This window comes from Nocardia sp. NPDC050175, from assembly GCF_044459885.1.
Taxonomy (GTDB): domain Bacteria; phylum Actinomycetota; class Actinomycetes; order Mycobacteriales; family Mycobacteriaceae; genus Nocardia.
Map to the genome: position 1 here is coordinate 129,559 of NZ_JBITJI010000019.1, position 51,079 is coordinate 180,637.

The following is a 51,079-nucleotide window of genomic DNA, read 5'->3' on the forward strand; positions in this document are numbered from 1 at the left end:
CGCTGCCGGGCATCTCGCTGTGGGGACACCTCGGCGGACTGGCCGCAGGCACGATCGCGACGTTGGGCATCCTGTTCCTGCCCGGCTGGCTGCGTGCGAAATCGCAACCGACAGCTCGCCTCATCGGCTGGGTCGCCGTCGTGGTGGTCGCGCTGGTGGCGGTCGGCGTGATCAGCGCTACCGCAATGTCGCTGGCCTGATTCGCGATTCGTGGCACGGCTTCACGTGAAACACGAGAAGTCGTGCCACGGGCGGCATCGGCCGCGCTTACTCGTGCCACCGTGCGCGATCGGTGCGCACACGAATTTACTGACAACTCCGTGGACCGCCGCAGCCGATGCGGCCTGTGCATAACTCTGCCCGGCGAGGGTCAGCGAGTGGTCTCGCCGGACAGCCGGAGGGTCTGCACGAGGGTGTCGTACACCTCGTCGGGCCGGGTGCCGAGATCCCAGCGACCGAAGATCAGCAGCCGTTCGGTGCCGTCATGATCGACGTCGATCTCCAGCATCGGCATCTTGCGACCGAGGCGGCGGTAGTCGACGACCCTGGCGCGGATGATCTGATCGCGGGCGTATTCGTCGGCGCCGAGCAGGTTGCGCACGACCAGGCGCGGGTCGGCGCCGGGGACCACCGTTAGCCGAGGCCGCTGCCGGAAACCTAGCCCGGCCAGCACCAATAGGCCCGCCGCCGCCAATCCGACGAGTAGCCGACTCGCGGCCTCGTTGGCCAGGATCGCGGCAACGGCCAGGATGATGCCGCCACCGGTGACCGCGATGAGTGCGGGCGCCGGGGTGGTCCAGGCGAGGCGCGGGGTGGCGTCGCGCGGGTCGGGATCGAACGGCTGGGGATCGGGAGAATCAGGTGTCACGCGTCACTTCCCCAATCGCTCCTCGAGTTGTCCACAGGTTCATCCACAGGTGTGCATGAATGACACGTCTGTAATCCAGATGTGGTGTCCGCGTTACCCGGAACAACCCAGATGTGGTGTCAACGCCACCGCATGGTCATGATCAGACCGACGACCATGAGGCCGAATCCGATCAGGAAGTTCCACGCGTTCAGGTCGCTCATCCAGCCGATGTGGTCGGCGGCGAGGTAGTAGACGAGCAGCCACGCCAGTCCGGCGAGCATGAACCCGAGCATGATGGTGACGTACCAGACCGGCGACGGCCCGACCTTCACCTTCACCGGCGTCCGGCTGGCAGGGTTGATCGTGTAGTCGGTCTTCTTCCGGACCTTCGACTTGGGCATGACGTCCTCGTATTTCGGCGTGCAGGTCGGTACCGGCGGGGCAGGCGCGTGTGGGTCGTGCGGAGCTCGCTCGCCACGGTGGACGAGGGCTCTGGCGCCCTCCGGTGTGCCTCTAGGCTATCCCAACTGGTATTGGATGCGACGCGGCGCCGTGCGGGGACGTAATCTCGGACCATGCGTGTTCTCGTCGTCGACAATTACGACAGCTTCGTGTTCAACCTGGTCCAGTACCTCGGTCAGCTTGGCGTCGAGGCCGTGGTCTGGCGCAACGACGACGCGAACCTGGCCGACGTGGACGCGGTCGTCGCCGAATTCGACGGCATCCTGATCAGCCCCGGCCCCGGCACCCCCGATCGCGCGGGCCGCAGCATCGACTTGGTGCTCGCCTGCGCCGCCCAGGCCGTCCCGCTGCTCGGCGTGTGCCTCGGCCATCAGGCCATCGGCGAAGCCTTCGGTGCCACCGTGACCCGCGCGCCCGAGCTGCTACACGGCAAGACCAGCTCGGTCTTCCACATCGGTGCGGGTGTGCTGGCCGGCCTGCCCGATCCGTTCACCGCCACGCGGTACCACTCGCTCACCGTCCTCGAGGACACCCTGCCCGAGGAGATCGAGGTGCTCGGCCGCACCGAGACCGGCATCGTGATGGCCATGCGCCACCGCACCCTGCCGATCCACGGCGTGCAGTTCCACCCCGAATCCGTATTGACCCAGGGCGGCCATCGGATGCTGGCCAACTGGCTCGGCATCTGCGGCGAACGCCCGGCCGAGGGCCTGGTGGAGATGCTGGAGGCGGAGGTCGCCGCGCTGGTGCTGCAGTGAGTGCCCGCCGGCAAGCGAACCAATGGCATCGCGCGCCTTCGGGTACGGCGGAGCCGGCGGTCGGCGAGGTGTGGCAGTGACTGCACCGCAGCGTGGCGAACTGCGCGGCGCAGCTGCGCGGAACCGTGATCAGCGAATTGTCGGCAGGGGTCGCCCAGGTGGCGCGAAGTTGCGCGCCGCTGGGACACAGCTGCGGATGAGCGCAGGCAGCGAGCCATCAGTGCAGGGCGGCGGCGCGACTGTGCGTGCGCGAGGGGGCGACACCGGCTCGCTAATGCGTAGCGAAGGCGAGTTCCAGCCCTGCGTGGCTACAAGCGGCCCGCAGGTATTCCGACGGGGCGCGCTCGGTGTCGATCTTATGAAGCCGCGCCCATGGCGAACGAGCCATCAACGCGTGGCCGTTGTGGGCGGTTGCGGCTGTGAGTAACAGCGAGCAAGGCGGCGATGTCGGCTCCCCGGAGCACGGCGTGACTCGTCCGCATGTGCTGCTGTCGGTCGCGGTGAGTGTCGACGGGTATATCGATGACGCGACCGGCGACCGGCTGCGACTGTCGGATGCGGCGGATTTCGATCGCGTCGATCAGGTGCGCGCGGATTCCGATGCGATCTTGATCGGGGCCGAGACACTGCGCCGCGACAACCCCCGGCTGCTGGTCGACAGTGCTGAGCGTCGGGCGGCGCGGATTGCCGCGGGTAAGCCGGAGTTTCCGCTGAAGATCACGGTGACGGCCGGCGGTGAGCTGGATCCGGAGCTGCGGTTCTGGCATCACGGCGGCGACAAGCTCGTCTATACGACCGACGCGGGCGCAAAGCGGCTCGCCGACAGCCTGTCCGGCCTCGCCGAAGTCGTCTCGCTCGGAACCGAACTCGACTTCGGCGTGCTGCTGGACGAGCTGGGCCGCCGCGGCATCGCGCGCCTCATGGTCGAGGGCGGCACCCGCATCCACACCGCCTTCCTGGCCGCCGACCTCGCGGACGAACTGCATCTGGCCGTCGCGCCCCTGCTGGTCGGCGACCCGGCAGCGCCCCGATTCCTCGATGCCGCAAGCTTTCCCGGTGCCCCGCACCGCCGCATGCAACTGGCCGACGTCAGTCAGGTCGGTGACATCGCTGTCCTGCACTACTTCCCGAAGTCAGCACGCATGACAGACCAGGACTTCATGCGACGCGCTATCGAACTCGCGCGACTCTGCCCACCGAGTGAGACAGCCTTCTCCGTCGGCGCGGTGATCGTGGCCGACGGTGTGGAGATCGCCACCGGATACTCGCGCGAGACCGACGCGAAGGTGCACGCCGAGGAGTCCGCGCTGAACAAGCTCGACGCGGACGATCCACGCCTCGCTCGGGCGACGATCTACACCACCCTCGAACCATGCTCGCAGCGCGCCACGGCGACCCGGCTGCCGTGCACCGACCGGATCCTGCGGGCGGGGATTCCCCGGGTGGTCCTCGCCTGGCGCGAGCCCGCGACCTTCGTGACCAACTGCGTCGGCGTGGAAAAGCTACGGGAGCAGGGCGTCGAGGTGGTCGAGCTGGCCGAGTTGGCGGCTGCGGCGATGGCGATGAACCGCCACCTCGAGCTGTCCTAGGGCCGACCGTAGAGCGCGGTGACGAACTCGCCGAGCTGGTTGTCGTCGAGGTGCCTGGCCAGGTCGGACTCGCTGATCATGCCGATGAGGCGCTTGTTGTCGATCACCGGCATCCGCTTGATCCGGTGCATCTCCATCGCGTCGAGTACATCCTCGACATCGGCATCGGCGTCGACCCAGCGCGGCGTCGACTCGCACAGCTCGGCGGCGCGCGTGGTGGCCGGGGAACGGCCCTGCGCAATGCATTTCACGACGATGTCCCGATCGGTGATGATCCCGCACATCCGATCGTTGTCGTCGGCGATGACGAGCGATCCCACGCCGAGTTCGGCCATCACCCTGGCCGCTTTCCCGACGGTCTCCTCCTTGGAGATCCACTGCGCACCGGGTTTCATGATGTCCCTGGCGGTTGTCATTAAGGCTTCCTCCTCGCTAGTCAGCACTGCTGATCCGGATGGAGCAAGCCCAATTCTGCCGCTAATCACACCGACCGGTCGGTGTTTTGAGCCAACTGATCTGGCAAGAACATGGGTAACTCACCGGGCACGGGCTACCGAAACCAACGACGCAACCGTCAGCCGCCAACGCCACTTCCGCCGCACCTAGATCTGGCCTGAATACGCGGAGAGGCGGGGGAGTCACGGCGGACCGAGGACGCCGACGCCGACGGCCACGGTCCCGTTCTTCGGGATCGAACCGCTGGCGGACGGCTGCTGACTGAGGATTCGGCCGACACTGCTGGTATCGAACGTGCCCTGCGGCGACTGGCTGATCTGGCTCTGCGTGCCGGTCCAACCCTCCGTGCGCAGCTTGTCCACCGCCTGCGCGACAGTGAGCCCGACCAGCGACGGCATCTTGATCTGGTCGCTGGACACCTGAACGGTGACCGTCGAGCCCTTCTCCGCGTTCATGCCGCCCGCAGGGCTGGTCGAGAGCACCTCGCCCTTGGGCCGGGACGACGGCACCTCTTGGATCTGGATCTTGAAGCCGGCGCTGTCCACCAGGTTCGGCTTGGCGACGTCGATGTCCTGCCCGATCACGTTCGGCACCCGGACCGACTCCGGACCGGAGCCGAGGGTGATCACAATGGCCTTGTCGACGTCGACCCTGGAGCCCGCCGACGGATCCTGTCCGATGACCTTGTCGGTGTCCTGCGTGCTGGACGGCTTCTTCTGCACCTGCTGATCGATCTTCAGGTTGCTGTTGCGCAACGCCACTTCGGCTTCCTGCTGGCTCATCCCGTCGAGCTTGGGCACCTGAACCTGCGCGGGACCGGTGGACACCTGCAGCGTGATGGTGCTGCCCTTGTCCTGTCGGGAACCGCCGAGCGGCGCGGTGGAGATGACCTTGCCGGTTTCGATCTTGCTGTCCGGCTTCTGCTGGATGGCGACCTTGAAGCCCGCCCGCTGCAACTCGTCCGTCGCCTGCTGCGACGTCTTGCCCGAAAGATCGGGCACGGCAACCTGATCCGGCTTGCTCCCGGGTCCGATCAGCACCCAGAACAGGGCGAGCAGCACGGCGACACCGGCGGCCGCGGCAATGCCGATGTAGAGGGTGCGGCGTGGGCCGCTGGTCTCCGGTGGGCCCTGCTCGGCGGTGTCGTCGTCGCGCTCGACGGTGCGGTAACTGCGCGGCGCTGGCTCGTTGGAGCCGAAGACGGTGGTGCGGTCCTCGTCCGTCATCACCATCGGGGCGATCGGCTTCTGGCCGCCGAGCACCCGGATCAGGTCGGCGCGCATCTCGGCCGCGCTCTGATAGCGGTTGGCCGGGTTCTTGCTCATCGCCTTGAGGATCACCGAGTCGAGCTCGCGCGGTATGCCGGGATGCACGTGCGACGGCAGCCGCGGATCCTCCCTGACGTGCTGGTAGGCCACCGCGACCGGCGAGTCACCGGTGAAAGGCGGCTCGCCGGTGAGGATTTCGAACAGCACACAGCCGACGGAGTACACGTCGGACCTGGCGTCGACCGTCTCGCCACGCGCCTGCTCGGGCGAAAGGTATTGCGCGGTACCGATCACCGCCGCGGTCTGCGTCATCGGGTTGGCGGCGTCGGCGATCGCGCGGGCGATGCCGAAGTCCATCACCTTCACCGCGCCGGCCCGGTTGATCATGATGTTGGCGGGCTTCATGTCGCGGTGCACGATCCCGGCCTTGTGGCTGAAATCCAGTGCGGCACAGACATCCGCGACGACTTCCATGGCCCGGCGGGGCGGCAGCGGACCCTGGCCGCGCACGATATCGCGCAGCGTGTCGCCCTCGACGTACTCCATCACGATGTAGGGCAACGGCCCGTCGTCGACCTTGGCCTCGCCGGTGTCGTACACCGCGACGATGGCCGGATGATTCAGCGCGGCGGCGTTCTGTGCCTCGCGCTTGAATCTCAGATAGAAGGTGGGATCGCGGGCCAGGTCGGCCCGCAGCACCTTGATCGCCACGTCCCGGCTGAGCCGCAGATCCCGCGCCTTGTGCACCTCGGACATGCCGCCGAACCCGATGATCTCGCCCAGCTCATAGCGGGAGGAGAGATTCTTCGGGGTCGTCATTGTTGTCCTTGCGAAGAGTTATTTGGCGCGCTCGGGGTGGCCGCGGGGTTCCGGGCACCGGGGTTCCCCGGAAATGGTATGTCGATGGTGGGGATTCGGGGCAGGGTGGTGGGCGGAGTCGTCGTCGGCTTCGTGGTCTTCGGCGGCGTCGTCGTGCTCGGCGGCGGTGTGGTCGTCGTCGGCTCTGGCGTCGTCGTTGTCGGTTCGGGCGTCGTGGTCGGCGCTTCGGTGGTGGTCACCACCGGCGGTGGAACAGGTTTGGGCGTCGTTACGCTGGTCACCGGCGGCGGGGGCGGTTTGGGCGCCGGCGTGGACGAGGTGGTAGGTGGGACCTTCGTATCGGGGTTCGTGTCGCCGCCGAACATCAGGTAGAGCACGGCCGCGAGCAGCAGCACCGCACCGGCGCCGAGCGCGACCATCCACTTCTGAGTTGTGGTGAAGCGCTGGCCATTACCCGGCGCCACCTGGTTTCCGCCGGTGCCGGAGTTGAGCATCGTCGCCGGAGCCCCGGCGCCGTTGGCGTAGCCCGCGGCGCCGAGTGCCGCGCCGGCGGGCGCGGCGTAGTGCACTGTCGCGCCGTCGAAATCCGTTGGCGTGGAAGGAATCGCGACGGTCGGTCCGGGCGGCAGCACCCGGGTGGCGCCGGTCATCGACAGCGACGGGTTGGCCCCGGTCGGCGTCGGTGGCCTGCGGCCCGCGCGCACGGCGGCCACCGCGTCGGCGAATTCGCCGCCGCGCGAGTAGCGCCCCTTCGGATCCTTGCCCATGGTGATTTCGATCAGCTCGCGCACGTTGGCGGGCAGATCGCCCGGCATCGGCGGCGGCGTCTCGCGGACATGCTTCATCGCGACGGTGATCGCGCCGTCGCCACTGAACGGCCGGGTACCGGCCAGCGCCTCGTAGCCGACCACGCCGAGCGAGTACACGTCGCTGGCGGCGGTGGCGTCCTCGCCGACCGCCTGCTCCGGCGCGATGTACTGCGCGGTGCCCATCACCATGCCGGTCTTGGTCACCGGCGAGGCGTCCACGGCCTTGGCGATGCCGAAGTCGGTGATCTTCACCTGACCGGTCGGCGTCACCAGGATGTTGCCCGGCTTCACGTCGCGGTGCACCACACCGGCCCGATGCGCCACGTCCAGCGCCCGGCCGGTCTGCTCGAGCATGTCGAGACCCTGGCCGACGGAGAGCCTGCCGAGCCGGTTCAGCACCGTGTTCAGCGGCTCGCCCTGGACCAGTTCCATGACCAGATAGGCGGTTTCGCTGCCCTGCGGGTCGGTGGTCTCGCCGTAGTCGTAGATCCCGGCGATCCCAGGGTGGTTCAGCTGGGCGGTGGTCCTGGCCTCGGTACGGAACCGATGCCGGAACGTCGGGTCGGCGGAGAACTCCGATTTGAGCACCTTGACGGCCACCCGGCGATCGAGCCGGGTGTCCAGCGCCTCCCAGACCTGGCCCATGCCGCCGGTTGCGATCAGGCGTTGCAGGCGGTAGCGGTCGGCGATCATCGCACCGTTGTTCAGCATCCCCGTACCTTCACTCGCACATCCATATCGTTCAGCCGCCTCGCAGACCGGCGTCCAAGACCGCACGCGCGATCGGCGCGGCCACCTTGCCGCCGGTCGCGCCGAGTGCCCGGTCGCCGCCGTTCTCCACGATCACCGCGATGGCGATCTTCGGATTCTGCGCGGGCGCGAAGGCGATGTACCAGGCGTGCGGAGGGGTATTGCGTGGATCGCTGCCGTGCTCGGCGGTGCCGGTCTTGGACGCGATCTGATAGCGGGCGGAGGACTGGCCACCGGTGGTGTTGTTCTCCGACGCGATCATCAGATTCGTCAGCTGTGACGCTACCTGGGCATTGAACGCTTGGCCGAGCGAGACCGGCTTGGTCTTGGACAATTCACTGAGGTCGGGCCCTTGCAGTTGGTCGATCAGGTGCGGCTCCATCCGGACGCCGCCGTTGGCCACGGTCGCCGCGATCACCGCGTTGTCCAGCGGAGTCAGCGCCACATCCCGCTGCCCGATGGCGCTCTGGGCCATCGCGGCGTTGTCCGGGATGGTGCCGACGGTGCTCTCCGCGACCGGAATCGGGATGGACCGGTTCTCGCCGATGCCGAACGCGGCGGCCTGGTCCTTCAGTTTCGCGGCGCCGACCTTGACGCCGAGTTCGGCGAACGCGGTGTTGCAGGAAAGACGGAACGCGTCGGTCAGCGAGGCGGTCTGGCCCGAGCCACAGGTGGAGCCGCCGTAGTTCTCCAGCGTGGTGCTGGTGCCCGGCAGCGTGATGTTCGGCGCCGCGGTGAATTGATCGTCCGGCGTCGCGATGTTGTTCGCCAGCGCGGCCGCGGTGAGCACCACCTTGAACGTGGAACCGGGCGGATAGGTCTGCGAGACAGCCCGATTCAGCATCGGCTGGCGCGGGTCCGCGTTCAGGTCCTCCCAGGTCTTGGTGCCGAGCGCGCCGTCATGACTGGACAGCTGGTTCGGGTCGTAGCTCGGGGTGGACACCATGGTGAGGATCCGGCCGGTGCTCGGCTCGATCGCGACCACCGAGCCGGTGAAGTGCTTGCTGGTCAGCTGGTCGTAGGCGACCTGCTGCATGGCCGGGTCGAGGGAGGTGAGCACGTTGCCGCCGCGCGGGTCGCGCCCGGACACCATGTCGATGAGCCGCTGCCCGAACAGATGGCTGTCGGAGCCGTTGAGCACCGAATCCTCGGCCCGCTCCAAACCCGTTGTGCGGTACTGCATCGAGTAGAAGCCGGTGGCGGGCGCGTAGGCCTCGGGGGAGCTCGGGTAGGTGCGCAGGTACTTGTAGCGGTCTTCGGTGGCGACCGAGTTGGCCAGCACGGTGCCGCCCGCGGAGATCTGGCCGCGCTGGCGGGAGTACTCGTCGAGCAGCACCCGGGAGTTGCGCGGGTCGGCGCGGTAGTCGTCGGCCTTGATCACCTGCACGTAGGTGGCGTTGAGCAGCAGCGCGACGATCATCACCATCACGGCGATGGCGACCCGGCGTAGCGGAGTGTTCACGTCACGGGCCCCGCTTCCGGTCGGCCCGCTTCGGGCTTGCGCAACAGCTCGGTGGTCATTTCCGCGATCGGCGCCGCAGGCACGGCCTTGCGGGCCGGTGCCGGCGCACGCGCCGCGTCCGAGACTTTGATCAGCAACGCGAGCAACGCGTAGTTGGCCAGCAGCGACGAACCACCGTAGGACATGAACGGCGTGGTGAGACCGGTCAGCGGGATCAGCTTGGTGACACCGCCGACCACGACGAACAGCTGGATCGCGACGGTGAACGCCAGGCCCGCCGCCAGCAGCTTGCCGAAGCTGTCCCGCACGGCGAGCGCGGTGCGCAGGCCGCGCACGATGAACACCAGGAACAGCACCAGCACCGCGGTGAGCCCGATCAGGCCGAGCTCCTCGCCGATCGTGGTGATGATGAAGTCGGTCTTGGCGAAGGGCACCTTGTTGGGCCTGCCGCCGCCGAGCCCGGTACCGGCCAGCCCGCCGGTGGCGAGCCCGAACAGCGACTGGGAGATCTGGTAGCCGGTGTTGTTGTAGTCGTCGAACGGGTGCAACCAGACCTGGGTGCGCACCTTGACGTGGCTGAAAGTCTGGTAGGCGAAGAAGAATCCGAGGGTGAGCAGCGCGCCGCCGATGATCAGCCAGCCCACCCGCTCGGTGGCGATGTAGAGCATCACCAGCACCGTGCTGAAGATCAACAGCGAGGTGCCGAGGTCCTTCTCGAAGACGAGCACGCCGACGCAGACGATCCAGACCACCACGATCGGGCCGAGGTCGCGCCCGCGCGGGAACTCCATGCCGAGCAGGTGCCGCCCGGCGGCGGTGAACAGGTCACGCTTGGCCACCAAGACCGAGGCGAAGAAGATGATCAGCAGGATCTTCGCGAATTCCGCGGGCTGGATGCTGAATCCGGTGATCTTGATCCAGTTCTTCGAGCCGTTGATCTCGGAGAATCGGGCGGGCAGGGCCGCGGGCAGGGCCAGCGCGAGCAACCCGACCAGGCCGAGGGTGTAGCCGTAGCGGGCCAGCGTCCGGTAATCCCGCAACACGATCAGCAGCACGACGAACACCACCATGCCGAGCGCGGTCCACAGGATCTGCTGGTTGGCGTCGGGGGAGGGCACCGGCAACGCGTTGTAGATCGCTTCCTGCTGATCGGCCAGGTCGAGCCGGTGGATCAGCACCAGCCCGAGTCCGTTGAGCACCGCGACGATCGGCAGCAACAGCGGATCGGCGAACGGCGCGAACCGGCGCACCGCGAGATGCGCCGCCCCGAACAAGGCGAGGAAGGCCAGCCCGTACTTGGCGATGTCCCAGGTGATCGACTGCTCTTGACTGGCCTCGACCAGGAACAGCGAGACCGTCGTGATCACCGCGGCACCGGCCAGCAACAGCAGTTCGATATTGCGTCGGGTACTCGGCGGTGGCGCGGGAGCGAAGCCGCCGGGAGGACTGGGAAAAGCCCCAGCGGACGGCGGTGCCGGCGCGGACATCAGTCCGTCACCCGGCAGTTCTCCCCCGCGATCTGGGGGTTCGGCGACGCGGACGACGACGGAACCGGGGCCTCCGACTTCGTCGGCGTCTTGATCTCGGTGCCCCGTGCGTCACCGGTGCCCGGCGCGGGCGGCGCCGGTTCGGGGGTCGGGGTGACCGCGGTACTCGGTGCGGGCGGGGCAGGCGGCGCGGGCGGTGACAACTCCGGGAACGGGATCGGGACCGGCGTCGGCAGGACGCCGGGCTGCGGCACCGACGTCTTCGCCGGGCACGGCGGCAGCAGTTCGCCCTGCGCGATGGAGCGCATCTGCTCCTTGGCCCGATCCAGCGAACCGGGCGGCAGGCCCTTGCCGACCTGCTCGCGTCCGGTCTGCTTGAGGTCGGTGACCTTCAGCTGCTTGCAGGACGACGGCATATCGGCGCCGGGGTCGACCAGGGAGAGCTCCCCGGTCTTGGTGACGCAGCCGACCAGATTCACGTCGTGGATCGAATACCCGAGCACCGAGCCGGGTAGCCCGCGCAGGATCACCACCGAGCCGTTGTCGGCCCCGACGTAGTAGTTGCTGCGAATCATCTTGTAGCCGACCAGCAGTCCGACCCCGACGGCGATCACCAGCGCGAACGCCAGCACGATCCAGCGCAGCTTGCGCGCCTTGCCCTTCGGTTCCGGCTCCGGTGCCGCGGCGGCCCGGCGCGGCGCGGCCCGCGGCGGCCGCATGGCTGCCGCGCGTCCGGCCGCGGTATTCGGCGGCGGCGTGTCCTCGTCCACCCCGGACGCGGCACCGGCCACGATCGGATGGCTCTGGCCGTAATCGAGATCGATGACATCGGCGACGACGACCGTGACATTGTCCGGACCGCCGCTGCGCAACGCGAGTTCGATGAGCCGGTCGGCGCATTCGTCGGTGCTGCCCTCGCGCATGGTGTTCGCGATGGTCTCATCGCTCACCACGTCGGACAGGCCGTCCGAGCACAGCAGATAACGATCCCCGGCCCGCGCCTCGCGCATGATCAGCGTCGGCTCGATCTCGTTGCCGGTGAGCGCGCGCATGATCAGCGAGCGCTGCGGGTGCGTATGCGCCTGCTCCGGCGTGATCCGGCCCTCGTCGACCAGTGACTGGACGAACGTGTCGTCCCTGGTGATCTGGGCCAGTTCGCCGCCGCGCAGCATGTACGCGCGGGAATCGCCGATATGCACCAGGCCGAGTTTCTTGCCTGCGAACAGGACGGCGGTGAGCGTGGTGCCCATCCCGTCGAGCTCGGGCTCCTCCTCGACCTGATCGGCGATGGCGGCATTGCCCTCCCTGGTCGCCGAATCGAGCTTGCCGAGCAGATCGTCGCCGGGCTCGTCGTCGTCCAGGTGGGCGAGGGCGGCGATCATCAACTGCGACGCCACCTCGCCCGCGGCATGGCCACCCATCCCGTCGGCGAGCGCTAGTAAGCGCGCACCCGCGTAGACAGAGTCTTCATTGTTGCCTCGGACAAGTCCGCGGTCGCTACGCGCTGCGTAGCGGAGAACGAGAGTCACGATCGCAGCTCGATCACTGTTTTGCCGACACGGACAGGAGTGCCGAGCGGAACCCGCACGGCAGTGGTGACTTTCGCGCGATCGAGGTAGGTGCCGTTCGTCGAGCCGAGATCTTCGACGTACCAATCATCGCCACGCGGGGACAATCGCGCATGTCTTGTCGAGGCGTAATCATCGGTGAGCACCAGCGTGGAGTCGTCCGCACGCCCGATCAGCACCGGTTGGGTGCCTAGCGAGATGCGGGTGCCGGCGAGTGAACCTTGAGTCACCACAAGAAATTTGGCGCCCTTCTGGCCCCGGCTGAAGGAGGGCAGCACCGCGGAACCGCGTGCGGCCCTGGGCTGTATCCGTATGCCGGATGCCGCGTAGATGTCGCTGCGCAAGGTGCGCAGCACCGCCCACACGAACAACCACAACAGCAGCAGGAACCCCGCACGGGTCAGTTGCAGTATCAGTCCCTGCACGGCGTTCCACCTCCTGTTCGACCGTGTATGTCGGTGCCGTAGGTGCGGTTCGACCACCCCCACCAGCATGCTGGTCTTGCCGACCCCGGTTCCGGTGCCGTGCGTGTGTTGGCAGCATCATAGGGCCGTAGGTCGAATTCGATCACGATACGACCGACGAATCCTTGATGGCCAAGTCGTGACCTGCATCGCGCAGCTTACGGGATCAGACGATACGGATCAGGATCTCGGAGTGCCCGGCGCGGATCACGTCCCCGTCAGCGAGCTGCCAGTCTTGCACGGGAGAACCGTTGACCAGCGTGCCGTTGGTGGAACCCAGATCGGAAAGCATCGCGGTCTGCCCGTCCCAGCGGACCTCGATGTGCCTGCGCGAGACGCCGGTATCGGGCAGCCGGAAATGCGCGTCCTGGCCGCGGCCGATGATGTTGCTGCCCTCACGCAACTGGTACGTGCGGCCGCTGCCGTCATCGAGCTGCAGAGTCGCCGAGTAGCCCGAGCCCGCCTGCGGGGCAGCCGGATACGCGGGCGCGGCGCCATAGCCCGGCTGCGCGCCGTACCCCGGCTGCTGCGAGTAGGCCTGGCCGTAACCACCCTGGTCATCCTGACCGTAGGCACCCGGCTCCGCGTAAGTCTGCTCGCCGTAACCGGGCTCCTGGTAGCCCTGCTGGCCGTACCCCGGCTGGGCATAGCCCTGGCCTTGCTGGCCGTAGGCCGGATCCGCGTACGCCTGATCGCCATAACCTTGCTGGGCGTAGCCCTGCTGCTGGCCGTAGCCCGGCTCCTGATAGCCCGGCTGGCCATAGGCGGCAGGCTCCTGGTACCCCGGCTGGCCGTAGGCGGGCTCCTGATAACCCGGCTGGCCGTAGGCGGGCTCCTGGTAGCCCTGCTGGCCGTAGCCGCGATCGGCATAGCCCTGCTGCTGGCCGTAGCCCGGCTCCTGATAGCCCGGCTGGCCGTACGCCTGGCCGCCCTGCTGGTAGTCGTAGCCGTTCTGGTACTCGCTGTAACCCTGCTGACCGTCGGGCGCCGCGCCACGCGCGTAATCCTCGCGGTACGCGCCGTTCTGCGCGCCGCCACGACCGGCAGGCGGTGGGGCGTACCCGCGGTTGCGTGGATCGGACTCCGCGGGCTCACGGCTCGGGTCGTAGCCTGAGTTCTGCGTCATGGGGCCAGCTCCTGGTTGCGGGTTTGCAGGTCGTTGTGGCGTGGGTCCAGGGCCTGGAGCTGGTGAAGCTCCGCGACCGACGTCCGGGTCGACCCGGCCGCTTGCCCTGAACTGTCCGGTGTGCAGCGTAGGGGATGCCTCGAACGCCACGTGTACTTCGCCGTAGGTCTGCCAGCCTTGCTCGCGGATGTAATCCTGCAGGTGTTTGGCGAACGCGCGGGTGGTGAGGTCGTGATCGGCGTCCAACTGCTGGTGATCGGAGGAATTGATAGTGATCACATAACTGTTGGGAGCCAACAGGTGTCCGCCGTCGAGCTCCTGGACATGATCGGCGGCCTCGCGTTGCAGCGCCGCCTCCACCTCCTGGGGCACGACGTTGCCACCGAACACCCTGGCGAACCCATCACCGACGGCGCCCTGGAGACGACGCTCGAACCGTGAAACGATGCCCATCTCGGCCTCCCTTCGGCGAGCGTCTCTTCAGCTGATTCGTAACAACGACACACGTGTATGGCGTGTCGCGTATCGAGCACGTTCATTGCATGATATCCACGATCGTCCACACCTGTAACTCTTGGCGAGATCAGCGGGTTCCCGCGCTTGTCCAGTCCCCGCGTCACAGGCCCACACGGGCGATTTCGTGCTGACGCGCGGTGCGTGATACTGTCTCCGAGTCGCTCGGGCGAGTGGCGGAATGGCAGACGCGCTGGCTTCAGGTGCCAGTGTCCTTCGGGACGTGGGGGTTCAAGTCCCCCTTCGCCCACCCTTCACTCGGGGAAGCCCATGCTCACACAGAGCGTGGGCTTTTCTCGTTTCGGTCGTTTGTTTTTGTGGGGCGCAGCCCCACACCCGCTCGGCGGGGCTTCGCCCCCCGAACCCCCTATGCCTGTGGAACCCCGTGTGTGGGTTGCGTGGTCGATGGCTGCCGTGTGGGTGGGTGGGGGGATGACGATCTCGCTTGGGTGTGCGTTCGGTGGTCTCGTGAGTTCCGTGGTTGCCGTATCGGTTACGGGAGTAGTGGGTGTCGCGGGGAGTGGTCGGGGGTGATTGGTTGCGTGTTTCTGTTTCAGGGGCAGGGGGACTCGTGGGTTGCTTCGTGACTGGGGTTGGTGGAGTTGATTTCTCGGGGGTGGGGGTGGGGGAGTTATATCCACAAGCTGTGTACAACTATCGATATCCACAAGGTGTGCATAGTGTGGAATCCGCCCAGTTGGGGTTTTTTTCGGGGATTTCGGAGTTGTGTACATTGCTGTTCTCAATTATTGAAACGGTGTTGATTCACGGGGGTGGGGGTGTTATCGGATCGGACATTTCGGGCCGGAGGGTGGGGTGGAAAGGTCTCGGGCGGAAGTTGATTGGGGTTGTGTCAGAAGGGGGTTGGGGGAGGTGGGGGAATTAGATTGGGTCTTCCTCGCGTTTCGCGTTGGATTATTCAAATGTTCATCTACGATTGCGGCGGCTCACACCGGAGTGGTCACTTCGCTAATACCTGCATTCGTCGGGGATTTGGTGCCGCTGCTCACGGTTACGGCTTGTCATGCACCTCTCCCTCAGCTGAAGGATCAGGTATGAACATGTTCAAAACACGGCACCGCCGATATGGGCGGGCAACGATGTTGGCCGCGGGTGCTGCGGCCGTGATTCAAGTGGCGGCTATCGGCTTTGCCTCGGCCTGCCCGTGCGCCTCGGATGACTATGTCCCGATTCAGCCCGCCCTGACGCCGCCGGCCATGCCCGCCGACGATCAGGTGTTTCTCAACCCGCCGCGCGAAGTGGTCGCGGCCAAGCAGCCGGGCGAGATCATTGCCGCCCGTGAAGTGCATCCCGCGTTCCAGTCGATCATTCAGCCCGACGTCGACGCCTGGCAGCTGTCGTACCGCTCGAACAACAGCCGGGACGAGCCGATCGCCGCGGTGACCACGGTGATGAAGCCGCGCGGTAAGGCCCCGACGAACCTGGTGTCGGTGCAGATCCCGGAGGACGCGGTCGCGGCACACTGCGCGCCGTCGTACACCAGCCAGATGCTGGCGCTGCCGCCGAACTACGTGGGCACGATGGGCCCCAACTTCATGCTCCCGATGGCCCTCTACGCGGTCACCAAGGGCTGGGGCGTCTCCATCCCCGACCACGAAGGCCTGCTCTCCGCCTTCGCCGCAGGCCCGCTGGGCGGCCGGATCACCCTCGATGGCATCCGGGCCGCGGAAAACTTCAAGCCGATGGAGCTGAAGCAAGGGCGCGACACGAAGGTCGGCCTGTGGGGTGACTCGGGTGGCTCCATGCCGACGATGCATGCCGCCGAACAGCGTGCCTCCTACGCGCCGGACGTCAACCTGGTCGGGACCGTTTCCGGCTCCACCGGGTCAGACCTGCGGGATCTGGTCGACTATCAGAACAACGGGGCCGTTGCCGGGACGGTGTTCGCGGGCATCATCGGCCTGAGTCGCGAGTACCCGGAACTGCAGACCTACATCGACCAGCACATGAACCCGCTGGGCCAGGGGCTGCGAAGCGTGCACAGCAACGTGTGTCAGGGTTGGTCGGTATTCAGCTTTCCTGCTCTGAACATCAAGGGACTGTTCGACACTCCGGACATGACGCGTGAGCCGATCCCGAGCAAAATCCTGGATCAGGTGAAGTTGGGAAATGCGACTCCGGACCGGCCGACTTATATCTTCCAGTCGATGGGTGACTGGATTATGCCGGCCTACGCGACCGACCGTCTGGTGGACACCTACTGCCAGAACGATGGGCCGATCACCTACCGGCGTATCCAAATCGGCGAGTCTTACTCGCAGGCCTTCTTGTCCGTGCCGGGAACGTATCAGTGGCTCCAGGAGCGGTTCGACGGCGTCCCGATCGGCAGCGGCTGCAATAGGCAAGATGTCGCGGCAATCGCCAAGGATGATTCCCCGGAGATGAACGAGTGGGTGTCGATCGTCGGTCCGGAGCTGACCGCGTCCGCTGCCAAGCCCGCCTAATTGCTCGACAGGTGAGGGTGGCGTAGTCGGTGCCAGGCTGACGAAGCCCGGCCAGGCGCCGTAATCCGCATTGCGAGCAATGCGGATACATCACCGAAAGAAGGCCCGGTCCATCAGGACCGGGCCTTCTCGCTATCTATCGGACTATGTCGATGTCGTGGAATCCGGTACCGGAGAAGTCAATACACAATGCGTGCCCCGATAGATGGTCGGCATGCAGCGATTGCAGTGGGTGCACAGCGACTCGGCCGCCGCGTCGGAACGCATGCGGTTCACCAATTCCGGATCGTGCAGCAGCGCACGCGCCATCGCGACGAACTCGAAACCGTGCGACATCGCGGTGTCGATCGCCGCGCGCGAGGCGATGCCGCCGAGCAGCACCAACGGGAGCGCGAGTTCGGCGCGGAAGCGCAACGCCTCCTCCAGCAGATAGGCCTCGTGATACGGGTAGGTGCGCAGGAATCGGCGGCCCGCCAGACGAATGCCCAGGCGCTGCGGCGTCGGGAACTGGTCGGCGAACTCGCGCAGCGGCACGTCGCCGCGGAACAGATACATCGGATTGCGCAGCGAGCTGCCGACGGTGAGTTCGAGCGCGTCGAGGTTGCCGTCCTGCGCGAGCCACCGTGCGACGGACAGGCTTTCGTCGCCGCCGAACCCGCCGCGCACGCCGTCGTCCATGTTGAACTTCGCCAGCACCGCGATCTCGCCGCCGACCTCCTGGCGCACCGCGTCCGCGGTCTGCCTGGCCAGCTTCGCGCGATTGACCAGGGTTTCGCCGTACTCGTCCGAGCGCTTGTTCAACGCTGGACTGAGGAACGAGCTGATCAGATAGTTGTGCCCGAAATGCAGTTCGACGGCGTCGAATCCGGATGCCACCGCCAATCGGGCGGCGCGGGCGTGGGCGGTGATGATCCGCCGGATGTCGGCCGCCGTCGCGGACTGGGTGAGCCGCAGGCTGATCGGGCTGAACTGCCTGCTCGGCGCGAGCGCGGGCGCGCGATTGGAGGCCGCGTTCGCGACGGGGCCGGCATGGCCCAGTTGCGCCGAGACCGCACCGCCTTCGCTGTGCACCGCGTCGGTGAGCCGCCGCAGGCCGGGCACGGCCTCGGGGCGCATCCAGATCTGATGCCGGTCGGTCCGGCCCTCGGGCGCGACCGCGCAGTAGGCGACGGTGGTCAGCCCGGCGCCGCCCGCCGCGACCCCGCGATGGAAGTCGATGAGCGCATCGGTGACCAGGGCGTCGGGCGTGCGCCCCTCGAACGTCGCGGCCTTGATGATGCGGTTGCGCAGCTGAACCGGCCCGAGCCTGGCCGGTTGGAACGCGTCGTTCGGCATCCGCTCACACTAGAACGTGTTTCAATTCCGCGTTCCCGAAATGAGCTGCCGGAAGTGGCTTGACTCACAATGAGAACCTGTTCTAATTCTTGGCATGCGCAGATATGACGGCCGCCGCGTGGTGGTGACGGGAGCAGGCTCCGGCATCGGACAGGGCATCGCCCTGCGGCTGCTGGACGAGGGGGCCCAGCTGGTCGCCGCCGATATCGACGAGCCGGGGCTGGCGGCCACGGCGGAGAAGGCGGGCGACGCCGCCGAGCGATTGCGGACGGTCGCGGTGAACGTGGCCGAGCCGGACTCGGTGCGCGCGGCGACCGCGACGGCACTCGACTTCCTCGGCGGGCTCGATGTGCTGGTGAACGGGGCGGGCATCCTGCGCCCGGCCCGCACGCACGAGATGCCCCTGGAAGCGTGGAACCAGGTGATCGGGGTGAACCTGACCGGAACCTTCCTGATGACGCAGGCCGCGCTGCCCGCGCTGGTGGAATCCGGGCACGGCGTCGTCGTGAACATCTCCTCGACCGCCGCGTTCAGCGCCGCCCCCTACCTCGCGGCCTATGCGGCCTCGAAGGGCGGCGTCAACGCCTTCACCCACGCGATCGCGTTGGAGTACGCCAAGCAGGGCCTGCGCGCGGTGAATATCGTGCCCGCGGGCATCACCAGCGGTATCACCACGAAATCGATCCGGGATCAGCCGGAAGGCTTCGATCCGAAGCTGTTCGCCCGGATGACCGGCTGGCTCAATGGCGGCGCGCTCGGTAGTCCGGAGGACATCGCGGGTGTGGTCGCGATGGTCGCCTCGGACGACGGCCGCTACATGACCGGTACCGAGATCCGGATCGACGGCGGCGCGTTGATGTAGTCACCTAGGCGTGGCGACCAGCAGGTGGTGCGGGATCGGTGGATTCGGGAGCTGCTCGTGGGTCACGGCGCAGCCCGATTTCTCCAGTGCGGCAAGGACGTCGGCGACCGGGCGCAGCGTGAAGCCGTAGGGCGTGAAGGGCAGCTTCGCCATGGTGTCCGGGTCGCCGATGCCGATCACCACCCGGCCGCCGGGCCGGACCACGCGGGCCAGCTCGGCGCAGACCGCGTCCAGATCGGGCACGAAGTAGAGGGTGTTGACCGTGATCGCGGCGTCCAGGCTGTCGTCGGCGAGCGGCAACGCGGTGAGCGAGCCTTCGGCGAGTCGCAGTCGGCCCGAGTCGATTTCGCGCGGGTAGCCGGAGCGGGCGCGGGCGAGCATGTCGGGCGAGAGTTCGATGCCGTGCACGACGCCGCCGGTGCCGACGCGTGCGAGCAGCAGGGAAAGTCCTGCGCCGCCGCCGAATCCGAGGTCGGCGGCGGTCTGGCCCGCGGTGATCTCGGCGGCCGCCACCGCGGCCTCGATGGCACGCTTGTTGCCGCGGTTGAGCATGAACGCAACGCCCTTACCGAGCACGCCGTGTGGATTGCCGAGCTGACCGGCCAGGGTGGACAACAAGCGGGCGCGCACACCGTTCATGGCGTCATCGTAGGCACACCGCCGCCCTCGCTGCCGTCGATCGCCTCCCGGCTACCGAGCCGACCGGAATTTGGATCACCAACGTTTCGAATACTGTGCCGATGGCGTTCGTTTCGGTTCGATCGAATGCTGTGTTGTCGACCCGAAAGACCGTGATGCGCGCACCACTGATCCTCCTCGCCGCCTGCTCGATGGCGCTGCTGACCGCAGGCCCCGCCACGGCGACCGGCCAATGGGGGCCGCTGGCGCCGCCCAATCCGTATCTCGGGCCGCTCGGCACCTCGACGATGCACGGGGACGCGGGTTCGTCGGATGCCACTCCGCTGGCCGGGCCCGGCGCGGGCGCGGTGTCGGTCTCGGCCTATCCGCTCGCTTCGGCGTGCCCGACGCTGCTGGAGGGGGCGGACCAGCTGGTGGTCGCGTTGTGCACGGCCATCGTCGGTCAGGCGCCGACCGTGCATCTGATCGATCCGGCGGCTCCCGGACCGGTCGGGCACTCGCTGGCCGCGCTGCCGCTGACCAAGGGCAGTCTGCTCGGTGGCGTCTACGCGTACCTGGACAACCATGACCGGCTCGTGGTCGTGGATGGCGCCAATCGATTGCTCCGTGTCGGTCATACCCGTGACGCGGCGGAAAAGTGGCAATTGGCGAGCGAGCAAGTGGCCGACCTGTCGTCGGTGATTCCGGTGGGGGACAACGTGACCGGGCTGGTGCCGGATTGGGCTGGCAATATCTGGTTCGCCACCGGCAACGGCATTGTCGGTCTGGTCGCACCGTCCGGGGCGGCGGTCACAGTGACGTTGCCCGCCGATGAGCAAGTGGCCAACAGCATTTCGGCGGCACCGAGCGGGCGGATCGCGGTCGCGACCACACACGCGCTGTACGAACTGCGGGCCGACTCGTCGGGTCGCCCCGAGGTGCTCTGGCGCGCACCGTACCAACGCGGCTCGGCCCGCAAGCCGGGACAGTTGAGCTGGGGCACCGGCTCGACACCCACCTACTTCGGGCCGAACACCGGCGCCGACTATCTGACCATCGTCGACAATGCCGACGGGCAGGTCAACGCGCTGGTATTCCGTTCCGGAAGCGGACAATTGGTGTGCTCGCAGCCTGTCCTGACGAAGGGCGGTGCGGGGAGCGAGAATTCACCGGTCGGTATCGGCCGCTCGCTGTTCGTCGCGAGTACCTACGGCTATCCCTATCCGGCGGTGCCCGCGGGCGCGGGACCGGCCGTGCCGCCGACCGCGGCGTTCACCGGCGGCATGACCCGGGTTGATGTGGACGACAACGGATGTCACACGGTATGGGAGAACACGGTGCGCAGTGCGGCGGTTCCCCACTTGTCCACAGCCGATGGTGCTGTGTACACAGTGACGCGGCTCGGGCCGGACAGCACCACGCCGCTGGACGGTTACGCGTTCACCGTGCTCGATCCGGAGACCGGCGCGGTGACCGGCAGCCATCCGTTGCCCGGCACCATCGTCGACGATCCGCTGCAGACGTCGCCGTTGCTCACCCAGGACCGACAGGTGTTGCAGGGCACGGTCACCGGGATTCTGCGCGTCGGCTGAGCGCGTCGTCCGCATGTCTTGTCAGCTGTGGATACCGGTGCCGCTCAGCCGAGTTCGTGGGTTTATGCACATGCCGAGTGTCGGTGATTACACCTGTGGATAAATCTGTGTGTTGCTCGAGGAGCATCGATGCACACCCACCCGTGTTCTAGCGCCTTCTGGGCGCGATATTGCGCCGCACGAGGATTGGCGGAGTCGACTTCCGGCTGTGGATGGTGCTGTGTGTTGTTTCGGGATGGCCGAATGCCGTTCACCTTCGCGTTCCCTGCCTGACCTCGAGCGTTGCGGCGCGATCGACTCCGAAGCGCCTGGGTGAAGGCTGTGCATGACGGTATGGACGGGTGCGGTGAGCTGTGCGCGAAAGCTGTTGAGACAGCGCCGACTTTGTGGATGACGCGGCGGTGGCCGGGTGTGGACATCGATCGGATCGACGGGTGGCTCGCGGGACGGGCAGCGGCAGGTGCGGATCCTGTCCACAGCGGTGGAGGGTTCGTGACTCCCAGCCTGTGCACGAAGTGCGGATGGTGCGTGAACGCGGGTTACGGCCGCTGAAGGTTGTGGATAGCCGGGCGGTGCGAAACGGTCATACCGCGCCTATCTGGGGATACAACAACGCCCTCGGCACGCGTCCTCGGCGTGTTGCACCGGTGTGTCCCAACTGGGGAAAGCTTGCCGCAGTGTCGATTTCGCCGCATTTGCCACGGTTCGGGGGACCGGTGAGGCGAAGATCACACTCCGCCTCGAGGTTGCGGCCGAGGTGCTGAACGGGTCCCGGCGAATCGGACATGCCGTCGCCTTTTCGTGTCTGGTTATTCCTGATCTTGTCACGACACATGCATGTCCACAAGCAGTTCAACCTGGCATGTATTGGGTTAATAACGCCTTAAACAAACTTGTGGTCGCTTTCTGTTCATCTAGCGTCCAGCTACCTTGAATTCTTGCAACGAAGGTGCAGGTCGTTGCCCCTGCGTAGATGCCATGGAGGCATCTATGTCGGATGCACAGCTAATCGTCTGAATGAGGTTTGTATCGCCACGAAGTGGATACGGCCGGACCTGCGGATTCACGCGATCGCCTAATTTTCGACCGTTTCGAACGTTCCAAAACCGACAGCTGCAAGTTAGCTGGATCTGTGAAAAACCATGCCCTCGCCAGGGTTTGCTGGCGTGCTGCTTTATACGCTTGACACGGGCGGAGAGGGTTGCGTAGGGATAACGATTGTGTAGAGTCGACGGTAACGCTGGCCGCAGCTGAGCATGACTCGCTGCGGCCAGCGGAACTCAATTGGGGGACACCGAAACCGAGCCGTGACGCGGCGTTGCTGCCGAGTGTCCGAACCCGCTTCGCTCAGTGTGTGCTCGAGGTTGTCTGTCGGCCCTCAGTCGCCACATCCAGTGCCGCCGCCGCCTTCGCGAGCACCACCCGGCGGCCCACCCCGAACACGTAGACCAGGAACAACGCCTCGGCAAGAAACCCGATCGCGATGCGCACCGGCGCGGGCAGCGCGCTGGGCGTCACGAATCCCTCGATGCAGCCACACACCAGCAGCACGCCGACCAACCCGAGCGCCACCGTCGCGGTCGCCCTGCCCTGCCGCGCCACCGCCTCCAACCGGCTCAGCCGGCCCGGATCAATCAGCGTCCAGCCGAGTTTCAGCCCCGCCCCACCCGCGACGAAGATGGCGGTCAGCTCGAGCGTGCCGTGCGGCAGGATGAACCCGAAGAACGAATCCAACCGTCCCGCATCCGCCATCAGCCCGGCGGAGACGCCCAGATTGAGCGCGTTCATGAACAGCAGATACACCGCTGGCAGGATCAACACCCCGGTGAACAGCGCGATCGCCGTCACCCAGGCATTGTTCGTCCACACCTGCGCGGCGAACGCACCCTGTGGATGCTCGGAGTAATAGGACTCGAAGGCACCGCCGCGTTCGGTCAGCGCCCCGGTGTCCGACGAAATGCCGAGAACCGTACGTGCCGAATCGAATCGGGCCACCCAGACCGCCAACCCGGCGGACACCAGCAGGAACACCGCGGCCACGCTGACCCACCACGGCCAGCTCCGATACAGGGCGGCCGGGAAGCGATGCGTGAAGAACCGGCCGATCTCCTGCCAGGTATCGCCCCTGCTGCCGATCACCCGCCCGCGCGCCCTGGCCAGCAGCGCGCTCAACCCGGCGGTCAGCTCCGGATCGGGGCTGTGCGATTGCAGCCGGGCCAGCTGCTGCGACGTGCGCCGGTACAGCGTGACGAGTTCGTCCGCCTCGGCCCCGGTGAGCGTGCGCCGTTTGGCCAGATAATCCAGCCGTTCCCACGCCCTCCGGTGTGCGTAGCTGTACGCGTCGACATCCACAGGCTTGCCTCCCACTACCGCCGGTCGGAAGAATGCTATCGACATGGCTGAATTCACCACCGGCGAAGCGGTCGCGCTAGAGCTGCCGATCGCCCGGCTCCCCACCAGAGCCACTGCGTTCCTCATCGACGTGGTGCTGCAGTTCATGCTGGCCGCCACCCTCTTCGTGCTTACCGTGAGCGTGCTGCTGCCCAGCGGGGCGGACACGGCGTGGCTCGACGTTGCCGTGCTGGTCACCGTCGTCGGGGTGCTGGTCGGCTACCCGGTGGCCTGCGAAACCGCCTCGCGCGGGCGGACGCTGGGCAAGTTGGTGCTCGGGCTGCGGGTGGTGCGCGCGGACGGCGGTCCGATCGACTTCCGGCACGCGCTCACCCGCGGGCTGGCCGGTGCGATCGTGGACTTCTGGATGCTCGGCGCGTTCGGTGCGGTCGCGGTGGTGACGTCGATCTGCTCGCCGAACGCGCGGCGGGTCGGTGACGTGCTCGCGGGCACCGTGGTCGTGCACGCCCAGCGGCCGTTGCCCGCGCCGCTGCTCGCGGTGGCGCCGCCGTGGCTCGCGGGCTGGGCGGTGCCGCTGCCGCTGGCCATGCTGCCGGATGATCTGGCGCTCGCGGTGCGGCAGTATCTGAGCCGATTCCGCACCCTGACGCCCGTCGTGCAGCACGAGTTGGGTACGGCGCTGGTGAGCGCGGTGTGTGAGCGGCTGCAGGTGCCGGTGCCGACCGGGTATCCGCCGTTGCAGATCCTCGGTGCGGTGATCGCTGAGCGGCAGCGCCGGGTGCTGCCGCCGCCGATGTTCCCGGTGTTCGCGCCGGTGCCGCTCCGGGTCGGTCCGTAGTTACCGGTTGGCCGCGACGTAGTCGTCGATCTCGCGCAGGAACTGGTCCAGCCGCGCCGGGGTGATCCAGGAGCCGCGGAACGAGTTCTTCGCCAGCGCCACCAGCTGATCGATGTCGAGGCCCGCGTGCTCGGCGAGCGCCACGTAGTTGTCCGCCGCGTACGCGCCGAAGTAGGCGGGATCGTCGCTGTTGATCGTGACGGTGAGGCCGCGGTCGAGCAGCCCGACGATCTCGTCGGATTTCATCCGGCTGGTGACGAACGAATTCGAGACTGGACAGCAGGTCAGCGCGATGCCCTTGCCCTTGGCCAGCTCGACGAGCCGGTCGTCCTCGACGATGTTGGTGCCGTGGTCGAGCCGATCGACGGCGATGTCCTCCAGGGCCTGCCGGATGTGCTCGATCGAGTCCTGCTGATCGATATCGCAGTGCATGGTCAGCAGGAAGCCCTCGCGGCGAGCCCGCGCGAAGACCGCCGCGAACTTGCTCGGCGGATTGCCGCGCTCGTCCGAGTCGAGCCCGACGCCGATGATCCAGTCGCGGTACGGCAGCGCCTCCAGCAGCGTCGCCATCGCGTATTCGGCGGAGTGGTCGCGCAGGAAGCAGAGGATCAGCTCGGCTGAGATCCCGAACTCTTGTCGCGCCCGCCCGATGGCCAACCGGTATCCGTCGATCACGGTGGCGAATGAGACACCGCGCCCGGTGTGCGCCTGCGGGTCGAAGAACATCTCGACGTGCCGAATGCCCTGGGCGTGCGCCCTGGTCAGGTAGTCGAACGCTAGGTCGTGAAAGTCCGCCGGTTCCAGCAGCACCCGCATGGCCGGGTAGTAGACCTGCAGGAACGAGGTCAGATCGTGGAACTGATAGGTCTGCTTGACCTCGTCCACCGTCTGCTCGGCCAGCTCGATCCCATTGCGCTTGGCCAGCCGGAACTTCAACTCCGGCTCCAGCGTCCCTTCCAGATGCAGGTGCAGTTCGGCCTTGGGCAGTCCACGGACAAACGCGGCGAGATCAGACATGAGTTACATAATGCGCCGCCGGTCGCCGGAACGGGCTACATCGTGCCGGACCGTTTGAGCTCCAGATATTCGTCGGCGAGGGCCTCGGCCAGGTGGTCGGGGGAGGCGGCGACCACTGCGATTCCCTTGCGACGCAGGGACTCCTGCACCAGGGCGCGTTCGGCGAGGATGGATTCGGCGGCGGCCGCAGGGTAGAGGTCGGCGCGGGAGGTGCGGCGGGTCGCGGCTTCAGCGACGTCGGGATCGGTGACCGAGACGATCAGAACGCGGTGGCGTTGGGCGAGGGTGGGCAGCACCGGGAGCAGGTTCTCTTCGACGGCGGCACCGTCGAGGCTGGTGAACCAGACGACCAGGCTGCGGCGGCGGGTGCGCTGGATGGCGGCGCGCACCAGGCTCGCGCTGTCAGTGTCGACGAGGGCGGGGGTGATGCCCGCCATCGCGTGCATCAGCTTGAGCTGCAAGCCTTTTCCGCTGATGCCGCGCACCTCGGCGCGCGGCTCGCGGTCGAAGGCGAGCAGGTCGACCGAGTCGCCCGCGGCGGCGGCCAGCCCGCCGAGCAGCAGCGCAGCCTCGATGCCGGCGTCCAGGCGGGTGCCGTCGCCGACCCGGCCCGCGCTGATCCGGCCGGTGTCCAGCAGCATCAGCATGTGCCGGTGCCGTTCCGGCCGCCAGGTGCGCACCAGTACGTCGGTGGCCCGGGCGGTGGCGCGCCAGTCGATGCCGCGCACGTCGTCGCCCGCGACGTATTCGCGGAACGAGTCGAACTCGGTGCCCTGCCCGCGCAGGTTGGCCACATTGCGGCCCTCGAGTTGTTGCAGCCGTTTGACTTTCGAGCGCAGCAGGCGCTCGCTGCGGAACGGCGGTAGCGCGCGTACGCGGGCGGGCACGCGGCGGCGGGTCTGCCTGCCCGCGAGGCCGAGCGGGCCGATCAGTCGCACCGTCACCTGGCCCGCCACCCGGTCGCCGCGATAGGTCGGGGCGAGCGTGGTGCGCAGGCGCACCAGCGTGGCCGGTGCCAGATCCAGTTGGTGCGTGCGGTTTTCGGCGCGGGCACTGTCGGGCCAGTCGTCCCACACGGTGCCGCGCAGGGCGCGGGTGCCGTTGTTCACCGCGACGAGCTCCACCTCGGTGGTGCGGCCGAGCCGGACCACGGTCAGCGGCTCCCTGGACAGGGTGAGATCGCGGGCGCGGCCGACCGAGCCGAGGTCGAACAGTAAGGCGGCGGCCAGCAGACCCGTCGCGACCACCACGCCGAGCAACGACGGAACGACGAAGGTGACGAGCAGCGCGAGGACGCCCGCCGCGGCGGCCAGCCGACCGGTGACGACCACGGACTACACCGGAACCGGGACCGAGAGCAGCAGCGACGACATGACACTCTCGGTGGTCACGCCGTCCAGTTCCGCCTCCGGCCGCAGCTGCAGCCGATGCCGGAGTACCGCGACGGCAAGGGCTTTGACATCATCCGGGGTCACGAATGCGCGCCCGTTCAACCACGCGAACGCGCGTGCGGCCGCCATCAACGCGGTCGCGCCGCGGGTGGACGCGCCGTGCTGCACGGCGGGAGACATGCGGGTGGCCCGGCACACGTCGACCATGTAGGCCAGCACCTCGGGACTGATCGTCACCTTGGCGACCGCGGCCCGCCCGGCGAGGATGTGCGCGGGCCCCGCCACCGGACGCAGACCGGCCGCGGCCAGGTCGCGCGGATCGAAGCCCGCGGCATGGCGCTGCAGAATGCGGAATTCGTCGTCGCGGCCGGGCAATTGGATATCGACCTTGAACAGGAACCGGTCCAGCTGCGCCTCCGGCAGCGGATAGGTGCCCTCCTGCTCGATCGGGTTCTGGGTGGCGATCACCACGAACGGATCGGGCAGCGGCCGTGGCTTGCCGTCGACCGAAACCTGGCGCTCCTCCATCGATTCCAGCAGCGCCGACTGGGTTTTCGGTGGCGTGCGGTTGATTTCGTCGGCGAGCAGCAGGTTGGTGAAGACCGGGCCGTGCCGGAAGGTGAACTCGGCCGAGTGCGGGTCGTAGATCTGCGAGCCGGTGACATCGCCGGGCATCAGGTCCGGGGTGAACTGCACCCTGGCATGGTCGAGCTCCAGCGCCGTCGCCAAGGCCCGCACCAGCAGCGTCTTCGCCACGCCCGGTACGCCTTCGAGCAGCACGTGCCCGCGGCACAGCAGCGCGAGCACCAGGAACATGATCGCGTTGTCGTTGCCGACCACCGCCTTGCCGATCTCGGCGCGCAACGCCGCGAACGCCGCCCCGGCCTCCTCGGCGGTGGGGGTGTGGTTGGTGTCCGTGGTGGGGATGGTCATCCGACCTCCAGTGTCATGCGGGGGTACCCCGCCCCGTCGATGGGATGAGTGCTGCGGCAGGAGTGTCGGCGTCTCATCCGACCTCCGCTTCGATCCACTCGAGTTGGGTGGCAACGAGTTCCAGGGTTTCCGCGTCGGGCACCGCGCCGAACAGGGCGAGTCCGATCTGGCTCGGATCTTCGCCGATGCGGGCCGCCACGGCGGCGACCAGCCGGTCCGGCGGAGTGTCTGCGGTCATCCCGAGCGTCGGGCGGATGCGGCGCAGGGTTGCCGCGCGCAGCTTGGCCGCGACGTGATCGTGGTCCTTCGAGCGCCGATACAGCCCGGCCTGCCCGGCGAGCAGCTCGTTCGCCGCGACCTCGACCGGCCGCGGTTCGCGCACCAGCGCGCCGCGGCGGCGCGCCCGCCACCACACCACAAGTGCTGCGGCGATCAGGAATTGCAGCCCGCCGAAGAAGACCGGCGCGGGCAGCCGATCCCAGATCGCGTCGTCGCCGGTGCCGAAACCGGAGCCGCCGGAATCGTGCGGTGGCCTGGTACGCGGGATATCCGGCTGCTGCGGTGCGTTCGGCGCACCGCACGACTGCAGCACGGCATAGAGCAGGAGCAGCAGTGCGGCCGCGCCGGCCAGGGCGGCCCAGAACTTGGGGTTGTGCAACAGCTCCGGTAGCGGTGGCAGCGTCCTGCGGGCGCGGGGTGCCTTCTCAGTGGCGGTGATTTCCGTGGGTTCCGCGACGGGCGGTGGTGCCGCCGCGGAGAACCGGTCGGCGTATTCGAGTCTGCGGTACTCGTCCTCGGTCGCGCGCCGCCCGCCGTAGACGACCTCGTCGAAACTATGTGCGGCCGGGTCGATTTCGGCGGCGACATCGAGCGGCAGCGCGGTCGTCACGTCGTCGGCGGTCTCCCGCGCGGTGCGGGACCGGCGCACCTCGAGCACACCGCGCTGCTCCAATCCGCGCAGCACGGCGCGGAAGCGTTCGCGCAGTGCGTTGTCGAAATCGCGTTGCTGTGCGGCGTTTTCGGCGGCCGCGCGGTGGTCGGCCGCGGCGCCGAGGCGCGGTGGGCTCGGCGGCTCGACCGGGTTGTGCTCGTTCATCGCACCTGACCCGGGATGTGAATGTCCAAACCCTCACGGCGGCAGCGGCGGTCGACGTAGGACACCACCCTGGTGGCCGCCTCGGCGACCTCACCGAACGCGACGATCAGCAGTGCGCCGCTGGTGAGCAGTACGATCACCGGCCACCGGTGGGTGCCGGAGAAATCCGAGAGATAAAACGGTATGCCGAGCAGCGGCACGGACAACAGCACGAGCAGGCAACGCTGCACCAACCACAGGCCGACCGTCTGCCATTCGGCACCGGCGACAAGCACTTTCGCGCGCGCGACGGCCGCCCGATGCGCGGCCTGTTCGACGAACATGACCGGGACCGCGACGAAACGCTTGGCCCGCAACCAGCCCAGCCAGATCACACCGAACGGAAAGGTGATGATCAGCGGGCTGGACAGCGCGAGCACGCCGATCGCGACGAGGGTGTAGAGCACCTGGAAAACCAGCAACGGCCCGGCCGCCGCACCGACCCTGCGCAACGCGGTGCGCCAGCCGATCGGGGCGCCGGACACCCCGGCCAGCCCGATCGCGACGGTCACGCCGCGCAGCACGAACCGCATCAGCCAGGCGCAGGCCATCGTCGACAGGACCGCCGCCCAGGCGATCGCGTTGTCCGAGTCGTCGCTCAGCTTCGCGATAGCCGCGGTGACCGCGACGACCACGAGCTCGGCGGTGACCATGGCCAGCGCGCTCGACCAGGCCAGTGCGCGCAGATTCGCCTGGATCAGCGCGAACGGCACGTCCAGCAGTTCGCGGAAGGTCATCGGACGGATCGGTACCGTCGTTCCAGGGGACCCTGGTACCGGATCGTCTCCCGCCCCGACGGCACCGGCCGGGTCGGCGGCTGGTAGCACGGGCCGAGTCTAACGGGCTGTTTCTGATCTGCGGCCCGCGCAGGCCCTACGCGGTCGAGTTCGTCACCGGTTCGACGCTCTTGCTCAGCAGACGTGCGACGACCTGGCGATAACGCGCCGGTTCGATCTGCGGCAGGCCGAGCAGGGCGCGCAGGTATACGCCGTCGCCGACCAGCCGGATGATGTCCGCCCGCACGGGATCGTCGATCTCGTGGTCCAGACCGTCCGACCAGGAGTCCATCATCTCCATCAGCGCCTGCTGCACCTCGTCGACCTCGGTATCGGCCGCGGCGTCGATGGTGCGCATGGTCGCCAGCATCGAGCGGTAGATCTCCAGCTCCACCGCATCGGCGGCATTGTCCGTGTTCGGGGTCTGCAGGTACCAGCTCGCGACGGACTGGCCACGGTCGAGGTGGTCCTTCAGCTGCTGCCCCGCGCGGTCGGTGAGTCTGCGGACCAGCCCGGCGAGCAGCGCGTCCTTGCTCTTGAAGTGATAGAGCAGCCCGCCCTTGGAGACGCCGGCCTGCGCCGCGACGCTCTCCAGCGTCACGTGCGACATGCCTTTTTCCAGGAGCAGGGATTCGAGTGCGTCCAGGATTCGGTCGCGGGTGTTAGCCGTCACCGGCCGAACTATACCGGCTGGACGGTAAGGTCTGATACTGTACCGTCCGGACGGTAAGAAGAGATAGGCGACGGAAGTCGAGAAAGCCAATGGCCACACACACCGCGAAGAACCCCCGGCTGACCGGGCCGAACACCGAGACCCCGCCCCGCGCCACCGTGCGCGACTGGGCGGGCCTCGCCGTGCTCGCCCTCGCCCTGCTGCTGCTCGCGGTCGACGCGACGGTGCTCGACCTGGCCGTGCCCGCGATCAGCGCCGATCTGGCGCCGACCACGCCGCAGCTGCTGTGGATCATCGACGTGTACTCGTTCGTGCTGGCCGGCCTGCTGGTGATGATGGGCAACCTCGGCGACCGGATCGGCCGCCGCAGGCTGCTGCTGATCGGCGCGGCCGGTTTCGGTGTCGCATCGCTGATCGCGGCCTGGGCCGTCTCGCCGGAAATGCTGATCGGGGCGCGCGTGCTGCAGGGTGTCGCCGGTGCGACGCTCATGCCCGCGACCCTCGGCCTGATCCGCTCGATGTTCCTCGATCCGCGGCAGCGCACCGTCGCCATCGCGGTGTGGAGTGCGATGGCGGGCGGCGGCGCGGCGGCCGGTCCGCTGCTCGGCGGCTGGCTGCTCGAGCACTACTGGTGGGGCTCGGTGTTCCTGGTGAACCTGCCGGTCATGCTGGTGCTGATCGCCTTGGGCCCGTTCCTTGTTCCGGAATCGCGTGACCCGAACCCCGGCCGCTTCGATCTGCCGAGTGCGGGCCTGTCGATGCTGGCGTTGGTGCCGATCGTGTACGCGATCAAGGAGGCGGCGGCCCACGGGCTCAGCCTGCGGTTGGCCGTGATCGGTGCGGTCGGCGTCGTCGCGGGCGTGGTGTTCGTGCGCAGGCAGCGCACCCTGGCGAACCCGATGCTGGACCTGAAGTTGTTCGCGCTCCCCAGGTTCCGCACCGCGGTGATCACCAACCTGCTCGCGGTGTTCGCGCTGGCCGGTGTGCTGTTCTTCGGCTCGCAGTACCTGCAGCTGGTGCTCGGTCACTCGCCGATGGAAGCCGGACTGCTCTTGCTGCCCGGCCTGGCCGCCAGCGTGGTCGCCTCGCTCGCCGCGGCGTGGCTGGTGCAGCGGATCCGGCCCGGTGTGGTGCTCGGCGGTGCGCTGACCGTCGCCGCGTTCGGCTCCGCGCTGTTCCTCTGGCTCGGCCCGAATCCGGCGGGCAGCACGACGCCGTTCATCCTCGGCTTCCTGTTCATCGGTGCCGGTGTCGGTGTCGCGCTGACGGTTTCGTCGGACCTGGTGGTCAGCTCGGCTCCGATCGAGCGGGCCGGCGCGGCGGCGGCCGTCTCGGAGACCGCTTACGAAACCGGCATCGCGCTGGGCGTCGCCATCCTCGGCAGCGTGGTCATGGCGATCTTCCGCAACGGTCTCGACCTGACCCACGTGCCCAGTGACCAGGTTGGTGTCGCATCCGAATCCCTCGGCGCGGCCACGGGTTTCGCGCGACAACTACCGGAGTCGGTGTCCGGCGCCTTCCTCACCTCGGTGCACGAGGCGTTCGTCTCGGGCATCCACTTCGCCGCGATCGGGACCGCGTCGATCCTGCTGATCGCAGCGGTGGTGGCGTTCCGGTTGCGCACCCCGCGTCCGTAACATCCTGTCGCCCAGTCGATTCGCACCCGCTTCGGAGCCACCGGAGCGGGTGCGGCTGTATTCGAGACAGGTATTAAGGAGAAAGCCCGTCGCTGTGCGGCTGTTGATTTTGCCCGCCTGGACGGATGCCACGTGGTCCGGAGTTTCGGGGACGGGCCAGTTGGGTGGGGGTGAGGCGGCCGCGGAGGGTGACGGATTCACCGAGGTGCCAGTGTTCGGCCTCGGAAGGGTCGGCGGCGGCGAGGGTGTTGGCGGAGGCGAGGAGTAGGTCGTCTTGCTTGGCGAGTTCGCAGAGGCGGGCGGCCTCGTTGACCGCGTCGCCGATGACGGTGAATTCGTAGCGCTGCCTGGCGCCGACGTTGCCCGCGACCACTCGGCCCGCAGCGACGCCGATCGCGGCAATAAAGTCGTTGGCGGTGTCATCGAGCCGACGCCGGATCGCGCGGGCGCAGGCCAGTGCCGCGCCCGAGGCGTCGGAAAGGGTGGCGGGCGTGCCGAATACAGCGAGCGCGGCGTCGCCCTCGAACTTGTTGAGCAGTCCGCCGTACTCCTCTACCTCGTCCACCACGATGTCGAAGAAGCGATTCAGGATGGCGACCATCTCGGCGGCGGGCACCGTCGCGGCCATCGTGGTGGAGCCGACGATGTCGATGAACAGCGCGGCCGCCTCGGTCTCCACGCCGCCGAGCGACGGATTGCCGGCCAGCGCCGCGTCGGCGACATCGCGGCCGACGTGCTTGCCGAACAGATCCCTGATCTGTTCGCGCTCGCGCAACCCCTCCACCATGTGGTTGAAACCGCTTTGCAGCTCACCGAGCTCGGTGCCGTCGTACACGGTGATCGTCACCCGGAAGTCGCCGTCCTCCACCTGGCGCAGCGCGCGCCGCACGCCGCGGATCGGTGCGATGGTCGCCGACACCGTCTGCATCATCAGCACCAGACCGAACACCAACGTGGCACCGCCCAGCGACAACACGCACACCGCGAGCCGGGCCGTACTCACCGACGAGTCGACCAGCGCCCACACCGCGACGATCATCGACAGCGCCACCGGCACACCCGCGCCGAGCATCCAGGCGATCAGCGACCGGATGAACACGCCCATCCCACGCCGACGCCGCGCCGGTGCCGCGTCCAACACCCGCGCCGTCACCGCCCGCAGCGCGAATTCGGCGATCAGATAGCTGTTGGCGCACACCACAATGGCGCTGAATCCGATGCCGAGCAAGATCTTCGGAATGAGTGCGGGCTCGACCACGGCATAGAGCGGCGTCAGCACGGCGGCCCCGGCGAACCACAGCACCGCCTGCCGAATCACCAGCCGTCGCGGCACCGCGGCCGCCGCGACCTGCTCGGCCTCGGTGGGCACCTGGTTCGGATCGGTGGCCCAGCGCAACGCACGCAGCCCGCTGACCGTGCCCCACCACATCCCGATCAGCAGCGCCAGGGCCGAGTACAACGGCGTCGCGATGACGTCGAGCAGCAGCAGCTCTCTGGTGAAGATCGTCGGCCCGGGCAGCACGAACCCGATCAGCGCGAAGGTGACGGCCATCCCGGCCAGGTTCGCGGCCACCAGCGGCACGGTCAGCAGCAGCTGCACCCGGAGCCTGCGCATCCCGGATGACTCGTCCACCGGTCCGAGCAGCCGCGACCCGAAGGCGGCTGTCGAGACGTCACTGTGGGCCATAGGAGGAAAGCCTAAGCCGGACCACCCGCGAAGAGCCGGACCAGACGTCCAAGATCGTCCGAGCGCCTCGACTATCGATCCCGTCGGTGCCCGCGAAACGGTGCGGGCTGTCGGCCTGGCCTGCCGCGGGAGCGCATCCGGTCTGCGCCGGGGCGCGTGGTCGTGCCGGATCCCGCGTCGCGGCGCGAAGCCGTGCTGGATCGGACAACGTAGTAGTACGGCGGCGTTCGGATACGTCGCCGACACCGTGCGGGCCCGGTTCGCTCGAACGCGTCGCATGACCCCCACGGTAGGCAGTCAGTGACCGCGCGGCAGTTCCCGCTGGCCACGGCCCTGAAGCTCGGCCTGCCCGCGGCCGCTGAGCTCGTCGTGCCGCTGGCCCGAGAGGCCGTACGGCTGTGCCGCCGAGCCCTCCGGCAGGGCCGAGTAGCGCGGGTCCTGCTGCCCGTAATCCGCGTCGACCACGGTGGCGGCGATGCGCTGGGCGTGCAGCGCCTCCGGCGACCCCGGCGCGAGCTGATAACCGGGGTGCGAATCCTGGGTGTCGATGGTGACCTTGCGGGTGCGTTTGAGCGTGAAGGTGATCTCCTCGACCTCTTCGAACGCCTGGCGCGCCGTGCGCAGCGGATGGGTGGCGTTGTCGATCGCGTTGGCCACGAACGACGGCACCAGCGGTCGGATCAACCTGGCCGCGGTGTCGGTGAACGGCACCGTGCCGATCAGCGGAAGTGCCAGGCCGCCACCGGTCTTGGGCGCAGGCGCGCTCGGCGCGAGCGCCCGCGCGGTGACGGGGGCGGGCAGGTTCGGCGTCGCGAATCCTTCGGCAGACACGGAGCTGTCCTTTCGATCGTCAGCCGGTGCGGCTGGTAGTTCGGGGCGGCGCGGCGGTTCGGTGATACCGATCCGCAGGCCGCCGATGGCCGCGACGATCCGGGTGCGCTGGCGCTCCCGGTCGATCGCGGTGTCCGCCTCGGCGGCGAGGCGCGCTGCGGTGAGTTGTTGTTCGGCGAGCAGGGCTTCGGCCGCGACCCGCGTCTCGGCCCGCTTGACCGCGATGGCGGCGTCGGCCTCGTGCTCGGCCTGATTCTGCACATCCAGGAAGGCGGCGCGGCGGTCGAACGAGGTCTGTCCGCGCCACCACCGCAGCACCAGCGGCAGCAGGGCCAGCGCGATCAGGGCGATGATCGTCAGGATGCGCAACGGCATGGCGCCCGCGTGCTGCGTGGTGTAGTCGTTCATCGCCTGCCAGCGCGCGCCGAGGCCGCGGTCGGCGCCGGTGAAGGCGGCCGATTCGGCGGTGGCGACGGCCTTTTCGTCGTCGGCGAGCCGGGTGTCCAGCGCGTCGACCCGGCCCCGTGCCGTGGCCAGCTGCTTGCGGGCGTCGTCGAGCATGTCGTTGGCGGTTTGGGCTTCCGGTCCGCGTCCCGGCACCCGGGTGATCTGGAGCTGTGGGCAGTCCGGGCTCGGGCTGAGTTCGCAGCGGGCGATCACCAGCGAACGGTCGACGTCGGCCTGTGCCTTGGCGATCGACTGATCCAGCGCGGTCCGGTCCGCACGGGCCTTGTCGAGATCGGCCTGCGCGGTGATGACCTGGGGTGCGGAAGCGACCGAGCGCTGGGCTCTTTCCTCGAGGGTCCGGTCGACGCTGCCGCCGAAGACCACGATGGCGGCCAGTTCGGCGATCAGCCCACCGGCCAGCACGGCAACACCGAGCCGAGCGAGCAGGCCGAGTCGATCGGGTCCCCCCGCGGGTCGCGCGGTCGCCAGCGCACGCGCGATCGCGCCCGCGAGCACCGCGACGAGCAGCGCGACCAGAATGATCGCGAGCACCGCCCAGGTGCCGGTCGAAGCCAACGCGAGTGCGGTGATCAGGCCGGACACGATCGCGAACAACAGCACCGCCGCGCCGGTCATGGCGTATCCGGTGCGTTCGTGGCGGTAGGCGACTTCGCTGTCTTGACCCCCGCCGAGCCAGGTGAACAAGCCGGTGAGGGTCATGGGAACTCACATCCTCTTGGTCCCAGTGGAATTGGTCTCGCGGGTATCGCTTGCGACTGCTTGCAGGTCGCTCGAAAGGGTCAGCTGAAACCGACATGGTTTCGTTGTCACAGCGTGACAGGACCGCACCCGACACACCGAGTGGCGGCGGAGGTATGTGGCCAGGCTCACAAAACCGGCGATGTGGTGCGGGTACGGGGATGCCAAGCCGCTTGTGCGAGGCCCATTTCCGGCGCGCGCACCGCCGGAGCTCGGGTGCTCGGTCGCTTACTCTGACTCGATGATCCGTTTCCGCGCGAACCATCTCGGGAGGTCAGGTCATGCGGCTCAGCACGCTGGTGATCATCTTGGCGGCACTGATCGTGTCGCCGGTTAGCGCAGCGGCGGATCCGGGCAGCGACCCGTCGCTGGACCGCCTGGTCGCGCTGGTGCTCGAGCGACTCGACACCGGCGACGCGGTGGCCGCGGCGAAGTGGGTGAGCGCCGCCCAGACCGGCACCGAACCCACCATCGACGATCCGGCCAGGGAGGCTGTGGTCTACGACTCGATGGCCCGCCTCGGCGCGGGCCTCGACCTGCCGGAAAGTTGGGTGCGGCAGGTGTTCGCCGGTCAGATCGAGTCCAACAAGGTCGTGCAGCGTGGCCTGATCACCCGCTGGCGGTTCGACCCGGCCGCCGCGCCCGGGTCGGCCCCGGATCTGACGTCGGTGCGCCCGGTGATCGACCGGGTGAACATCGACATCGTGGACCAACTCGCCGCGCGCCGCGCCGAACTGAGCGCTCCAGATTGTGCCGAAAGATTGGCCGTCAGCGTCTTCGGCGTATTCACCGCCGGTAATACCGACGCGCTGCATCAGGCCGCGTTGGTGCGTGCCGCGGCCGCGCTGTGTGCGCCGCGCTGAACGCTGCACACCGCGCGCAGAACGGTTCTGAGGACGCCCTTAACTCCTTTTTGAGGACCAACTTCAGGTGTTGAGTTCGGCTTCATCGGCGATTATTCGGTGAAAGCCGTTCTGGCCCGCAATAAGTCACGTCTATTACCGCCTGACGGCGTATAGGTTTCAGCTGCCGAAATGTGTCGAATACCACTCCGACATGTTTGCCGTATGTGTGCTGAAAGCCACAGGCGGCAAAAGAATCCGGACGGTCGGATCCCATCGCGGGCTCGTCAGGACCCTGTCGGAAATCTCTCATCCAGCCCGCTTCCGAGTTAGCCGCCGCCGAGGGGTTTGCCGGATGCTGAGCGAGGGAAATCATCTTCGATGCAGGTGAGAGCGGTTTCCTGACCTTTTTGCGAGGTTTGGGGCCGCTCTCGCGCGCCAGCGTCCTGCGGCTGGCCTCGCGGGCCGCAGGATCGATCATGGGGTACTCGCTGCTTTACACTGGACGACGCGCACACGTGGAGGACCGAATGAAGAAGCCCAGCTAGACCCGGTTATTAGTGCAACCTAAGTTGGTTGGGCCCCGGACCTGACTTATCGTTTGCTCTTACGCCGAACACAGAATGATCGGCACCCTCGCCCGCTCGGGCAGCTCCTAGCCGGTGCTCAGCGTAGCTGGCGAGAACCCGCACGGAGGTAAGGATCTCGTTAGGGATCTGTTACCGACGAGCACCCACTACGTCACTGAAGCGGGTGAACAACTGGAGACGTGACTGCACGCCGAAGACCATCAGCGCGGCTGGTTTCGGAACGTACGGGCGCAGTCTTGTACGGAGGCATTCAGACGAAATTGCCTATTTCTTTTTCGTCGAACGCCCTTCTTGAAGGCAGAGGCATGATGCAACTTCCTGGCCACCGGTCACCTGGACCCGTCGGGCTCTACGATCCGGCGAACGAACACGACGCCTGCGGTGTCGCGTTCGTCGTCGACATGCACGGCCGCCGCAGCCGCGACATCGTCGACAAGGCTATTACGGCTCTGTTGAACCTGGAGCACCGCGGTGCTGCGGGCGCGGAGCCCAACAGTGGTGACGGCGCGGGCATTCTGATCCAGATTCCGGATCGGTTCTTCCGCGCCATCGTGGACTTCGAATTGCCGCCGGAGGGCTCCTACGCCTCCGGCATCGCCTTCCTGCCGCAGGCCCGTCGTGAGGCCGCCCGTGCCGCCTACGGCGTGGAGAAGATCGTGCAGGAAGAGGGCCTGGCCGTGCTCGGCTGGCGCGAGGTGCCGATCGACGAGTCGTCGCTGGGTGCGCTCGCCCGCGACGCGATGCCGACGTTCCGGCAGGTTTTCATCGGCTCTCCGAGGGGTGCGGCCGAGCAGCTGTCCGGAATGGACCTGGAGCGGCGCGCGTACGTCATCCGCAAGCGGGTCGAGCACGAGCTCGGCAAGGCGGGTCCCGGCGAGGGCACGGTCGGCAAGGAGTCGGTGTACTTCCCGAGCCTGTCCGGCCAGACCTTCGTCTACAAGGGCATGTTCACCACGCCGCAGCTGCGCGCCTTCTACCTGGACCTGCAGGACAGCCGGGTGGAGTCCGCCCTCGGCATCGTGCACTCGCGCTTCTCCACCAACACCTTCCCGTCCTGGCCGCTGGCGCACCCGTTCCGCCGGGTCGCGCACAACGGTGAGATCAACACCGTCACCGGCAACGAGAACTGGATGCGGGCGCGCGAGGCGCTGCTGCGTTCGGACATCTTCGGCACCGACTCGGCGGGCAACAACCGGCTGGAGAAGATCTTCCCGGTCTGTACCCCGGGGGCGAGCGATACCGCGCGCTTCGACGAGGTGCTGGAACTGCTGCACCTCGGCGGCCGCAGCTTGCCCCACGCGGTGCTGATGATGATCCCCGAGGCGTGGGAACGCAACGAGACGATGGATCAGCGTCGGCGCGCCTTCTACGAGTACCACTCGATGCTGATGGAGCCGTGGGACGGCCCGGCGTCGGTGTGCTTCTCCGACGGCACCGTGGTCGGCGCCGTGCTCGACCGCAACGGCCTGCGCCCGAGCCGCATCTGGATCACCGACGACGGCTTGGTCGTGATGGCGTCCGAGGTCGGCGTGCTCGACATCGACCCGTCCAAGGTCGTGCGCAAGGTCCGACTACAACCCGGCCGCATGTTCCTGGTCGACACCTCGCTGGGCCGCATCGTCGGCGATGACGAGCTCAAGACCGATCTTGCGGCCGAGCACCCGTACCAGGAATGGCTGGACGCGGGTGTGACCAAGCTCGAGGACCTGCCCGACCGCCCGCACGTGCACATGTCGCACGACCGGGTGCTGATCCGCCAGCAGATCTTCGGATACACCAACGAAGAACTGAACCTGCTGATCTCGCCGATGGCCAAGACCGGCGGCGAGGCGCTCGGCTCGATGGGCACCGACACCCCGATCGCGGTGTTGTCGTCGCGGCCGCGGCTGCTGTTCGACTACTTCTCCCAGCTGTTCGCACAGGTCACCAACCCGCCGCTGGACGCGATCCGCGAAGAGGTGGTGACCAGCCTGCGCCGGGCCCTCGGCCCCGAGGCCGACCTGATGCACCCCGGCCCGGAGTCCTGCAAGCAGATCGCCATCGAGCAGCCGATCCTGGACAACGACCAGCTGGCCAAGCTGGTGCACATCAACGACGACGGCTCCCAGCCCGAGCTGCGTTCGGTGATCGTGCGCGGTCTGTACCCGGTCGCCAAGGGCGGCAAGGGACTTCGCAAGGCGCTCAAGGCGATCAACACCCAGATCTCGGCCGCCATCGACGGCGGCGCGCGGATCATCGTGCTGTCCGACCGCGAGTCCAACGAGAAGCTGGCGCCGATCCCGTCGCTGCTGCTGACCTCGTCGGTGCATCACCACCTGGTGCGTGAGCGCACCCGCACCATGGTCGGCCTGGTCATCGAGGCCGGTGACGCCCGCGAGGTGCACCACATGGCCATGCTGGTCGGCTTCGGCGCGGCCGCGATCAACCCGTACATGGCCTTCGAGACCATCGAGGACATGCTCGAGCGCGGCGCGCTCGACATGCCCGGCAGCACCGGCGATCACGCCGAGGACTTCCGCAAGGCGGTCTACAACTACAACAAGGCCGCCAGCAAGGGCGTGCTGAAGGTGATGTCCAAGATGGGCATCTCCACGCTGGCCTCCTACACCGGCGCGCAGCTGTTCCAGGTGATCGGCATTTCCCAGGAGTTGGCCGACGAGTACTTCACCGGCCTGCGCTCGCACCTGGACGGCATCGGTCTCGAGGACATCGCCGCCGACGTCGCCGAGCGGCATCGGATCGCGTTCCTGGAGAACCGCAACGAGCGCGCGCACCGCGAGCTCGAGGTGGGCGGCGAATACCAGTGGCGGCGCGAGGGTGAGTACCACCTGTTCAACCCGGACACCGTGTTCAAGCTGCAGCACGCGACCCGCACCGGCCAGTACTCGATCTTCAAGGAGTACACCAAGCTGGTCGACGACCAGACCGAGCGGCTCGCCTCGCTGCGCGGCCTGTTCAAGTTCAAGAAGGAGCGCGCGTCGATCTCGATCGACGAGGTCGAGCCCGCCTCGGAGATCGTGAAGCGCTTCTCCACCGGCGCGATGAGCTACGGCTCCATCTCGTCGGAGGCGCACGAGACGCTCGCGATCGCGATGAACCGCCTCGGCGGCCGGTCGAACTCGGGTGAGGGCGGCGAATCGCCCGCTCGCTTCGAGCCGGACGAGAACGGCGACTGGCGGCGCAGCGCGATCAAGCAGGTGGCCTCCGGCCGCTTCGGCGTGACCGCGCACTACCTGACCAACTGCACCGACATCCAGATCAAGATGGCGCAGGGCGCGAAGCCCGGTGAGGGCGGCCAACTTCCGGCGCACAAGGTGTACCCGTGGGTCGCCGAGGTGCGGCACTCGACGCCGGGCGTCGGCCTGATCTCGCCGCCGCCGCACCACGATATCTACTCGATCGAGGATCTGGCGCAGCTGATCCACGACCTGAAGAACGCGAACCCGCAGGCGCGGATTCACGTGAAACTTGTTGCGGAGCCCGGCGTCGGCACCGTCGCGGCCGGAGTGTCCAAGGCGCACGCCGACGTGGTGCTGATCTCCGGCCACGACGGTGGCACCGGCGCCTCGCCGCTGACCTCGCTCAAGCACGCGGGCGGCCCGTGGGAGCTCGGCCTGGCCGAGACCCAGCAGACGTTGCTGCTCAACGGACTTCGCGATCGGATCGTCGTGCAGGTGGACGGTCAGATGAAGACCGGCCGCGACGTGATGATCGCCGCGCTGCTCGGCGCCGAGGAATTCGGTTTCGCCACCGCGCCTTTGGTGGTTTCGGGCTGCATCATGATGCGGGTCTGCCACCTCGACACCTGCCCCGTCGGTGTCGCGACGCAGAACCCGGTCTTGCGCGAACGCTTCACCGGCAAGCCGGAATTCGTCGAGAACTTCATGCTGTTCATCGCCGAAGAGGTGCGGGAACACCTGGCGCTGTTGGGCTTCCGCACGCTGGACGAGGCGATCGGCCGGGTCGACCTGCTCGACACCGCCAAGGCCAAGCAGCACTGGAAGGCCAGCAAGCTCGACCTGTCGCCGATCCTCGACAACGTCGAGACCGCGTTCATGTACCAGGATCGCCGCTGCACCAAGACGCAGGACCACGGCCTGGACAAGGCGCTGGATCAGCAGCTGATCTCGCAGAGCCGGGACGCGCTCGAGCGCGGCCAGGCGGTGAAGTTCGAAACCAAGATCACCAACGTGAACCGCACCGTCGGCACCATGCTCGGCCACGAGGTGACCAAGCTCTACGGTGGCGCTGGCCTGCCCGACGACACCATCGACATCACCTTCACCGGCTCGGCGGGCAACAGCTTCGGCGCCTTCGTGCCTGCCGGCATCACGCTGCGCGTGCAGGGTGACGCGAACGACTATGTCGGCAAGGGCCTTTCGGGTGGCCACCTGGTGGTGCGCCCGTCGCTGAACGCACCGGCCGAGTTCGTGGCGGAGGAGAACATCATCGCGGGCAACGTGATCCTGTTCGGCGCCACCAACGGCAAGGCGTTCATCCGCGGCGTGGTCGGCGAGCGGTTCGCCGTGCGTAACTCGGGCGCCCTCGCGGTGGTCGAGGGTGTCGGTGACCACGGCTTGGAGTACATGACCGGCGGCCGGGTCGTCATCCTCGGTGAGACCGGTCGCAACTTCGGCGCCGGTATGTCCGGCGGTGTCGCGTTCGTCTACAACCCGAACGGCACCTTCGAGGCCAGGCTCAACCCCGAGCAGGCCGACGCGGTCGAGCAACTCTCCGGTGACGACTTCACCTGGCTGCGCGACATCATCACCCAGCACCGCGATCAGACGGGTTCCGCTGTCGCCGAACGCATTCTGGGCGACTGGTCGCAGCAGGTGAACCACTTCGTCAAGCTCATGCCGCGCGAATACAAGAAGGTTCTCCTCGCCATCTCCGAAGCGGAGAAGGCGGGCAAGGACGTCGACGAGGCGATCATGGAGGCGGCCCGTGGCTAGGACACACCGCATCCACCAGCTGAGTCCGATGTCCACAGGCAAGATTACGGAGGCCGAACGTGGCTGACGCACAAGGTTTTTTGAAGCACACCTCGCGGGAACTACCCACCCGTCGTCCGGTCGAGCTGCGGCTGATGGACTGGAAAGAGGTCTACGAGCAGGGCTACCCGAAGGCGACCCTGCAGCGTCAGGCCAGCCGCTGCATGGACTGCGGTATTCCGTTCTGCCACAACGGCTGCCCGCTCGGGAACCTGATCCCCGAGTGGAACGACCTGGTCTACAAGGGCCAGTGGCGCGAGGGCATCGACCGCCTGCACGCCACCAACAACTTCCCGGAATTCACCGGGCGGCTGTGCCCCGCGCCGTGCGAGGCGTCCTGTGTCCTCGGCATCAACCAGGACCCGGTGACCATCAAGCAGGTCGAGATCGACCTGATCGAGAACGCCTTCGACGAGGGCTGGGTGACCCCGGTCTACCCGACCCGGTTGACCGGCAAGAAGGTCGCCGTCGTCGGCTCCGGCCCCGCCGGACTCGCGGCCGCCCAGCAGCTCACCCGCGCCGGGCACACCGTGACCGTGTTCGAGCGGGCCGACCGCATCGGCGGGCTGCTGCGCTACGGCATCCCGGAATTCAAGATGGAGAAGCGCTTCATCGACCGCCGGATGGCGCAGATGGAGGCCGAGGGCACCATCTTCAAGACCGGCGTGAACGTCGGGATCGACATCACCGCCGAGCAGCTGCGCGAGCAGTACGACGCGGTGGTGCTGTCCGGCGGCGCCACCATCGCGCGTGACCTGCCCATCCCCGGTCGCGAACTCGATGGCATCCACCAGGCCATGGAGTTCCTGCCGTGGGCCAACAAGGTGCAGCTCGGCGACGACGTCACCGACGCCGACGGCCTGCCGCCCATCCACGCCAAGGGCAAGAAGGTCATCATCATCGGCGGCGGCGACACCGGCGCCGACTGCCTCGGCACCTCGCACCGGCAGGGTGCGGAAAGCATCCACCAGTTCGAGATCATGCCGCGCCCGCCCGAGGAGCGCGCCACTTCTACGCCGTGGCCGACCTACCCGCTGATGTTCCGGGTGTCCTCGGCGCACGAAGAGGGCGGCGAGCGGGTGTTCTCGGTGAACACCGAGCGTTTCGTCGGCACCGACGGCAAGGTCACCGGCCTGCAGGCGCACGAGGTCAAGATGGCCAACGGCCGCTTCGAGAAGGTCGACGGCACCGATTTCACCCTCGAGGCCGACCTGGTGCTGCTCGCCATGGGCTTCACCGGACCCGAAAAGCCGGGCCTGCTCGAAGATCTCGGCGTCGGCTACGACCAGCGCGGCAACGTCCAGCGCGACAAGAACTGGGCGACCAACATCCCCGGCGTCTTTGTCGCGGGCGACATGGGCCGCGGCCAATCCCTCATCGTCTGGGCCATCGCCGAAGGCCGCGCCGCGGCGTCGGCGGTCGACCGCTTCCTGGAAGGTGAGACGGCTCTCCCGGCCCCCATCACCCCCACCATGGTCGCCCAACGCTGACCTGAAACCCCTCTCTTACCGGAGCGGAAAAAGCGCCTGTGGACATCGACGTCCACAGGCGCTTTTGTTTTCCGACACTCCCGGGGACGATTTTGGCCGTCAACGGAATTCGGGCTTCGGTATGCGAGCCTCCATAGCGGGGCTCTCGATGTTTGCCGAGGTCCGGCCTAACTCGCTGATTAGGTGTGGATAAAGACTTGTTATGCCCGCTGGAGTGGGTAGGTTCCGATATGAGTCTGAATTTGCTGTGTGATTGCGGGAATGTAAGCGGCGGGGCGGGGTCGGTCGGATGCGGTTGGGCGGCGGGTTGTGCTGGGGTGGTTGGGTTTTGGGCATTCGACGGAAATCGGACACGGCCCGGAGTTTCGGATGGCGTGAGCGGCTCCGGCCCTCTATTGTGATCCCGTCGCGCTGCTGATCTTGGGATGCGGGTTTGGGGTCGCAGCCGTCATGGTGGTGGGTGACCGGTGTTAACCCAGTGTGCACTGGAAGGTCACCCGTCGGGTTCAGAGTTGGTGCGCAACTTGTCGGGGATGCCCACGAGGGGCATTGGTTTGGACTGGAGCGGTATGCAGTTGAAGAAGGTTGTCGCGGCTCTTGGTGCATCCGCGACGGTGTTGTCCGGCATGGTGTTCGGTGCCGGTTCCGCGAGCGCGGACCCTGGCTGCCCAAGCCTCTACGTAGTGGCGATCCCTGGTACCTGGGAAACCGGCAAAGACAAGAAGCCGCAACCCGGCATGCTGGCGGGCGTCACGAATAACCTGCCCCGGTCGACGGACGTCGACTATGTGACTTATGCCGCGACCGCTTTCCCCTGGGAAGGCGAGGTCTACGGCAACTCGAAGAAGGAAGCCGTCGATCGGGCGCGCGGCCTGATCTCGGACATGGCGCACTCGTGCGGCGCGACGAAGATCGCGCTCGTCGGGTACAGCCAGGGCGCCGACGCCGCGGGTGATCTCGCGGCCGAGATCGGCACCGGGCTCAGCGTGATCGCGCCCGAGCGGATCGCCGGCGTCGGCCTGATCTCCGACCCGCGCCGTTCGCCGACCGACGTTCAGGTCGGTGCGCCCGCCCCCGGCGCGGGAGCGGGCGGCCCACGGGTCGGCGGCTTCGGCTGGGTCAGCGACCGCACCCGCAGCATCTGCGCGACCGAAGACCTGTACTGCGCGACCGAGCCGGACGACTTCGTCACCCGGTTCGCCGGCTTCATGGCGCAGGCCTCGGATGCGAACCCGGCCAATATGTGGCGCTACCAGATCGAGGCCGGCAACATCGTGGGCGACCTGTTCGCGCACGGTGGCGTGCCGACACTGCAGGCGCAGCTGACCGACTCGGCGAACGAGCAGCGGGCCAAGGACCTGGAGCGGTTCTACAAGTCGCAGGCGCACACGCTGTACGGCAGCTACCCGGTCGGTGGCGGTCAGACCGCCGTCTCCTGGATGCACAACTGGATCGCGGGCATGGCCTAGATCCACCCGACATCAAGCGAAGGCCCACCTCCTGGCACGGGAGGTGGGCCTTCGCTTTGTCGAGCAGGGATTATCCGGAGCCCGTCGGCGGCAGCATCTGCTGGAACTGCTGCTGAAGCTGCGGCGCGCCATCCGGATGCGGGTGATGGCCGCGGTGCGGTCCGCCGGGACGGTGCTTGTGATGGGGCCGGTTGATGTCGGCGCCCTGCTGATCCACGTCACCGTTGGCCGCCTGGACCTGAATCGTGGCGTCGGGTGCCGGGGCCTCGGCGGAGGCCGTGGCCGCGAACGCGCCTAGCGGAAGGGCGAGGAGCGCCCCCGCCGCGGCGATCCCGATAATGCGACGCCGCATAGATGTTCTGGAGAGCGACACGGAATTCCTTTCTCTCGAACTGGGCCGAACTGTGCGCCACTGGGGTGGTGGCTCACCGCTAGCGATTGCTTGCAGATCGCTCGAACCGGCCAGCTCCCATAGAAGGTTCCGTCGCTGGGACGGCGGTGCGACGTCCCTGCCAATCGTCTGTGAATGGGTCGCTCAGGGTTTGATATTGCGCGGCAACAGGTCCCAGACGTGCCCGTTCTCGTTGACGGTCGCCGCGGTCCGCCGCCCGGTGCGGGAGAACAGGATTCGGGTGATCGAGCAGTAGTCGATCGGGAAGGTCAGCGGCCGTTCCAAGCCGAGTATTTCCTGCAGCAGCACGTTGACCACGCCGCCGTGCGTGAAGGCGACTACCGTGTCGGCTGGATCGGTGCCCGCGGCGATCTCGGTGACCACGTCGAGCACCCGGGATTTGAACGCCCCGCCGTCGATCTGGTCCGGAAAGTACCCGGCCTTGATCCGCTCGTAGACCTCGCGGAACTCGACTTTGGCGTCCTCGATGGGAATGTAGGCAGGCAGGTCGCGATCGTATTCGGCCAGGTCGTCGACGATATCCACGTCGAGTCCGAGCTTCGCCGCGGTCGGTGCCGCGGTATCGCGCGCCCGGCGCTGCGAACTGCTCACCACCCGGGTGATCCGATGCTGACTCAACGCGGCGGGCACCCGCTCGGCCTGCTCGAGGCCGACGGGCGCGAGCTCGGGATCGGCGGGACCGGCCGAGTTCACGATCCGGATCGGCTGGGCATGGCGAACGAGAATCAACTGCACACGCCCCACTCTGCCGCATACCGCTTGGTATCGCCGCCCGCGTCGATCTGTGCGGACCCGAGCCGGGCCATTGCCGCTTGTCCTGGTTACTGCTTCCGGCGCCGCATCAGCAAGTAGATGCCGCCGATGATGGCTGCGACCACCAGCAGGCAGCAGAGCCCGCCGATGATCAGGCCCCCGCTGCTGCGTCGCTTCTTCTTGGCCGCCAGCTCCATTGCCGAGTTCCAGGTGTCCGGGCTCGCCCAGACGCTGTGGTCCACCAGGCTCATATTGGTCAGCAGGTCAAGGTACATTTCCGAACCCCATCTCGTGAATCGGACTCCTCCCGGGGCCGAATGTGCCCGGCCGCCCCGGCCCGAATTTCCCAGGGTAGCTGTCCGATTCGTCCCCTGTGGACCCTTCGCCGGCAACGCTCCGTTCAGCGAGGTTTCACCAACGGGAACGGCAAGGTCTCGCGAATGCTGCGCCCGGTGATCAGCATGACCACCCGGTCAACGCCCATGCCGAGCCCGCCGGTCGGCGGCATCGCGTGCTCGAGCGCCTGCAGGAAGTCCTCGTCGAGCTCCATCGCCTCCGGGTCGCCGTTGGCCGCGAGCAGCGACTGCTCGGTGAGCCTGCGCCGCTGCTCGACCGGATCGGTGAGTTCGCTGTAGGCCGTGCCGAGTTCGACGCCCCAGGCCACCAGATCCCAGCGTTCAGTTACACCCGGAATCAGGCGGTGGGCGCGGGTCAGCGGGGACACCGAGGTGGGGAAGTTGATGTAGAAAGTCGGTTCCACCGTGTGGGATTCGACCAGATGCTCGTACATCTCCAGCACCACCTGGCCCGGATCCCAGCCGTGCTGATAGGGCACCTCGGCCTTGTCGCACAGCTCGCGCAGCTGCTCCAGGTCGGTCTGCGGGGTGATCTCGACGCCGAGCGCCTCGGACACCGCGCCGTGCACCGTCTTCACCGCCCACTCGCCGGAGATGTCCACCTGCTCGTAGGAACCGTCGCTCTGCGGCCGCAACGCCACCATCGCGCCGTTGGCCGCGAGCGCGGCCTCCTGGATGAGCTGACGGCAGACGTGCATCATCCGCTCGTAGTCGCTGTGCGCCTCATACGCCTCGAGAATGGTGAACTCGGGATTGTGGCTGAAGTCGACGCCCTCGTTGCGGAAGGTCCGGCCGATCTCGAACACCTTCTCCATGCCGCCGACGCAGAGCCGCTTCAGGTACAGCTCGGGTGCGATCCGCAGATACAGGTCCAGGTCGTAGGCGTTGATGTGGGTGAGGAACGGGGTGGCGTTGGCGCCGCCGTGCACCTGCTGCAGGATCGGTGTCTCTACCTCCAGGTAGCCCCAGGCGTTGAGCGAGTCGCGCAGCGAGCGGACCACCGCGCTGCGCTTGGCGAGCACCTCCCTGGTCTCCGGGTTGATCGCCATGTCGACGTAGCGCTGCCGCACCTTCGCCTCGGGATCGGACAGGCCTTTCCACTTGTCCGGCAACGGATGCAGGCACTTGCCGAGCATCCGCCAGTCCGCCGCGAGCAGCGAGAGCTCGCCGCGCCTACTGCTGCCGATCTGACCGCTGACCTCGATCAGGTCGCCGAGGTCGAAGAACTCGGTGAACTCGGCGCTGCGCTCGGCACCGACCCGATCGCGGTCGATGACCAGCTGAATGTCGTCGGTCCAGTCGCGCACCACCGCGAAGATCACGCCGCCGTAGTCGCGGATGCGCAGCAGCCTGCCGCACACCCGGACCGTGGTGCCGCGCGGTGACTTCCTGGCCCCGGCGACGGTGTGCGTCGGCGGGTAGGCGACCGGGTACGCCTCGACGCCGGACTCGGTGAGCCGATCCAGCTTGTCCATCCGGACCCGCACCTGCTCGGGACGGCGCGGCAGCTGTTCCTTGCCCTCGACCGGGCCGAGTTCGGGCGGGCTGCCGTCGGCGTGCAGCCCGGTCATGCTCGCGGGCACCGCGCTGTGCATGCCGGTGTGCGAGATCGTGTCCGGCTCCTTGCCGAAGCGCGGCAGGAAGCCCTCGGCGAGCGCGCTGGCCACCGCGACCCTCGGCAGTTGCCTGCGCTCCTCGAACAGGAAAAACCTTGGCACCCAATGCGGTTGGTACTTCACATTGGAGCGGTACAGCGCCTCCAGCTGCCACCAGCGCGAAAAGAACAGCAGCACACCGCGCCACAGCCGCAGCACCGGACCGGCGCCGATCCGCCCGCCCTCCTCGAACACCGAGCGGAACACCGCGAAGTTCAACGAGACCTTGGTGATGCCCTGCTGCTCGGAGTTGAGCGCGAGCTGCGAAATCATCAGCTCCATCACGCCATTCGGGCCGTGCGGATCCCGGCGCATCAGCTCCAGCGAGACGCCGGTGCGGCCCCACGGCACCAGCGACAGCATGCCGAGCACCCGGTCCTGCCCGTTGACCGCCTCGACCAGCAGGCAGTCCGCGTCCAGCGGATCGCCGAGCCTGCCGAGCGCCATCGAGAAGCCGCGTTCGGTCTCGGTGTCGCGCCAGGCGTCCGCGCGGGCGATCACCTGCTTGAACTCGTCGGCGGGCACGTCGCGATGCCGCCGGATCCGCACGGTGATGCCGTGCTTGCGCAATCGGTTCGCGGCCTGGCGGACCGGCTTCATCTCGGGGCCGGCCAGCGAGAACGTCCTGGTGTCCAGGATGGCCTCGTCGCCGAGCCGGATCGCGGACAGGCCCGCGCGCCGGTACGACGTCGCGCCGAGCTCGCTGGCGCCCATGACCGCTGGCGCCCAGCCGAATTGGTCGGCCAGCCGCAACCACGCGTCGATCGCCTGCGGCCACGCTTCCCTGATACCGATCGGGTCGCCGCTGGCCAGGCAGACGCCCAGTTCCACCCGATAGGTGACCGCCGCCTTGCCGCTCGGCGCGAACACCACCGCCTTGTCCCGGCGGGTCGCGAAGTAGCCGAGCGAGTCCTCCAGATCGGACCGTTCCAGCAGGCCGCGGATCGCGGATTCGTCGGTGCCGGTCATCGCGTTCGCCGCCCGCTGCGAGCGCAGCAGGATGATCACCGCGGCGAGCAGCGCGATGGCGCCGAACAGGCCGAGCAGGAAGTTCACGAACGGGCGCGGGTGGCCGTCGAAGTGTTCGTTGTCCACCAGCACCGCGGCGGTTACCCGATAGATGGCCCAGCCGGGCCGCTGCGCGCCGCGCGGCAGCGAACCGGGGAACAACTCGACCAGACCCCAGCCGAGCATGCAGCCGACCGTCAGGCCGCCGATCAGCACGCCGAGCGCCTTCCAGCCCGCCCCGCGGCGCACCTTCGTGTAGAACTCGCGCCAGGCCGCGACCAGCACGCCGATCACGGCGAGGTGCACGATCATCGCCACCAGCGCGTCGATATTGCCGGTGTCCGCGAAGTCCAGGCCGTCGGCCAGCGCGTAGAGCGACACGTAGCCGAGCAGCAGCCACCAGGCGATGCGCTTGCGACTGGCCAGCGCGCCCGCGAGCAGGCCGATGATCAGCGCCCACATCAGGTTGGTGTCGGGTGCGTCGAAGTAGTAGTTGTCGATGTAGCGACGCGGTACCTGGGTCAGGAAACGTAAGCCGGGCGACAGGCTCCAGAGCAAACACACCACCGCGAAAACCCCGAGCACCAGACCCGCGATATGCGGGACCTCTGCCAGTCGTCCATGCCCCCGATGGGGGACCGGTGGGGTCGGTCTGTCCGCGGGCGGTTCGATCAGGTGTTGCCGGGCTTGCGTGGTGGTCACTGAACCAGTGTGTACGGTGCCGCCGTCGTGGTGCTCGAAGACCTCCCGGGCATGTCGGTTCTCGGCGCGTCGCACACGCGTGTCAGCGACGCGCGCGGGGGCTGGCGTTTACCGATTCCGGGTGCAAGGTAAGGATGTATCTCATGGCAGAACCAGTCGACGTACCGATCGATGACGAAGGCATTCGGCTCGGTCAGTTCCTGAAATTGGCCAATCTGATCGAATCCGGCTCGGAGGCGAAGACGGTGATCGCCTCCGGCTTGGTGCGGGTGAACGACGAGGTGGAACTGCGCCGCGGGCGGCAGTTGCAGATCGGCGATGTCGTCACCCTCGCCGGCCATCAGGCGAGGGTGTCGGTCTGACCCCGCGGCGTGAGCGTCAGGCCCGGAGGCGGGAGCCTGCGTAACCACGAAGGGCCAGCGAGCGCCGCCGATCAGACAGAGCTTTCAGTCTTCGGCGCGGACCACGACGCCGTCGTGGTCGCTGTAGAGCATGTCGCCGGGCACGAAGGTGACGCCGCCGAATTCGACCGGGACATCACGGTCGCCCGCGCCGGTCTGAGTGCTCTTGCGCGGGTTGGTGCCCAGCGCCTTGATGCCGATGTCGAGGGTGCGCAGAATCGCCGAGTCGCGTACCGCGCCGTTGATGATCACGCCGGCCCAGCCGTTGTCCACGCCGCGCCCGGCGATGATGTCGCCGACCAATGCCGTGTGCACGCTCGCGTCGCCGTCGACGACCAGCACCTTGCCGTTGCCCGGTTCGCCGAGCGTCTGCTTGACCAGCAGGTTGTCCTGGAAGCAGCGGATGGTGCTGATCCGGCCGGAAAAGGCCGCGCGGCCACCGAACTGGATGAACTGCGTGTCGCAGCTGCGGATCTCGGGGCCGATCTCGTCGGCCAGGTCGGCAGTGGCGACAACATCATTCTGCGATTCGGTCACTGTGTTGATTTTGCCGTGCCTGCGGCCCGGCGTGTTCGCGGCCCCCGGAGTCTCGCGTCCGAGCGGCCGAGACTCGCGCCTGCGGCGCATGCGCTTCGGCCACTCGGACGCGAGACGGGCCGCGAACGGCGCTCGCAAAAC

39 protein-coding genes and 1 tRNA gene (1 of these 40 cut by a window edge) are annotated in these 51,079 nt (G+C 67.6%); 14 read left to right on the forward strand and 26 right to left on the reverse strand.

The genetic code is table 11. The features are described from left to right. Positions 1–200, forward strand: the 3' end of a protein-coding gene (locus ACIBK2_RS42060) for a rhomboid family intramembrane serine protease (RefSeq protein ID WP_396976160.1). 667 nt of this gene lie to the left of the window's left edge; 200 of the gene's 867 nt are visible here — the last part of the coding sequence; its start codon lies off the left edge, out of view; its stop codon occupies positions 198–200. 170 nt (positions 201–370) lie between these two features. Here ACIBK2_RS42060 and ACIBK2_RS42065 read toward each other — a convergent pair whose 3' ends face one another. Further along, entirely contained in the window at positions 371–868 is a 498-nt protein-coding gene (locus ACIBK2_RS42065; RefSeq protein WP_396976162.1) for a PH domain-containing protein, read from the reverse strand. A gap of 119 nt (positions 869–987) precedes the next feature. Continuing rightward, the gene (gene crgA / locus ACIBK2_RS42070; protein ID WP_357380114.1) at positions 988–1,251 is read right to left on the reverse strand and encodes a cell division protein CrgA; all 264 of its coding nucleotides are present in this window, start codon (positions 1,249–1,251) and stop codon (positions 988–990) included. Between the two features lie 174 nt (positions 1,252–1,425). On the opposite strand from crgA, the gene ACIBK2_RS42075 reads away from it, so the two are divergent. Together ACIBK2_RS42075 and ACIBK2_RS42080 are read left to right on the forward strand one after the other, a co-directional pair. Next, the gene (locus ACIBK2_RS42075) at positions 1,426–2,070 is read left to right on the forward strand and encodes an aminodeoxychorismate/anthranilate synthase component II (RefSeq protein WP_396976165.1); all 645 of its coding nucleotides are present in this window, start codon (positions 1,426–1,428) and stop codon (positions 2,068–2,070) included. 419 nt (positions 2,071–2,489) lie between these two features. Continuing rightward, the gene (locus ACIBK2_RS42080) at positions 2,490–3,659 is read left to right on the forward strand and encodes a dihydrofolate reductase family protein (protein WP_396976167.1); all 1,170 of its coding nucleotides are present in this window, start codon (positions 2,490–2,492) and stop codon (positions 3,657–3,659) included. Here the strand turns inward: ACIBK2_RS42080 and ACIBK2_RS42085 are convergent. The 8 genes from ACIBK2_RS42085 to ACIBK2_RS42120 form a co-directional block, all read right to left on the reverse strand. Further along, the gene (locus ACIBK2_RS42085; protein WP_396976169.1) at positions 3,656–4,075 is read right to left on the reverse strand and encodes a CBS domain-containing protein; all 420 of its coding nucleotides are present in this window, start codon (positions 4,073–4,075) and stop codon (positions 3,656–3,658) included. The genes ACIBK2_RS42080 and ACIBK2_RS42085 overlap by 4 nt on opposite strands. 222 nt (positions 4,076–4,297) lie before the next feature. Beyond that, positions 4,298–6,202 (reverse strand): Stk1 family PASTA domain-containing Ser/Thr kinase, encoded by a 1,905-nt coding sequence (pknB, locus tag ACIBK2_RS42090; RefSeq protein WP_396976171.1) that lies wholly within the window; start codon positions 6,200–6,202, stop codon positions 4,298–4,300. Further along, on the reverse strand, positions 6,199–7,722 hold the full coding sequence (locus tag ACIBK2_RS42095; protein WP_396976173.1) for a serine/threonine-protein kinase: 1,524 nt from the start codon (positions 7,720–7,722) through the stop codon (positions 6,199–6,201). The genes pknB and ACIBK2_RS42095 overlap by 4 nt, the downstream gene beginning before the upstream one ends. 31 nt (positions 7,723–7,753) lie before the next feature. After that, positions 7,754–9,223 carry a peptidoglycan D,D-transpeptidase FtsI family protein gene (locus ACIBK2_RS42100; protein ID WP_396976175.1) on the reverse strand — a complete coding sequence of 490 codons (1,470 nt, stop codon included), beginning with the start codon at positions 9,221–9,223 and terminating at the stop codon, positions 7,754–7,756. Next, the gene (locus tag ACIBK2_RS42105) at positions 9,220–10,710 is read right to left on the reverse strand and encodes an FtsW/RodA/SpoVE family cell cycle protein (protein ID WP_396976177.1); all 1,491 of its coding nucleotides are present in this window, start codon (positions 10,708–10,710) and stop codon (positions 9,220–9,222) included. The genes ACIBK2_RS42100 and ACIBK2_RS42105 overlap by 4 nt, the downstream gene beginning before the upstream one ends. Then, positions 10,710–12,239, reverse strand: coding sequence for a PP2C family protein-serine/threonine phosphatase (locus ACIBK2_RS42110; protein WP_396976179.1), 1,530 nt, complete (start codon positions 12,237–12,239; stop codon positions 10,710–10,712). The genes ACIBK2_RS42105 and ACIBK2_RS42110 overlap by 1 nt, the downstream gene beginning before the upstream one ends. Further along, positions 12,236–12,703 (reverse strand): FHA domain-containing protein, encoded by a 468-nt coding sequence (locus tag ACIBK2_RS42115; protein WP_014980860.1) that lies wholly within the window; start codon positions 12,701–12,703, stop codon positions 12,236–12,238. The genes ACIBK2_RS42110 and ACIBK2_RS42115 overlap by 4 nt, the downstream gene beginning before the upstream one ends. Before the next feature lie 205 nt (positions 12,704–12,908). After that, on the reverse strand, positions 12,909–14,321 hold the full coding sequence (locus tag ACIBK2_RS42120) for an FhaA domain-containing protein (protein WP_396976181.1): 1,413 nt from the start codon (positions 14,319–14,321) through the stop codon (positions 12,909–12,911). Between the two features lie 227 nt (positions 14,322–14,548). On the opposite strand from ACIBK2_RS42120, the gene ACIBK2_RS42125 reads away from it, so the two are divergent. Together ACIBK2_RS42125 and ACIBK2_RS42130 are read left to right on the forward strand one after the other, a co-directional pair. After that, positions 14,549–14,631 (forward strand) — tRNA-Leu (locus ACIBK2_RS42125). A gap of 805 nt (positions 14,632–15,436) precedes the next feature. Continuing rightward, on the forward strand, positions 15,437–16,846 hold the full coding sequence (locus tag ACIBK2_RS42130; protein WP_396976183.1) for a lipase family protein: 1,410 nt from the start codon (positions 15,437–15,439) through the stop codon (positions 16,844–16,846). 144 nt (positions 16,847–16,990) lie between these two features. Here ACIBK2_RS42130 and ACIBK2_RS42135 read toward each other — a convergent pair whose 3' ends face one another. After that, entirely contained in the window at positions 16,991–18,181 is a 1,191-nt protein-coding gene (locus ACIBK2_RS42135) for an NADH:flavin oxidoreductase (protein ID WP_396976185.1), read from the reverse strand. 94 nt (positions 18,182–18,275) lie between these two features. Here ACIBK2_RS42135 and ACIBK2_RS42140 point away from each other — a divergent pair, with 94 nt between their 5' ends. Further along, positions 18,276–19,043 carry an SDR family NAD(P)-dependent oxidoreductase gene (locus tag ACIBK2_RS42140; protein WP_396976187.1) on the forward strand — a complete coding sequence of 256 codons (768 nt, stop codon included), beginning with the start codon at positions 18,276–18,278 and terminating at the stop codon, positions 19,041–19,043. Here ACIBK2_RS42140 and ACIBK2_RS42145 read toward each other — a convergent pair whose 3' ends face one another. Beyond that, positions 19,044–19,682, reverse strand: coding sequence for a class I SAM-dependent methyltransferase (locus ACIBK2_RS42145; protein WP_396976190.1), 639 nt, complete (start codon positions 19,680–19,682; stop codon positions 19,044–19,046). It lies immediately after the preceding gene. Between the two features lie 155 nt (positions 19,683–19,837). Between ACIBK2_RS42145 and ACIBK2_RS42150 the strand changes: the two genes are divergently transcribed. Then, positions 19,838–21,253 carry a hypothetical protein gene (locus ACIBK2_RS42150; protein ID WP_396976251.1) on the forward strand — a complete coding sequence of 472 codons (1,416 nt, stop codon included), beginning with the start codon at positions 19,838–19,840 and terminating at the stop codon, positions 21,251–21,253. 1,347 nt (positions 21,254–22,600) lie between these two features. On the opposite strand, the gene ACIBK2_RS42155 is transcribed toward ACIBK2_RS42150, so the two are convergent. Continuing rightward, the gene (locus tag ACIBK2_RS42155; RefSeq protein WP_396976192.1) at positions 22,601–23,605 is read right to left on the reverse strand and encodes a stage II sporulation protein M; all 1,005 of its coding nucleotides are present in this window, start codon (positions 23,603–23,605) and stop codon (positions 22,601–22,603) included. Positions 23,606–23,648: 43 nt separating this feature from the next. On the opposite strand from ACIBK2_RS42155, the gene ACIBK2_RS42160 reads away from it, so the two are divergent. Further along, on the forward strand, positions 23,649–24,443 hold the full coding sequence (locus tag ACIBK2_RS42160; RefSeq protein ID WP_396976194.1) for an RDD family protein: 795 nt from the start codon (positions 23,649–23,651) through the stop codon (positions 24,441–24,443). Here ACIBK2_RS42160 and add read toward each other — a convergent pair whose 3' ends face one another. The 6 genes from add to ACIBK2_RS42190 form a co-directional block, all read right to left on the reverse strand. Further along, on the reverse strand, positions 24,444–25,460 hold the full coding sequence (add, locus tag ACIBK2_RS42165) for an adenosine deaminase (RefSeq protein ID WP_396976196.1): 1,017 nt from the start codon (positions 25,458–25,460) through the stop codon (positions 24,444–24,446). It abuts the gene before it with no gap. Positions 25,461–25,495: 35 nt separating this feature from the next. Continuing rightward, positions 25,496–26,791 carry a DUF58 domain-containing protein gene (locus ACIBK2_RS42170; RefSeq protein ID WP_396976198.1) on the reverse strand — a complete coding sequence of 432 codons (1,296 nt, stop codon included), beginning with the start codon at positions 26,789–26,791 and terminating at the stop codon, positions 25,496–25,498. Between the two features lie 3 nt (positions 26,792–26,794). Further along, positions 26,795–27,784: an AAA family ATPase gene (locus ACIBK2_RS42175; RefSeq protein WP_396976200.1), complete on the reverse strand. Its 990-nt coding sequence runs from the start codon at positions 27,782–27,784 to the stop codon at positions 26,795–26,797. Between the two features lie 73 nt (positions 27,785–27,857). Further along, entirely contained in the window at positions 27,858–28,880 is a 1,023-nt protein-coding gene (locus ACIBK2_RS42180) for a DUF4129 domain-containing protein (RefSeq protein WP_396976202.1), read from the reverse strand. After that, on the reverse strand, positions 28,877–29,656 hold the full coding sequence (locus ACIBK2_RS42185) for a hypothetical protein (protein WP_396976204.1): 780 nt from the start codon (positions 29,654–29,656) through the stop codon (positions 28,877–28,879). Before ACIBK2_RS42185 ends, ACIBK2_RS42180 begins: the two co-directional genes overlap by 4 nt. 136 nt (positions 29,657–29,792) lie before the next feature. After that, on the reverse strand, positions 29,793–30,368 hold the full coding sequence (locus tag ACIBK2_RS42190) for a TetR/AcrR family transcriptional regulator (protein WP_396976206.1): 576 nt from the start codon (positions 30,366–30,368) through the stop codon (positions 29,793–29,795). Positions 30,369–30,457: 89 nt separating this feature from the next. Here ACIBK2_RS42190 and ACIBK2_RS42195 point away from each other — a divergent pair, with 89 nt between their 5' ends. After that, the gene (locus ACIBK2_RS42195) at positions 30,458–32,005 is read left to right on the forward strand and encodes an MFS transporter (RefSeq protein WP_396976209.1); all 1,548 of its coding nucleotides are present in this window, start codon (positions 30,458–30,460) and stop codon (positions 32,003–32,005) included. Positions 32,006–32,078: 73 nt separating this feature from the next. On the opposite strand, the gene ACIBK2_RS42200 is transcribed toward ACIBK2_RS42195, so the two are convergent. Continuing rightward, positions 32,079–33,692: an adenylate/guanylate cyclase domain-containing protein gene (locus tag ACIBK2_RS42200; RefSeq protein WP_396976211.1), complete on the reverse strand. Its 1,614-nt coding sequence runs from the start codon at positions 33,690–33,692 to the stop codon at positions 32,079–32,081. Between the two features lie 297 nt (positions 33,693–33,989). Then, positions 33,990–35,690 (reverse strand): DUF4407 domain-containing protein, encoded by a 1,701-nt coding sequence (locus ACIBK2_RS42205; RefSeq protein WP_396976213.1) that lies wholly within the window; start codon positions 35,688–35,690, stop codon positions 33,990–33,992. A 320-nt stretch (positions 35,691–36,010) separates the two neighbouring features. On the opposite strand from ACIBK2_RS42205, the gene ACIBK2_RS42210 reads away from it, so the two are divergent. From ACIBK2_RS42210 to ACIBK2_RS42225, 4 genes are all read left to right on the forward strand, one after another. Further along, complete coding sequence (locus ACIBK2_RS42210; RefSeq protein ID WP_396976215.1) at positions 36,011–36,592, forward strand: chorismate mutase; 582 nt, start codon at positions 36,011–36,013, stop codon at positions 36,590–36,592. An 874-nt stretch (positions 36,593–37,466) separates the two neighbouring features. Beyond that, positions 37,467–42,116: a glutamate synthase large subunit gene (gene gltB, locus ACIBK2_RS42215; RefSeq protein ID WP_396976217.1), complete on the forward strand. Its 4,650-nt coding sequence runs from the start codon at positions 37,467–37,469 to the stop codon at positions 42,114–42,116. 59 nt (positions 42,117–42,175) lie between these two features. Further along, positions 42,176–43,645, forward strand: a complete 1,470-nt coding sequence (locus ACIBK2_RS42220) for a glutamate synthase subunit beta (protein ID WP_396976219.1) — start codon at positions 42,176–42,178, stop codon at positions 43,643–43,645. A 569-nt stretch (positions 43,646–44,214) separates the two neighbouring features. After that, the gene (locus ACIBK2_RS42225; RefSeq protein WP_357380086.1) at positions 44,215–45,114 is read left to right on the forward strand and encodes a cutinase family protein; all 900 of its coding nucleotides are present in this window, start codon (positions 44,215–44,217) and stop codon (positions 45,112–45,114) included. Positions 45,115–45,184: 70 nt separating this feature from the next. Here ACIBK2_RS42225 and ACIBK2_RS42230 read toward each other — a convergent pair whose 3' ends face one another. From ACIBK2_RS42230 to lysX, 4 genes are all read right to left on the reverse strand, one after another. Beyond that, complete coding sequence (locus ACIBK2_RS42230) at positions 45,185–45,466, reverse strand: hypothetical protein (protein ID WP_396976222.1); 282 nt, start codon at positions 45,464–45,466, stop codon at positions 45,185–45,187. Positions 45,467–45,649: 183 nt separating this feature from the next. Continuing rightward, positions 45,650–46,261: a histidine phosphatase family protein gene (locus tag ACIBK2_RS42235; RefSeq protein ID WP_396976224.1), complete on the reverse strand. Its 612-nt coding sequence runs from the start codon at positions 46,259–46,261 to the stop codon at positions 45,650–45,652. An 86-nt stretch (positions 46,262–46,347) separates the two neighbouring features. Beyond that, positions 46,348–46,554, reverse strand: a complete 207-nt coding sequence (locus tag ACIBK2_RS42240) for a hypothetical protein (protein ID WP_396976226.1) — start codon at positions 46,552–46,554, stop codon at positions 46,348–46,350. A 125-nt stretch (positions 46,555–46,679) separates the two neighbouring features. Continuing rightward, positions 46,680–50,000 carry a bifunctional lysylphosphatidylglycerol synthetase/lysine--tRNA ligase LysX gene (gene lysX, locus ACIBK2_RS42245; RefSeq protein WP_396976228.1) on the reverse strand — a complete coding sequence of 1,107 codons (3,321 nt, stop codon included), beginning with the start codon at positions 49,998–50,000 and terminating at the stop codon, positions 46,680–46,682. 143 nt (positions 50,001–50,143) lie between these two features. Here lysX and ACIBK2_RS42250 point away from each other — a divergent pair, with 143 nt between their 5' ends. After that, complete coding sequence (locus ACIBK2_RS42250; protein ID WP_040729260.1) at positions 50,144–50,362, forward strand: RNA-binding S4 domain-containing protein; 219 nt, start codon at positions 50,144–50,146, stop codon at positions 50,360–50,362. 84 nt (positions 50,363–50,446) lie between these two features. Here the strand turns inward: ACIBK2_RS42250 and rraA are convergent, their stop codons facing one another. Further along, the gene (gene rraA / locus ACIBK2_RS42255) at positions 50,447–50,938 is read right to left on the reverse strand and encodes a ribonuclease E activity regulator RraA (RefSeq protein ID WP_396976253.1); all 492 of its coding nucleotides are present in this window, start codon (positions 50,936–50,938) and stop codon (positions 50,447–50,449) included. Positions 50,939–51,079: the final 141 nt, after the last annotated feature.

Bases quoted from the DNA above. Each gene is read 5' to 3' on its own strand.
- crgA (WP_357380114.1), bottom strand. From the start codon at position 1,251: ATGCCCAAGTCGAAGGTCCGGAAGAAGACCGACTACACGATCAACCCT.
- ACIBK2_RS42075 (WP_396976165.1), top strand. From the start codon at position 1,426: ATGCGTGTTCTCGTCGTCGACAATTACGACAGCTTCGTGTTCAACCTG.
- ACIBK2_RS42085 (WP_396976169.1), bottom strand. From the start codon at position 4,075: ATGACAACCGCCAGGGACATCATGAAACCCGGTGCGCAGTGGATCTCC.
- pknB (WP_396976171.1), bottom strand. From the start codon at position 6,202: ATGACGACCCCGAAGAATCTCTCCTCCCGCTATGAGCTGGGCGAGATC.
- ACIBK2_RS42095 (WP_396976173.1), bottom strand. From the start codon at position 7,722: ATGCTGAACAACGGTGCGATGATCGCCGACCGCTACCGCCTGCAACGC.
- ACIBK2_RS42105 (WP_396976177.1), bottom strand. From the start codon at position 10,710: ATGTCCGCGCCGGCACCGCCGTCCGCTGGGGCTTTTCCCAGTCCTCCC.
- ACIBK2_RS42120 (WP_396976181.1), bottom strand. From the start codon at position 14,321: ATGGGCATCGTTTCACGGTTCGAGCGTCGTCTCCAGGGCGCCGTCGGT.
- ACIBK2_RS42130 (WP_396976183.1), top strand. From the start codon at position 15,437: ATGAACATGTTCAAAACACGGCACCGCCGATATGGGCGGGCAACGATG.
- ACIBK2_RS42135 (WP_396976185.1), bottom strand. From the start codon at position 18,181: ATGCCGAACGACGCGTTCCAACCGGCCAGGCTCGGGCCGGTTCAGCTG.
- ACIBK2_RS42140 (WP_396976187.1), top strand. From the start codon at position 18,276: ATGCGCAGATATGACGGCCGCCGCGTGGTGGTGACGGGAGCAGGCTCC.
- ACIBK2_RS42145 (WP_396976190.1), bottom strand. From the start codon at position 19,682: ATGAACGGTGTGCGCGCCCGCTTGTTGTCCACCCTGGCCGGTCAGCTC.
- ACIBK2_RS42150 (WP_396976251.1), top strand. From the start codon at position 19,838: ATGCGCGCACCACTGATCCTCCTCGCCGCCTGCTCGATGGCGCTGCTG.
- ACIBK2_RS42160 (WP_396976194.1), top strand. From the start codon at position 23,649: ATGGCTGAATTCACCACCGGCGAAGCGGTCGCGCTAGAGCTGCCGATC.
- add (WP_396976196.1), bottom strand. From the start codon at position 25,460: ATGTCTGATCTCGCCGCGTTTGTCCGTGGACTGCCCAAGGCCGAACTG.
- ACIBK2_RS42175 (WP_396976200.1), bottom strand. From the start codon at position 27,784: ATGACCATCCCCACCACGGACACCAACCACACCCCCACCGCCGAGGAG.
- ACIBK2_RS42180 (WP_396976202.1), bottom strand. From the start codon at position 28,880: ATGAACGAGCACAACCCGGTCGAGCCGCCGAGCCCACCGCGCCTCGGC.
- ACIBK2_RS42185 (WP_396976204.1), bottom strand. From the start codon at position 29,656: ATGACCTTCCGCGAACTGCTGGACGTGCCGTTCGCGCTGATCCAGGCG.
- ACIBK2_RS42195 (WP_396976209.1), top strand. From the start codon at position 30,458: ATGGCCACACACACCGCGAAGAACCCCCGGCTGACCGGGCCGAACACC.
- ACIBK2_RS42200 (WP_396976211.1), bottom strand. From the start codon at position 33,692: ATGGCCCACAGTGACGTCTCGACAGCCGCCTTCGGGTCGCGGCTGCTC.
- ACIBK2_RS42205 (WP_396976213.1), bottom strand. From the start codon at position 35,690: ATGACCCTCACCGGCTTGTTCACCTGGCTCGGCGGGGGTCAAGACAGC.
- ACIBK2_RS42210 (WP_396976215.1), top strand. From the start codon at position 36,011: ATGCGGCTCAGCACGCTGGTGATCATCTTGGCGGCACTGATCGTGTCG.
- gltB (WP_396976217.1), top strand. From the start codon at position 37,467: ATGATGCAACTTCCTGGCCACCGGTCACCTGGACCCGTCGGGCTCTAC.
- ACIBK2_RS42225 (WP_357380086.1), top strand. From the start codon at position 44,215: ATGCAGTTGAAGAAGGTTGTCGCGGCTCTTGGTGCATCCGCGACGGTG.
- ACIBK2_RS42230 (WP_396976222.1), bottom strand. From the start codon at position 45,466: ATGCGGCGTCGCATTATCGGGATCGCCGCGGCGGGGGCGCTCCTCGCC.
- ACIBK2_RS42240 (WP_396976226.1), bottom strand. From the start codon at position 46,554: ATGTACCTTGACCTGCTGACCAATATGAGCCTGGTGGACCACAGCGTC.
- ACIBK2_RS42250 (WP_040729260.1), top strand. From the start codon at position 50,144: ATGGCAGAACCAGTCGACGTACCGATCGATGACGAAGGCATTCGGCTC.